Origin of the sequence: Streptosporangium sp. NPDC002544 (assembly GCF_040295965.1) — a bacterium.
Classification (GTDB): domain Bacteria; phylum Actinomycetota; class Actinomycetes; order Streptosporangiales; family Streptosporangiaceae; genus Streptosporangium.
Genome location: NZ_JBEOWJ010000027.1, coordinates 55,096 through 112,766 on the forward strand (window position 1 = coordinate 55,096; position 57,671 = coordinate 112,766).

The 57,671-nt window shown below is 69.4% G+C and carries 48 protein-coding genes and 2 riboswitches (2 of these 50 only partly in view); of the genes, 32 read left to right on the top strand and 16 right to left on the bottom strand.

Annotation, left to right across the window (positions count from 1 at the left end; genetic code table 11):
• Both ABT061_RS33430 and ABT061_RS33435 read right to left on the bottom strand, forming a co-directional pair.
• On the bottom strand, positions 1 to 18 hold the beginning of the coding sequence (locus ABT061_RS33430) for an oxidoreductase (protein WP_350925558.1). The gene continues 915 nt to the left of window position 1, outside the view; 18 of the gene's 933 nt are visible here — the first part of the coding sequence; it begins with the start codon at positions 16 to 18; its stop codon lies beyond the left edge, outside the window.
• Positions 15 to 506, bottom strand: a complete 492-nt coding sequence (locus ABT061_RS33435; RefSeq protein WP_350925560.1) for a hypothetical protein — start codon at positions 504 to 506, stop codon at positions 15 to 17. Before ABT061_RS33435 ends, ABT061_RS33430 begins: the two co-directional genes overlap by 4 nt.
• A 303-nt stretch (positions 507 to 809) precedes the next feature.
• Between ABT061_RS33435 and ABT061_RS33440 the strand changes: the two genes are divergently transcribed.
• Complete coding sequence (locus ABT061_RS33440) at positions 810 to 1,244, top strand: hypothetical protein (protein WP_350925562.1); 435 nt, start codon at positions 810 to 812, stop codon at positions 1,242 to 1,244.
• 69 nt (positions 1,245 to 1,313) lie between these two features.
• On the opposite strand, the gene ABT061_RS33445 is transcribed toward ABT061_RS33440, so the two are convergent.
• The 3 genes from ABT061_RS33445 to ABT061_RS33455 form a co-directional block, all read right to left on the bottom strand.
• On the bottom strand, positions 1,314 to 3,176 hold the full coding sequence (locus ABT061_RS33445) for an ABC transporter ATP-binding protein (protein ID WP_350925564.1): 1,863 nt from the start codon (positions 3,174 to 3,176) through the stop codon (positions 1,314 to 1,316).
• Positions 3,176 to 5,008 (bottom strand): ABC transporter ATP-binding protein, encoded by a 1,833-nt coding sequence (locus tag ABT061_RS33450; protein ID WP_350925566.1) that lies wholly within the window; start codon positions 5,006 to 5,008, stop codon positions 3,176 to 3,178. Before ABT061_RS33450 ends, ABT061_RS33445 begins: the two co-directional genes overlap by 1 nt.
• Before the next feature lie 238 nt (positions 5,009 to 5,246).
• Complete coding sequence (locus tag ABT061_RS33455; protein ID WP_350925568.1) at positions 5,247 to 6,512, bottom strand: Fic family protein; 1,266 nt, start codon at positions 6,510 to 6,512, stop codon at positions 5,247 to 5,249.
• Positions 6,513 to 6,985: 473 nt separating this feature from the next.
• Between ABT061_RS33455 and ABT061_RS33460 the strand changes: the two genes are divergently transcribed.
• From ABT061_RS33460 to ABT061_RS33485, 6 genes are all read left to right on the top strand, one after another.
• Complete coding sequence (locus ABT061_RS33460) at positions 6,986 to 7,513, top strand: SigE family RNA polymerase sigma factor (RefSeq protein ID WP_350925570.1); 528 nt, start codon at positions 6,986 to 6,988, stop codon at positions 7,511 to 7,513.
• Positions 7,510 to 8,688, top strand: coding sequence for a hypothetical protein (locus tag ABT061_RS33465; RefSeq protein ID WP_350925572.1), 1,179 nt, complete (start codon positions 7,510 to 7,512; stop codon positions 8,686 to 8,688). Before ABT061_RS33460 ends, ABT061_RS33465 begins: the two co-directional genes overlap by 4 nt.
• Before the next feature lie 171 nt (positions 8,689 to 8,859).
• Positions 8,860 to 10,470 carry an ABC-F family ATP-binding cassette domain-containing protein gene (locus tag ABT061_RS33470; RefSeq protein WP_350925574.1) on the top strand — a complete coding sequence of 537 codons (1,611 nt, stop codon included), beginning with the start codon at positions 8,860 to 8,862 and terminating at the stop codon, positions 10,468 to 10,470.
• Positions 10,471 to 10,533: 63 nt separating this feature from the next.
• Positions 10,534 to 11,352, top strand: a complete 819-nt coding sequence (locus tag ABT061_RS33475; protein ID WP_350925576.1) for a hypothetical protein — start codon at positions 10,534 to 10,536, stop codon at positions 11,350 to 11,352.
• 185 nt (positions 11,353 to 11,537) lie between these two features.
• Positions 11,538 to 13,379 carry an RNA polymerase sigma factor gene (locus ABT061_RS33480; protein WP_350925578.1) on the top strand — a complete coding sequence of 614 codons (1,842 nt, stop codon included), beginning with the start codon at positions 11,538 to 11,540 and terminating at the stop codon, positions 13,377 to 13,379.
• A 217-nt stretch (positions 13,380 to 13,596) separates the two neighbouring features.
• Entirely contained in the window at positions 13,597 to 14,886 is a 1,290-nt protein-coding gene (locus tag ABT061_RS33485; RefSeq protein ID WP_350925580.1) for a C40 family peptidase, read from the top strand.
• Between the two features lie 62 nt (positions 14,887 to 14,948).
• Here the strand turns inward: ABT061_RS33485 and ABT061_RS33490 are convergent, their stop codons facing one another.
• On the bottom strand, positions 14,949 to 15,446 hold the full coding sequence (locus tag ABT061_RS33490; protein ID WP_350925582.1) for an inorganic diphosphatase: 498 nt from the start codon (positions 15,444 to 15,446) through the stop codon (positions 14,949 to 14,951).
• A 127-nt stretch (positions 15,447 to 15,573) separates the two neighbouring features.
• Here ABT061_RS33490 and dacB point away from each other — a divergent pair, with 127 nt between their 5' ends.
• From dacB to ABT061_RS33545, 11 genes are all read left to right on the top strand, one after another.
• A complete protein-coding gene (dacB, locus tag ABT061_RS33495; protein ID WP_350925584.1) occupies positions 15,574 to 16,935 on the top strand; it encodes a D-alanyl-D-alanine carboxypeptidase/D-alanyl-D-alanine endopeptidase in 1,362 nt (453 codons plus the stop codon).
• 51 nt (positions 16,936 to 16,986) lie between these two features.
• A complete protein-coding gene (locus tag ABT061_RS33500; RefSeq protein ID WP_350925725.1) occupies positions 16,987 to 18,081 on the top strand; it encodes an Rv3626c family coenzyme F420 biosynthesis-associated protein in 1,095 nt (364 codons plus the stop codon).
• 105 nt (positions 18,082 to 18,186) lie between these two features.
• Positions 18,187 to 19,200: a tRNA lysidine(34) synthetase TilS gene (tilS, locus tag ABT061_RS33505; RefSeq protein ID WP_350925586.1), complete on the top strand. Its 1,014-nt coding sequence runs from the start codon at positions 18,187 to 18,189 to the stop codon at positions 19,198 to 19,200.
• A 12-nt stretch (positions 19,201 to 19,212) separates the two neighbouring features.
• Positions 19,213 to 19,770 carry a hypoxanthine phosphoribosyltransferase gene (hpt, locus tag ABT061_RS33510; protein ID WP_350925588.1) on the top strand — a complete coding sequence of 186 codons (558 nt, stop codon included), beginning with the start codon at positions 19,213 to 19,215 and terminating at the stop codon, positions 19,768 to 19,770.
• 279 nt (positions 19,771 to 20,049) lie between these two features.
• On the top strand, positions 20,050 to 22,059 hold the full coding sequence (gene ftsH / locus ABT061_RS33515) for an ATP-dependent zinc metalloprotease FtsH (RefSeq protein WP_350925590.1): 2,010 nt from the start codon (positions 20,050 to 20,052) through the stop codon (positions 22,057 to 22,059).
• 2 nt (positions 22,060 to 22,061) lie between these two features.
• A complete protein-coding gene (gene folE, locus ABT061_RS33520; protein WP_350925592.1) occupies positions 22,062 to 22,643 on the top strand; it encodes a GTP cyclohydrolase I FolE in 582 nt (193 codons plus the stop codon).
• Between the two features lie 311 nt (positions 22,644 to 22,954).
• Complete coding sequence (folP, locus tag ABT061_RS33525; RefSeq protein WP_350925594.1) at positions 22,955 to 23,806, top strand: dihydropteroate synthase; 852 nt, start codon at positions 22,955 to 22,957, stop codon at positions 23,804 to 23,806.
• Positions 23,803 to 24,243 carry a nuclear transport factor 2 family protein gene (locus ABT061_RS33530; protein ID WP_030905684.1) on the top strand — a complete coding sequence of 147 codons (441 nt, stop codon included), beginning with the start codon at positions 23,803 to 23,805 and terminating at the stop codon, positions 24,241 to 24,243. The genes folP and ABT061_RS33530 overlap by 4 nt, the downstream gene beginning before the upstream one ends.
• A gap of 185 nt (positions 24,244 to 24,428) precedes the next feature.
• Positions 24,429 to 24,791, top strand: coding sequence for a dihydroneopterin aldolase (gene folB, locus ABT061_RS33535; RefSeq protein WP_350925727.1), 363 nt, complete (start codon positions 24,429 to 24,431; stop codon positions 24,789 to 24,791).
• Positions 24,788 to 25,285 carry a 2-amino-4-hydroxy-6-hydroxymethyldihydropteridine diphosphokinase gene (folK, locus tag ABT061_RS33540; RefSeq protein WP_350925597.1) on the top strand — a complete coding sequence of 166 codons (498 nt, stop codon included), beginning with the start codon at positions 24,788 to 24,790 and terminating at the stop codon, positions 25,283 to 25,285. The genes folB and folK overlap by 4 nt, the downstream gene beginning before the upstream one ends.
• Positions 25,282 to 25,734, top strand: coding sequence for a DUF3180 domain-containing protein (locus ABT061_RS33545; RefSeq protein WP_350925599.1), 453 nt, complete (start codon positions 25,282 to 25,284; stop codon positions 25,732 to 25,734). Before folK ends, ABT061_RS33545 begins: the two co-directional genes overlap by 4 nt.
• A 9-nt stretch (positions 25,735 to 25,743) precedes the next feature.
• Here the strand turns inward: ABT061_RS33545 and ABT061_RS33550 are convergent, their stop codons facing one another.
• Genes ABT061_RS33550 through ABT061_RS33560 form a run of 3 tightly spaced genes read right to left on the bottom strand, consistent with a single transcriptional unit; the run spans position 25,744 to position 29,467 of the window.
• On the bottom strand, positions 25,744 to 26,910 hold the full coding sequence (locus tag ABT061_RS33550) for an acyltransferase family protein (protein WP_350925601.1): 1,167 nt from the start codon (positions 26,908 to 26,910) through the stop codon (positions 25,744 to 25,746).
• 17 nt (positions 26,911 to 26,927) lie between these two features.
• A complete protein-coding gene (locus tag ABT061_RS33555; RefSeq protein ID WP_350925603.1) occupies positions 26,928 to 28,109 on the bottom strand; it encodes an NADH-quinone oxidoreductase subunit D in 1,182 nt (393 codons plus the stop codon).
• Between the two features lie 17 nt (positions 28,110 to 28,126).
• Complete coding sequence (locus tag ABT061_RS33560) at positions 28,127 to 29,467, bottom strand: aminotransferase class V-fold PLP-dependent enzyme (RefSeq protein WP_451935214.1); 1,341 nt, start codon at positions 29,465 to 29,467, stop codon at positions 28,127 to 28,129.
• A gap of 52 nt (positions 29,468 to 29,519) precedes the next feature.
• A riboswitch (SAM riboswitch) is annotated at positions 29,520 to 29,635 on the bottom strand.
• Positions 29,636 to 29,842: 207 nt separating this feature from the next.
• On the opposite strand from ABT061_RS33560, the gene ABT061_RS33565 reads away from it, so the two are divergent.
• Positions 29,843 to 30,586, top strand: a complete 744-nt coding sequence (locus ABT061_RS33565) for a TerC family protein (protein WP_350925605.1) — start codon at positions 29,843 to 29,845, stop codon at positions 30,584 to 30,586.
• 140 nt (positions 30,587 to 30,726) lie between these two features.
• On the top strand, positions 30,727 to 31,926 hold the full coding sequence (locus ABT061_RS33570) for a cytochrome P450 (protein ID WP_350925607.1): 1,200 nt from the start codon (positions 30,727 to 30,729) through the stop codon (positions 31,924 to 31,926).
• A gap of 21 nt (positions 31,927 to 31,947) precedes the next feature.
• Here ABT061_RS33570 and ABT061_RS33575 read toward each other — a convergent pair whose 3' ends face one another.
• The 3 genes from ABT061_RS33575 to ABT061_RS33585 form a co-directional block, all read right to left on the bottom strand.
• Positions 31,948 to 33,054 (bottom strand): DUF418 domain-containing protein, encoded by a 1,107-nt coding sequence (locus ABT061_RS33575; protein WP_350925609.1) that lies wholly within the window; start codon positions 33,052 to 33,054, stop codon positions 31,948 to 31,950.
• 128 nt (positions 33,055 to 33,182) lie between these two features.
• The gene (locus ABT061_RS33580) at positions 33,183 to 33,941 is read right to left on the bottom strand and encodes a GNAT family N-acetyltransferase (RefSeq protein WP_350925611.1); all 759 of its coding nucleotides are present in this window, start codon (positions 33,939 to 33,941) and stop codon (positions 33,183 to 33,185) included.
• Between the two features lie 173 nt (positions 33,942 to 34,114).
• The gene (locus ABT061_RS33585; RefSeq protein ID WP_350925613.1) at positions 34,115 to 35,080 is read right to left on the bottom strand and encodes an SAM-dependent methyltransferase; all 966 of its coding nucleotides are present in this window, start codon (positions 35,078 to 35,080) and stop codon (positions 34,115 to 34,117) included.
• Between the two features lie 421 nt (positions 35,081 to 35,501).
• On the opposite strand from ABT061_RS33585, the gene ABT061_RS33590 reads away from it, so the two are divergent.
• From ABT061_RS33590 to ABT061_RS33615, 6 genes are all read left to right on the top strand, one after another.
• The gene (locus ABT061_RS33590; protein WP_350925615.1) at positions 35,502 to 36,392 is read left to right on the top strand and encodes a Rossmann-like and DUF2520 domain-containing protein; all 891 of its coding nucleotides are present in this window, start codon (positions 35,502 to 35,504) and stop codon (positions 36,390 to 36,392) included.
• A 413-nt stretch (positions 36,393 to 36,805) separates the two neighbouring features.
• Positions 36,806 to 37,633, top strand: coding sequence for a pantoate--beta-alanine ligase (gene panC, locus ABT061_RS33595; protein ID WP_350925731.1), 828 nt, complete (start codon positions 36,806 to 36,808; stop codon positions 37,631 to 37,633).
• Between the two features lie 260 nt (positions 37,634 to 37,893).
• On the top strand, positions 37,894 to 40,434 hold the full coding sequence (locus tag ABT061_RS33600) for an L-aspartate oxidase (protein ID WP_350925617.1): 2,541 nt from the start codon (positions 37,894 to 37,896) through the stop codon (positions 40,432 to 40,434).
• Positions 40,434 to 41,216 carry a type III pantothenate kinase gene (locus ABT061_RS33605; protein WP_350925619.1) on the top strand — a complete coding sequence of 261 codons (783 nt, stop codon included), beginning with the start codon at positions 40,434 to 40,436 and terminating at the stop codon, positions 41,214 to 41,216. The genes ABT061_RS33600 and ABT061_RS33605 overlap by 1 nt, the downstream gene beginning before the upstream one ends.
• Before the next feature lie 200 nt (positions 41,217 to 41,416).
• Positions 41,417 to 42,919 carry a bifunctional lysylphosphatidylglycerol synthetase/lysine--tRNA ligase LysX gene (gene lysX / locus ABT061_RS33610; RefSeq protein WP_350925621.1) on the top strand — a complete coding sequence of 501 codons (1,503 nt, stop codon included), beginning with the start codon at positions 41,417 to 41,419 and terminating at the stop codon, positions 42,917 to 42,919.
• A gap of 923 nt (positions 42,920 to 43,842) precedes the next feature.
• Positions 43,843 to 44,043, top strand: a complete 201-nt coding sequence (locus tag ABT061_RS33615) for a helix-turn-helix domain-containing protein (protein ID WP_030905642.1) — start codon at positions 43,843 to 43,845, stop codon at positions 44,041 to 44,043.
• A 334-nt stretch (positions 44,044 to 44,377) separates the two neighbouring features.
• Here the strand turns inward: ABT061_RS33615 and ABT061_RS33620 are convergent, their stop codons facing one another.
• Complete coding sequence (locus ABT061_RS33620; protein WP_350925624.1) at positions 44,378 to 45,340, bottom strand: C40 family peptidase; 963 nt, start codon at positions 45,338 to 45,340, stop codon at positions 44,378 to 44,380.
• A gap of 92 nt (positions 45,341 to 45,432) precedes the next feature.
• Positions 45,433 to 45,580: riboswitch (cyclic di-AMP (ydaO/yuaA leader) on the bottom strand.
• A 335-nt stretch (positions 45,581 to 45,915) separates the two neighbouring features.
• On the opposite strand from ABT061_RS33620, the gene ABT061_RS33625 reads away from it, so the two are divergent.
• The 5 genes from ABT061_RS33625 to ABT061_RS33645 all read left to right on the top strand — a co-directional run bounded on the left by ABT061_RS33625 (position 45,916) and on the right by ABT061_RS33645 (position 53,775).
• Entirely contained in the window at positions 45,916 to 46,569 is a 654-nt protein-coding gene (locus ABT061_RS33625; protein ID WP_350925626.1) for an amino-acid N-acetyltransferase, read from the top strand.
• A gap of 228 nt (positions 46,570 to 46,797) precedes the next feature.
• Entirely contained in the window at positions 46,798 to 47,883 is a 1,086-nt protein-coding gene (locus tag ABT061_RS33630; RefSeq protein ID WP_350925628.1) for an RDD family protein, read from the top strand.
• A gap of 1,287 nt (positions 47,884 to 49,170) precedes the next feature.
• Complete coding sequence (locus ABT061_RS33635; RefSeq protein WP_012895497.1) at positions 49,171 to 49,503, top strand: histone-like nucleoid-structuring protein Lsr2; 333 nt, start codon at positions 49,171 to 49,173, stop codon at positions 49,501 to 49,503.
• Positions 49,504 to 49,782: 279 nt separating this feature from the next.
• Positions 49,783 to 52,290 (top strand): ATP-dependent Clp protease ATP-binding subunit, encoded by a 2,508-nt coding sequence (locus ABT061_RS33640; RefSeq protein ID WP_030905625.1) that lies wholly within the window; start codon positions 49,783 to 49,785, stop codon positions 52,288 to 52,290.
• A gap of 534 nt (positions 52,291 to 52,824) precedes the next feature.
• A complete protein-coding gene (locus ABT061_RS33645) occupies positions 52,825 to 53,775 on the top strand; it encodes a TIM barrel protein (RefSeq protein ID WP_343962239.1) in 951 nt (316 codons plus the stop codon).
• Between the two features lie 167 nt (positions 53,776 to 53,942).
• Here the strand turns inward: ABT061_RS33645 and ABT061_RS33650 are convergent, their stop codons facing one another.
• Complete coding sequence (locus ABT061_RS33650) at positions 53,943 to 54,818, bottom strand: HhH-GPD family protein (protein ID WP_350925632.1); 876 nt, start codon at positions 54,816 to 54,818, stop codon at positions 53,943 to 53,945.
• Positions 54,819 to 54,962: 144 nt separating this feature from the next.
• Here ABT061_RS33650 and ABT061_RS33655 point away from each other — a divergent pair, with 144 nt between their 5' ends.
• Complete coding sequence (locus tag ABT061_RS33655) at positions 54,963 to 55,649, top strand: hypothetical protein (RefSeq protein ID WP_350925634.1); 687 nt, start codon at positions 54,963 to 54,965, stop codon at positions 55,647 to 55,649.
• A gap of 197 nt (positions 55,650 to 55,846) precedes the next feature.
• Here ABT061_RS33655 and disA read toward each other — a convergent pair whose 3' ends face one another.
• Both disA and radA read right to left on the bottom strand, forming a co-directional pair.
• Positions 55,847 to 56,932 carry a DNA integrity scanning diadenylate cyclase DisA gene (disA, locus tag ABT061_RS33660; protein WP_350925636.1) on the bottom strand — a complete coding sequence of 362 codons (1,086 nt, stop codon included), beginning with the start codon at positions 56,930 to 56,932 and terminating at the stop codon, positions 55,847 to 55,849.
• Between the two features lie 108 nt (positions 56,933 to 57,040).
• Positions 57,041 to 57,671 carry the 3' end of a DNA repair protein RadA gene (gene radA / locus ABT061_RS33665; protein WP_350925638.1) on the bottom strand. The gene runs 773 nt beyond the window's last position, so only the last 631 of its 1,404 coding nucleotides appear in the window; its start codon lies beyond the right edge, outside the window; it ends in the stop codon at positions 57,041 to 57,043.

Below are 57,671 nucleotides of genomic sequence, written 5' to 3' on the forward strand. Positions count from 1 at the left end.
GGTGCGGTCGGTGGTCATGTGTGATCCCTTCGTGCTGGGTGCTGTGCGGCTGTGGCTCGACCGGAGAGCCGGGCACGGATGGAGGCGGTGGTGATGCCGCCGTCGGGATGGCGTTCGAGCTTGCCGCGACTGGCGAGGTCGTGAACGCCCTGGCGGGTGATGCCGAGCATGGCCGCCGCCGCCGAGGAGGGCACCGCGACGGCGGCCGGATGTCCCGCACGCCGGGCCACGGCCCGGCCAAAGGGGGTCGCCCACCATCCGGCCGGTGGATCAAAGGGGGCGTCACTGGGATACAGGGCGCTGACCAGGCGGATCGCGGTGTACGCGGCGGCCTGGTCGTCCTCCCCCAGCAACACCTCGGCCCACGCCCGGGACTCCGTCACCAGACGCTCCCCGAGCAGTTCGCCGGTGCCGAAGAGGATGTCCAGCGGATCGAGCAGCCTGCTGCCGACGATCCTCCTCAGATCGCCCGCGAGCATCTCGTGCGCTTCGGTCCAGGCGGTCACTGCCCCTCCTTTGCTTGACGTATGACGTCAAGTACTTGTCGCTAACTATCAAGTACTTGACGTCATACGTCAAGCACTTCTCCGGATCTTCGAATGGAGCAGGTGCTCGCGGTGGCGTACGTCGGGGGCGGCCGATCCGGGCGGGGCTCCGCACCCCAACGACGTGAGCCTGCTACGACCGGTCTCCCGGCGGTCCGAAGTTCGCGATCTTCTGCGCCACGGTGCGAGATCGCGTTCTGTGAGCCGCCTTTCCCGGAACGGTATGGGGGCGCGGGCGGCACCCTGCCGGCCACGGCCGACACGGTGCCGCTGACCGGTGCCATCGAGTACGGCCCGGGTATCAACGCCAACGGCATCGCCGAGACCCCCGACGGTAGATCGCTGCTCATCGTGCAGTCCAACACCGGACGGCTGTTCAAGGCCGACCCGGTGACGGGCGTGACCACGTCGGTGGACCTGGGCGGTGAATCCCTCGTCAACGGCGACGGCCTGCTGCTGGTCGGCCGCATCCTGTACGTCGTGCAGAACCGGCTCAACGTCGTGACCGCGGTACGGATGAGCCGGGACGGCTCCTCGGAGCGGGTCGTCGACCGGCTCACCGACCAGCGTTTCGACGTGCCGACCACGGTGGCGAGGTTCGGCGATCGGCTCTACCTGCCGAACGCCCGCTTCACGACGCCACCCGAGCCGAACACCCCCTACGACGTGGTCGGGATCCGCGCGGCGTGGGCACGCTGACCGTCCTGGCGGGCTGCTCGAATCGTGGATCCCCGGCCGGTGTCCGGGCCCCGGTTCGAGCAGCCTCGATCACGCGGAGCCGGTGACAGGGCCGGTGACGGGGCCAGTGACGGGGCCGGTGACGGAGACGAACCCGGAACCGGGACGGTAGTCGGGGGACTGGTGCCTGAAGTAGGTGTTGTAGACCTGGCAGTAGTGACCACCGCGAGCCAGCAGCGTGCTGTGGTCGCCCTCCTCGACGATCCGGCCGTGATCCAGCACGATGATGCGATCGACGTGCTCGATCGTGGACAACCGGTGTGCGATGACGATGGAGGTGCGGTCGGCCAGCACCCGGTCCAGGCCCTCCTGGATCTGGGCCTCGGTCAGCGGATCGACACTGGCGGTGGCCTCGTCCAGGACCACGATCGCCGGATCCTGGATGAGCAGGCGGGCCAGCGCGACGAGCTGGCGCTGGCCCATGGACAGGGCGCGGCCGTGTTCGCCGACGTCGGTCCGCAGGCCGTCGGGCAGGGCGTCGATCCAGTCGCCGCCGCCGACCGCCGTGGCGGAGGCGAGCACCTCCTCGTCGCTCGCCTCCGGCCTCGGGTATCTGATGTTGTCGGCGACAGTGCCGCTGAACAGGAACGGAACCTGTGGAACCGCGCCGATCTGCCGCCGGTACCCGGCCAGATCCAGCGTGCGGATGTCACGATCGTCGATGCTCAACCGGCCGTCCTGGAACTCGTAGAACCGGGTGATCAGCTTGCTGAGCGTCGACTTGCCCGCACCGGTGTGACCGACCAGCGCGACGCTCTCGCCCGCCTCGATGGTGAGGTTGAAGTCCCGCAGGACGGTGCTGTCGGCTTCGTAACCGAACCGGACGTCGCGGAACTCGATGCGGCCCGCCAGCCTGCCGACCGGCTGAGGGGCGGTCTGCACGACCCGGGGTGGCGCGTCGATCAGGGCGAAGACCCGCTCTGACGCGGACAGGCCCTGCTGGAACTGGGACCAGAACGCGGCGATGGAGGTCAGCGGGAACCAGAAGAGCGCGACCCCCTGGAGGAAGAGGTACCAGTCGCCGGCGGACAGACCGCCGGCGAGCACCGTGGTACCGCCCAGTTGGACGAGCGCGACCGTGGCCAGTCCGGCGACGAGAAAGAGCACCGGGAAGATGCCGGAGAAGACGAACCCCTGCCTGAGCGTCACCTGGTAGCTCTGCTCGTTGATGGGCCGGAACTCGTCGTAGACCCGCTGCTCCTGGCGGAAGTTCTTGGCGACGGTGATTCCGCCCATGGTCTCCTGCAGGGTGGCGTTCACCCGGCTCAGCGAGCGTTGCGCCCTGCGGCTGCTGCTGCGGGCGACCCGCCGGAACAGCAGCGCGATGCCCACCACGACCGGCACCACGAGAAGGGTCAGCAGGGCGAGCTCGACGCTGCGCAGGAAGAGCAGGATCGTGACGAAGCCCACCATCAACACCTGGCTGATCAGGTCCATTGTCAGGGTGGAGACGGTCGCGAAGTCATCGGTGTCGGAGGTGACCCGGCTGACGATCTTGCCCGACGGGTTCTCGTCGTAGAACGACAGGTCACGCTTGAGTACGGCGTCGAACGCGTCCTCGCGGAGACGCAGGACGACGTCTCCGGTGACCTTCGCGCTGTACCACTGGCGGATGAAGTTGAACAGCCAGCCGAGTACTCCGGCGAGCAGCAGGCCGACGGTGAGCTGCCAGCCCACATCGGCGATCGTGCCGTCCTCGATCCCGTCCACGCCCCAGCTGACCAGCAACGGCATGGCCGCCTGGGTCAGTGAGAAGAGCACGATCATGATCGCGACCAGGACCATCGAGCCCAGCTTCGGCCGGAAGTAGGACAGGATCCGGCGGAGTAGATCACGATCGTTGTAGGTGCGGTCGTAGTCCTCGGCGTCGAGGCCGTCCATGATGAAGCCCATCAGCCCTGCCCTCCCTGCTCGCCCGCGAGGACCACGCCCGGGTCGGTGGTGCCCGCCAGGTCGACCTCGTCGTAATGGGCGAAGATCCGCCGGTAGAGGCGACTGCGGGCGAGCAGTTCGTCGTGCGTGCCGTAGTCGACCAGCTCGCCTCGGCGGAGCAGCAGAACCTTGTCGGCCCAGCGGATCTGGGAGAGCCGGTGGGTGATCAGGAGCGTGGTGCGCCCGTCGAGAACGCGGTCGACGGCCTGCTGGATCCTGTCCTCCGTGGCGGAGTCGATCGCACTCGTCGAGTCGTCGAGCACGAGGATCGCCGGATCCGTCAGCAGTGCCCGTGCGATGGCCAGGCGCTGGCGCTGGCCACCGGAGAGGGTGATGCCGCGCTCACCGATGACCGTGTCGTAGCCGTCGTCGAGCTCGCCGATGAACTCGGCGGCCTGGGCCTCCTCCGCCGCCTTCACGACGGCGCTCCGCTCCACCTGCTGGCCAAGCCCGAAGGCGATGTTCTCGGCCACCGACCTGGAGAACAGCACGATGTCCTGCTCGATGGTGGAGATCTGGGAGCGCAGCGAGTCGAGGTCCCACTCGCGCACGTCCACGCCGTCCACCAGGATCCGGCCGGCGGTGACGTCGTAGATCCGAGGGACCAGCTTCGTCAGGGTGCTCTTGCCCGAGCCGGTCTCGCCGACGATCGCCACGGTCTCGCCCGGCTGCACGGTGAACGTCACCCCGCGCAACACCGGATCGTCCTCCCCGTAGCCGAACGTCACGTTCTCGAAGCGGATCGCCCCGCTGATCGGTGCGGCGTGGCCGTCGGCGCGTCGCCCGAATTCGGTCTCGGTGTTCATGATGCTCAGGATCCGGCGGGCGGACACGATGCCGAGCTGGACCAGTGAGAAGGTGAAGATCGATATATTGGTCGGGAAACCGATCATGTTCACCAGGCTCATGAAGGCGACCAGCTCGCCGATCGTGATGTCGCCCGCGGCCTGGAGGTAGAGGCCGTGCCAGAGCGCCCCGGCCATCGCGAAGGCGAAGAGCAGGGTCGGCAGGTAACGGGCCTGGACCAGGCCGTTGCGGACGAAGAAGTCGCGATAGCGTCGCGCGCGCGCCCGGAACCGCAGCCGCTCCTGGTCCTCCTGCGCGGACACCTTGATGACCTCGATGCCGCGGACCGCCTCGTTCAGCCCGGCGTTGAGATCGCCGAACTGCTCGCGCATGCGGGTCGCCACCGGGTTGAGCTGCCCCATGTAGTGCCGGAGTGCGAGAACGAAGACGACCGCGAAGACGCCGGGCACCAGCAGCAGCCGCGGGTCGATCGCGGCGATGAAGACCAGGGGCACGAGGCCGGTCAAGCTGGAGTCGACGATCAGGTCGATGCCCGGGGAGATCATGATGGAGAGCTGCCGGATGTCGTTGGCCGCCCGCGCCATCAGGTCGCCGACCCGCTGTCTGTTGTGGAAGGTCTGGCTCTTGCCGAGCAGGCTGACGTAGAGCTCGTCCCTGGTGTCCCGCTCCAGCCGCTTGGCCAGAACCTCGCTGGCCAGGCGTGCGATGAGGTCGAAGGCGCCGCGGGCCAGCACGATCGCCAGCAGTCCCAGCGAGATCAGGCCCAGCTCCCGCGCCCCGCCGCCGTTCTCGCCCAGCACGGTGTCGAAGGCCGCGCCGGTGAGCCCGGGGACCGTGGCGTTGAGCACGACCATGATCAGCGATGCGCCGAGGAATCCGGTCAGCTGGAGCGGATGGCGGCGAACATGGGACCAGAACCAGCGCACCGGACCTCGCCTGTCATGCGGGCGACCGGAGACGGAGAACTCCGAACTGCTGATGGTCACAGGTTCGCTCCCAAGCAGGTCGAGGATGAAAGTCGAACTTGCTTTCTATCACCGGGCGCCGACACTTTCCCATGCATTTTCCCGGCCCCGCCCTGCCCGTCACGGGCGGACACGCGGGCCGGCCCGGATATCAGGATGCCGTCAGGTGAAATCGGCGGGCACCCCGCGCGAGGACCTTCGGAGGGAAATCGTCGTGGCGCACGTCGAGGTCGGGCAGCCCACCTACAGGCGATGACCCCTATGGTCGGTAAGGGACTGGCCGTGCGGGGGCTGCTTGGCGGGTGTCACCCAGCGGACTGGCGAGTGCTCTTTCGAATCCGGTGAGGGCGTTGATGAGGTCGGGGACCTCGAATGCGCGATTACGCCTGCCGATGGTGGTCTGTTTGAGCACGCCCGCCGCCGCGAGCTGGTTGACCGCGTCGTTGGCTCGCTGGGCGGATCGCCCGATCAGGCCGGCGGCGGTGGTGGCCGTGAGCACGGGAGCAGAGGGAAGCACTCGCAGTAGAAGATCGACGGAGGACCCCGCGCGCACTCTCCCCAGCTTTTCTCGCCAGCCCCTTTCGAGGGCGTCGAGTGTCGCGCCGAAACGATCCGTGTCGATACTGGCGCGGGCGGCGTCCGCGACGAATCGATCGAGACAGGTGCCCATGCCCTCCTGGGCTTGCGGAGAGTCGGAGGCTCCCTCGTAACGGTATGCGGTGAGTGCGGAGATGTAGGCATCGGTGTGTGACGCCAGGATGAGACTGATCGGTGGGGCGAAGCGGGGAGCCAATCCTCGACGACGGAGGATCAGGTGGATGAGTGCCCGTCCCGTACGGCCGTTGCCGTCAACGAATGGGTGGATCGTCTCGAACTGTGCGTGTGCGATGGCCGCCTGGACCAGGGCGGGATGGTCGTCTCCTGATATGTACGCGCACAGGTCTTCGAGGAGCGAGTGAACTCTGTCGGGCGGTGGGGGGACGAAGTCGGCGCCGCATGGTGACATGCCGGTTCCGCCAACCCAGTTCTGTTCGGTTCTGATCAGGCCGCCGAAGCGTGCGTCCCGAGTTCCGTTGAGAAGCCTTTGGTGGACTTCCAGGATGTCAGTGACATGTACGGCTGGTGCGTCCGCGAGTTCGAGAGCCGATTCCATCGCCCGGACGTTCCCGAGGACCGCGTGTGCCGTGTCATCGTGTGCCTCTATGCCGGTACGTGATGCCACATCGGCTTTGGCGAGACGCCGTACATTGATCTGCAGGCCCTCGATGAAGGAACTCGCCACAGCTTCGGCTCGTAGGAGGAGCCTGGCCAGCGCTTCAAGACTGATCAGGGCTTGTGGGGATGCGTTCAACTCCACGAGCCGGCGCTCGACGTCGCTCACATCCGCTGCGCGTTGTGCCGTCAGGTTCAGGGGGCGGCCCAGCAGAGGATCGGGAACGTACGCCTTGTAGTGGCACGGTTGGCGTTCCGCTCGTGTGGCACCGCCCGGAGTACCTGGCCAGGACATGGCGATGTACTCGGCCATAAGCGTTCTCCCCCTCCATCCATACGAACGGTTAGATGTTAACCGTTCGTATGGGCGCCAGATGTGAACTCTCTGGATTCGAGATCGGTGAGGGCTCCGGTCCGGTCTGAACGTACGGTGCCGCGACGGCGGAAATCGAAATGTCCGAGAGACCGGCTGGCGGGTACCCCGCGCGAGGACCTAGGAAGGGAATCGCAGTGGGGCACGTCGAGGTCGGCCGGCCCACCTGCGAGCCATGACCCCTTGAACGGTGAACCTGGCCCTCGTTGGGGAGGGGATGTGCCCGGGCTGTCAGGTGCATGCCGGCCACGGGGCGGTGTCGCAGGTGCGGTCGGGAAGTGAAGGACCTTGGCTGCTCATGAGGGGTAGCGCTCCGTCCCGCTTCGCCGGGAAGGATGTCGATCCGCCGTCCTGAGGCAACCTGATCGCGGGATAGGCATGGAATAGGCATGCAGTCTGAGATCAGGAGTGTGATGGAGGAACCGCCACCGGAGCTCCATGCGGTGGCCGATCCGGCCGACGTCATCGTCACCGATTTGTTCATGACCCACCGTCTCGGCCTCGTCCGCTTCGCTTTTCTGCTGGTGGGGGACCAGGAAACGGCCGAGGACATCGTGCAGGATGTTTTCGCGGCGGTTCACCGCCGGTGGAGCCGATTGACCGACCACGGTCAGATGCTGCCCTATCTGCGGACGGCCGTGCTCAACGGTTGCCGCATGGTCCACCGGCGCCGGGCGATCGCCCGGCGTTTCGGTGGTGATCGGAAAGTGCCGTTCTGGTCCGCGGAGGCCGAGGCTTTGCTGGGGGAGACCCGTCGCGAGGTGTTTCTGGCCGTGCGCGCTCTGCCGCGCCGTCAGCGTGAGGCGGTGGTGCTGCGCTACTACCTCGACCTGTCGGAGGGGGACATCGCCGAGGTCATGGGTGTCAGCCGTGGAACGGTGAAGTCGACCACGTCCCGCGCGCTCAAGACGCTCGCTGTGAAACTGGAGGAGGAGCGATGACTTCGCAGATCGAAGACCGGCTCCGCGACGCCTTTACCGCCGGGGCCGGACTGGTGGGTGCCGAGACCCTGCGCTCCGCCGACCAGGCGGTACGGCCGAAGGCCGTTCGTCGCCTTCGCGGATCTCTTCGCATGGCTCCGCTGCTGGCCGCTCTGGCCGTCGTGGTGGTGAGTGTCGCTGTCGCGGCTGGGTTGCGTGGGTCGGGTCCAGTACGGTCCGCGCTGGAAGGTTTGTCCGGCCCTCGTTTCCTGCTGACCGCCGGAAATGACGGGTTGATGGTCCGCGACGCCCACAACGGTAAGATCACCGACCGGGTTGTGATGCCTCGATCCCCGGAGGGAAGCACCCGGGGCGTGCCCGGCGGATATCTGCTCGCCGGAACCGGAGAGGGCAGAACGTTCTACGTCGCCCAGAGCGTGCGGTCCCGCCAGACGACGGTGAGCACCACGTGGTTCTACCGGCTACGGATCGACGGGTGGGGGAAGGTCACCGAACTGGCACGCGATGTGATCCCCCCTGTGACCGGTACGACCGCGTCCTCCCTCGCCGTCACGGACGACGGCACCCGACTGGCCTACAGCGTCGACGGCAAGGTGTGCGGTAAGGACAAGACGCTGCGCTTCTGTCCCGGAGCCCGGCTCACGGTCGTCGATCTGCCAGCCGGGACGACGCGCACCTGGACGACGAGCGCCGCCGGAAACCTCTGGAGCCTGTCGTGGGCGGCCGACCGCCGCACGCTGGGCTTCGTGGTCATGTCTCAGGCCCGGGTCCTTGACACGACCGCCGCCGGTGACACGCTCGGAACCAGCCGGACGGTGGCTCAGGGGGTGGATGCCCCGGAGGCCGCGGCGATCAGCCCGGACGGTCACAGGATGCTGGTCGGCCGTAAGTACCTGTCCGACGGCCGGGGACCGCACCGCTACACGATCGAGGAGTACTCCGTCATGGACGGTCGGAGGATCCGTACGCTTTTCAGCGCGGAGCACCCCGACAGGAACATCCCCTGGTGGAACCTGATCCGCTACGACGCCACCGGGCGCCACCTGCTCTTCAAGGGGAACCTCTACCCGCTGAGCAGGCTGGACGACGGTCAGGTGACCGTCCTCGTCCATCCGGAGCCCTTGGACCCGGGTTTCCCGGATGCCCCACCGCAGGAGATGTCGGCGGCCTGGTAACGCTGGTCCGCCCCGAGTCATGATCACAAACCGCGTGGACGCCTGGCTGCTCCGTGGCATCGGGACCGCCTGATCTCAGGCGGTCCCGCAACCGCCGTACCGGGAAAACGAGGATGCCCGTGGGCGAAAACGACGGGTACCCTGCGCGAGGGCCTAGGAAAGGGAATTGTCGTGGGGCACGTTGAGGTTGGCCATCTGACGTACGTTCTGCCGGACGGGCGGCCGTTGCTGGACGATGTGTCCTTCCGGGTCGGCGAGGGGGTCAAGGCGGCGCTCGTCGGGCCCAACGGGGCGGGTAAGACGACGCTGATGCGGCTGATCGCGGGTGACCTGCAGCCGGTCGACGGGAGCGTCGCCAGCTCCGGCGGCCTGGGGATCATGCGGCAGTTCATCGGCAGCATCCGGGACGGCCGGTCCGTGCACGACCTGCTGGTCAGCGTCGCCCCTCAGCGGGTGCGGGAGGCGGCGGCGAAACTCGAGGCCGCCGAGCTCGTGATGATGGAGCGCGAGGACGAGAAGGCCCAGATGCGCTACGCGCAGGCCATCACCGACTACAGCGACGCCGGCGGCTACGACATCGAGGTGCTCTGGGACACCTGCACGATGGCCGCGCTCGGCATGCCGTACGACAACTGCAAGTACCGCGAGGTCAACACGCTGTCGGGCGGTGAGCAGAAGCGGCTGGTGCTGGAGGCGCTGCTGCGCGGCCCCGACCAGACGCTGCTGCTCGACGAGCCGGACAACTACCTCGACGTGCCGGGCAAGCTCTGGCTGGAGCAGGCGCTCCGCGAGACCCCCAAGACGGTGGTGCTGGTCAGCCACGACCGGCAGCTCCTGGCCAACGCGGCGGACCGGATCATCACCGTCGAGTCCGGCAACATCTGGGTCCACGGTGGGGGGTTCGGCGGCTACGCCCAGGCGCGCAGGGAGCGCAACGAGCGCCTCGACGAGTTGAAGAAGCGCTGGGACGAGGAGCACGCCAAGATCAAGCGGCTGGTCCTGATGCTCAAGCAGAAGGCCAAGTACATGGACACCATGGCCGCCGCCTACCACTCGGCCCAGACCCGGTTGCGCAGGTTCGAGGAGGCCGGGCCGCCGGAGGCGGCGCCCAAGGAGCAGTTCATCAGCATGCGGCTGAAGGGCGGCCGGACCGCCAAGCGGGCGGTGATCTGCGAACGGCTTGAGCTCACCGGCCTGATGAAGCCGTTCGATCTGGAGATCTGGTACGGCGAGCGGGTCGCGGTGCTGGGTTCCAACGGCTCGGGCAAGTCGCACTTCCTGCGCCTGATCGCCGGGGAGGAGGTCAGGCACACCGGGGTGGCCAGGCTCGGCGCCCGGGTCGTTCCCGGGCATTTCGCTCAGACGCACGCCCGTCCAGAGCTCATCGGCCGGACGCCCTGCGAGATCGTCATGACCGAGCACGCCCGGCTCAAGAACGAGGCGATGAAGGCGCTGTCCCGATACGAACTGGCCGGAACCATCGCCGAGCAGCGCTTCGAGACCCTCTCCGGCGGCCAGCAGGCCCGGCTGCAGATCCTGCTGCTCGAACTGTCCGGCACCACCCTGCTGCTGCTGGACGAGCCGACGGACAACCTCGACCTGGCCAGCGCCGAGGCTCTCCAGGAAGGGCTGGACGCCTTCGACGGGACCGTGGTCGCCGTCACCCACGACCGTTGGTTCGCCGATGACTTCGACCGCTATCTGGTCTTCGGTGCCGATGGAAAGGTCTACGAATCATCCGAACCGGTATGGGATGAGACCAGGGTGGTCCGCCAGAGGTAAAGACTCGGGTCGTTCCCGGCGCGTCGGAGTGGGAGGGGTACCGCCACCGGTTATCACGGCTAGGTGACGCACAGCACCCGAATCGTCGGCGCCCTCGCCCTCCTTCTCCTCATCGGAAGTGCCGGATGCACCGATGAGGAGGAGAAGCAGAAGCGGGCCGCCGCGCTCCAGCCGATCGCAGTCAGGGAGCAGGCATCGTCCATCGTCAAGGGTGACGATGGGTATGTGGTGAACTGGGCAGGAGTGCTGGCCAACACCAACCCGTGGCACTTCGGCGAGCACATCGTGGCCACCGTGGTGGCCAAGAACGCCGAGGGCAAGGAGGTGGTCCGGCTGGAACAGCCGCTGGACGCGGTGCCTCCCGCCGGAACCCTGCCCTTCACCGGCCAGGTGGTGACCCAGGACAAGCCCGCCGCCGTGAGCATCGCGTACCGCCCGGCCCGCTGGCACCTGGCCGGCCGGATCGTCTCGGCCTTCCAGCCCTTCCCGGTCCGCGGCGTGCTGACCGACCGCACCGCCGACGGCAACTATCTCGTCACCGGCTACGTCGGCACCCCGTACGTGATGCCGACCCGTAGCCTGGCCGTCACCGCGCTGCTGCGCGACAAGCGGGGCAAGCTGCTCGGCGGTGGGAGCACGTTCGTGGACAACCTCCAGGCGGGTGAGAACCGCCGGTTCATCCTGCAGATCAAGAGTGTCCAGAACACCCGCGACATCGCCTCCGCCGAGGTGACCGCGCGCACCTGGGGGTCGAGCAGCCGCCCCTTCGAACAGCTCGCCCTCGGCGGCGCGCTGCCCCTGCACACGGTCAAGCCGAAGATGCCCCCGTTCGCCAAGGACCGGGGCAGGCAGGCCCCGCTCGCGAACGCCGGCCACCCGTGATCGGGAATCCTCTCCATGACATACCGATAAGCGCGATTAATTCAGCTAAATGGCTATTCTTCAACATTTATGACTACGGGTCGCGGGGGATGGTTTACTGGATTCATTGACTCCACGGAGACAGTTGGAGTCACTGTGAAGAAATTGCTGGAACTTATAGTTGTCAACCGTTTACCTTCGGTTGCATGACTGACGGTGTCCTGGTCGAAGCACTGCGCGCGAGGGAACCCGCGGCCCTTTCCGGCCTCTACGACTCGTATGCGGAAAGCGTCTACCGATACTGCCATTCAATGCTCGGCACCTCGGCGGGTGCGGAACCGGCGTTCCTCGACACCTTCGTCGCGGCCGAGGCCCATATTCACGCGCTCGCCGACTCCCGTCGGCTGGAGGCGTGGCTGTACGCACTCGCTCGGGGGGAGTGCGTACGGCGCGATCCTGCCGGGGAGCCTGACCCGCAGGTCCCCGTTCCGGCGGACGCCGGTGAGGCGGACCTGCGGGTGATGGCGTGGAACGCCACCCGGAGCCTGTCGCCCGAGGACCGGGAGGTCCTCGACCTGAGCTGCCGGCACGGATTCGGGCCCGTCGACCTCGCCGCGGTCCTGGGCGTCACCACCAAGGTCGCGGCCGCGCGGTACGAATCGGCGAGGGGGCAGCTGCGCGACGTCGTCACCGCGGAGGTCCTCGTCCGCAAGGGGCCCCACGACTGCGCGAGCCGGGCCCGCATGCTGACCGGCTTCACCGGCGAGCTCACCGCGCGGACGCGCGAGCGGGTGATCCGCCACGTGACCCGGTGCGACACCTGCGCCCCGCACCGGGTCAGGCAGGTCTCCGCGGCCAAGGTCTTCGACCTGCTCCCGGTGGTCGCGCCGCCGCCGACGCTGCGCGCGCGGGTGATGGACTGCTTCACCGACCCCGCGCGGATCCCCTACCGGCACGACGTCGCCCACCGGGTCGGCCCCCTCGACGGTGCCGGGTTTCCCGCCGGTACGGCGCGCGGAGGTCGTCGCCGGCCCTACGTGATGGCCGGTACGGCGGCCGCGGTCGCCGCGTCGGTGGCGCTCGCTCTGCTCCTCACCCAGACCACCCTCCGGTCCGAAGACGCGAGCCCCGGTGTCGCCTCGGAGGTGTTCTCGGCGGCGGCGGAGCCTCCGGCCGCCCAGCGGCCGGATGAGCACCAGAGGCCGGGGGAGTACCGCGGCTCCGAGGAGCCCGGCCGGTCAGGGGAGCGCCGACGGGTGGACGCGCCGCAGGCGCCGGCGCCCGTCCGCGCGGAAACGGCCGTCGGGTGGACCGGCTCGCCCGGAGTGACGGAGCCGGTCGGCGTCACCAGGCCCGGCCCCGAGATCGACCGTCGGGTGCCGGTGCCGGGCCCGACCGGCCACCCGGCGGAGACCCCGCCCCCACCACCGGGCAACGGGCCTTCGACCGGCGGGCCTTCGACCGGCGGGCCGTCGGGTGGCGGGCCGGTGTTGCCGGGGGCTCCCGGGGCCGGTGCGCCGGACAGCCGCCTCCCGCACCGTGACCACCACGGACACCGATCCTTCCCCCCTTGCCGCGACACACAGCGATCGACGGACCCGGGCGGCCCGCAGGCGAGCCCGGCACCTTGGCGGGGCGGCCCGAGGCCCCCGCGAGGAGAGCACAGGCCACCCCGGGTGACCCCCCGGCCCCCTCAGGTGGCTCCAGGACCTCCGCAGGCGGACCCCCGGCCGCCATGGGCGAATCCTCGGCCGCCGTATGCCGGTCCCATGCCGCCGCTCGCCGATCCGCAGGCTCCGTCCGCCGGCCCCGGGCCGTCGCGGGGAGACCTGAGACCTCCGCGTTCCGGGCCGCGGGGAGACCTCGGCCGGCCGGGGGCCGCTCAGCGGCGGTCCCCGGACGCCTCCCGGCCGGCATTCACCGGATCGAATCCCGCTCCACCCCCGCCGCCCGGCTCTCCCGCGTTCTCCGGCCCTTCCACCTCACCGGAAGGGCCGGTCACGCCCCTCGCCGAGCGGCCTCCGGGCGGCAGGACGCCGGCCGTCTGAGCGTCGAGACGCTTTCGGCATCCCTTCGGCGGTACGGGCCGAGCCCCTCACGAGCGGCGGTATTGTGGCGGGCGGTGACTACGTGGCGTGAGTGCCATGTGTGCGTAGAGTGACGAATGGGAATGTTGAGGTAGGCCGCCTGGCACGCGGCGACGCGCCGCGTTCCGCGGTGAGACCGCGGCAAGCGGTGTTTCAGGGGGACTCCGGGGGGAGACGCATGCATTCAGTCAGACGGCGCCGCCATGCCGCCGCAGTGGCGGGCCTGGCCTGCTGCCTGATCGCCGGACAGGGGCTCCCCGCCGGCGCCGTGCCCGGCCGGTCGGGACCGGCCGACGACGCCGCGCCCGGCGGCGTGACGGGCCCGTCGGCCGACGAGGTCGCCGAGGCACGGGCCATGGCCCGCGAGCGTGGTGAGAGGCTCGGCGAGACCACGGTCCTGGTCGCCGAGGCACGGGCCAGGCTGGAGGAGCTCGTCGCCGACGCGGAGAGGCTCGTCGAGTCGTACAACGGGGAGCTCGTCAAGACGGCTCGCGCCAAGGAGCTCTCCGCCCAGGCGGCCGAGCGGGCGAAGACCGCCGGCTCCCAGGTCGCCAAGGCCCGAGAGGCGGTGGCCGCGATCACCGCCCAGAGCTACGGCGGGCTGGACATCGCCCAGCCCATGATGGCCATGATGACCGGCAACGGCGGACCCACGGACGACGGCTACCTGCGCAGGGTCAGCATTCTGGCCCACATGGGTGGGGGGCAGGCCGAGACGCTCAAGCAGCTGCGGGAGTCCCAGGAGGTCTTCGCCATCCTCCAGGCCCAGGCGGAGGACGCGTACGCCGAGCAGCGGGAGGCGCAGGCGGAGGCCGAGGAGGCGAAGCAGGCCGCGGAGGAGGCCGTCGCCAGACAGGTCGACGAGACCCGGCGGATCGAAGAGGAACAGGCGCGGCTGGAGAAGCTGGCCGACGAGGCACGGAGTACGGCCGAGAAGCTCGCCAGGGAACGCGAGGTGGCCCTGGAGCAGGCCAGGATCGCCAGGGAGAACGCCGAGCGTGCCCGATACCAGGCGGCCGCGATGCGCCGCGAGGCGGCTCGGATGGGAGTGGCCTCGGGGGAGCCCGTATCGCGCTGGGCGCTCAACGTGACCGCCGAGTCGGCCAGGGGCGACATCGCCGCCGACTGGGCGCTCACCCAGCTCGACAAGCCGTACGTGTGGGCGGCCGACGGGCCGGCCGCCTACGACTGCTCGGGGCTGACCATGCGGGCCTGGGAGCGGGTCGGGATCGACATGGACCACTGGACCGGCACCCAGTGGACCTCGGGCCCGCACGTGCGGCTCAGCGAGCTCCGCCGGGGCGACCTGCTCTTCTACGGGCAGGTCACGGGGAATCCCGGAGACATCCACCATGTGGGGATCTACGTCGGCCGGGGGCTGATGGTGCACGCCCCGCAGACGGGGGACGTGGTCCGGGTCGCGCCGATGTGGCGCAGCGACCTCATCGGCGCGACCCGCCCCGCGTGAGACCTGTCCGGTGTGACGGCTCAGCAGTGGTTCAGCGGCACTGAGCCGTCACCCGTGGCGGCTCAGTGCTTGTCGGAGGCCTCGTCCTGGGCGCGCTTGATGGAACGGACGATCTCCTCCTCGGCCTCCACCCTGCCGACCCAGTTGGCGCCCTCGACCGACTTGCCGGGCTCCAGGTCCTTGTAGACCTCGAAGAAGTGCTGGATCTCCAGGCGGTCGAACTCCGGCACGTGGTGGATGTCGCGGATGTGCTCCATCCGGGGGTCGGTGGCGGGGACGCAGAGGACCTTGTCGTCGCCGCCCTTCTCGTCGGTCATGCGGAACATGCCGACCGCGCGGCACTTGATCAGGCAGCCGGGGAAGGTCGGCTCCTGGAGCAGCACCAGGGCGTCGAGGGGATCACCGTCCTCGCCCAGCGTGTCTTCGATGAAGCCGTAGTCGGCGGGGTACTGCGTGGAGGTGAAGAGCATGCGGTCGAGCCTGATGCGGCCTGACTCGTGGTCCACCTCGTACTTGTTCCGTTGCCCCTTGGGAATCTCAACGAGAACGTCGAACTCCACCGCGTTTCCTCCACTCAGACCCCCGGGCACCCCCGGTTGGGCGTTAATGTCTCGTAGGCGTTTTATGCCTTTTGGCTACTGACGATGAGAGGTCGGCGACGTAATGGTAATGCGGCGTGAGCGGTGGGTGGCTTTGGTCACTCTCGTCCTGCTGCAGATTTTCGTCGTCGCGGCCGGGGCACACCTGATCACCAGCGGTGTGCTGGTCAAAGGTGAGTCCGAGCGTGTCGCGTCGGCGGCGCCGCCCCCCGTCCCGGTCATCACCTCGGGTCCGGTGCTGGCCGCGGGGGGGAACGGACCTCTCCCCGCCAAGGGTACTTTGGCAGGGCGGTTGACCGAGGCGTTGGGGGACCCCGCTCTGGGCGGAAGCGTCGGAGCCGTGGTCATCGACGCGGAGACGGGCGCCATGCTGTTCGGCAGCCACGAGAGCAAGGGCATCACTCCCGCCTCCACCACCAAGGTCGTCACCGCTGTCGCCGCGCTGGCCTCGCTGGGGCCCGACACCACGCTGAGCACCCGGGTGGTGCGGGGCTCCTCGCCGGGCTCGATCATCCTCGTCGGCGGCGGCGACCCCACCCTGGCGAGCCCGAGAACGGCGGCCGGCCAGGTCTATCCCAGGCCCGCCTCGCTCGCCACCCTCGCCTCGCGCACCGCCAGGGCGCTGGCGGCGGCGGGGACGTCCAAGGTGACGGTGGCCTACGACGACTCCCTCTACGTGGGGCCGCGCACCGCCGCGTCGTGGAAGCCCGGCTACGTGCCCGAGGGCAGCGTGGCCCCCGTCACCGCGCTCATGGTCGACGAGGGCAGGATCTCCAGCGGCGACCAGAGAACCTCCGACCCCTCCCGCGCGGCGCACAGCGCGTTCGTGTCGCTGCTGTCGAAGTACGGCATCACGGTTTCCAAGTCCGCCAGGCGGTCCACGGCGCCGGCCGGTGCCAAGGAGATCGCCAGGGTCGAATCCGCGCCGGTCTACGCCCTGGCCGAGCGGGCGCTCACGCTCAGCGACAACGACCTCTCCGAGGCGCTGGCCAGGCACGTGGCGATCAAGGAGGGCGAGCCCGCCTCCTTCGACGGCGGCGCCCGGGCGGTCGGCAAGGTGCTGGCCAGGCTCGGCGCCGACAAGGGCGTGCGGGTCTTCGACGGCAGCGGGTTGTCCCCCAGGAACCGCATCACCCCCGAGGCCCTGGCCCGCCTGGTCGCGGTGGCGGCCTCCCCGGCCAACCCCGGCCTGAACCCGATCGTCAGCGGCATGCCGGTCGCCGGCTTCAGCGGCACCCTCGGGCACAGGTTCGACAAGACGCGCTCCGCCTACGGGCTCGTCCGTGCCAAGACGGGCACCCTGGACGGGGTCAACACGCTGGCGGGTATGACCACCACGCGTGCCGGACGCCTGGTGACCTTCGCCTTCATGGCGGACGACGTCCCACCCGGCTGGGGCAAGGCGGAGGCGGCCCTCGACAGGCTCGCGGCGGCGGTGGCCGCCAGTTGATCAAGGGTTCCGGGTGCGCGGCCCGGGAAGGGAGCACGTACGGTGGACGGTATGCAGGTGATCGACTGGGATCTTGCCGTAGCGACCGGAACGCGCCTGGTGCGCCCCGGGCCGCAAGTGAGCCGAGAGGAGGCCCGGCAGGCCGTCGCTGATCTGCGGCGGCTCTCGCGCGAGGCCGAAGGGCACGTCCGCGAGTTCACCCGAATCGACACCGAGACCGCGCCGCAGCCCGCGACCGTCGTCGACAGGCCCGGCTGGATCAAGGCCAACGTCGACGGGTTCCGGGTGGTGCTGGAGCCGCTCACCGAGCGGATGGCCGCCCGCGGTGGCCAGACGCCGGCGATCGTGGGCGCGGTGGGCTCACGCGTCACCGGGGTCGAGGTGGGTGCGGTGCTGGCCTTTCTCGCCTCCCGTGTCCTCGGGCAGTACGAGCTGTTCCTGCCGCCGGACCCGACCGGCCAGGCGGCCACGGGGCGCCTCACCCTGGTGGCACCCAACATCGTCCACGCCGAGCACGAGCTCAACGTCAACCCGAGTGACTTCCGTCTCTGGGTCTGCCTGCACGAGGAGACCCACCGGGTGCAGTTCACCGGGGTCCACTGGCTGCGCGAGTACGTCAGGACGCAGACGACGGACTTCCTGCTGGCCTCCGACATCGACCTGCCCGCCCTGCTGGAGCGGCTCCGCTCGGCCGCCGGCACGTTCACGGACGTCATCAGGGGCGGCGAGGGCAATCTGATCGACGCGATCCAGACGCCCGAGCAGAAAGTGATCCTCGACCGGCTCACCGCGGTGATGACCCTGGTCGAGGGGCACGGCGACTACGTCATGGACGCGGTCGGCCCCTCGGTGGTCCCCTCGGTCGCCGACATCCGGGCCAAGTTCCACCACCGCCGCGAGGGTGGTTCCCGCTTCGACCGCACGATCCGCAAGCTGCTCGGCCTCGACCTCAAGATGAAGCAGTACGCCGAGGGATCGGCCTTCGTCCGTACCGTCGTGGGCCAGGTGGGCATCGACGGCTTCAACAAGGTCTGGACCTCGCCCGAGACCCTTCCCACCCAGGGAGAGATCTCCAAGCCCGAGCGGTGGATCGCCAGGGTGATCGACGCCCCGGCCATCTCCGAGGCCGGCGGCACTCCCGGCTGAGGCGTCCGTCCCCCGGGAGGCCCGGGAGAGCCCAGGGGGACACGTGGGGGACGGCGCCGCCTCGCGCGGTGCCGCACCCCCGTCCGAGGCCGGAGAATGGCGAGCATGGGTCCGCATCCCGCCGTCGCAGACGTCCGCCGTGCCGTACGGCACGCGCTGGGCGACCTGGAACCGGGCGAGCTGGTGCTGGCCGCGTGCAGCGGTGGCGCCGACTCCCTGGCCCTGGCCGCCGCGCTGGGTTTCACCGCGCCCAGGGCCGGGCTCCGCGCCGGTCTGCTGACCGTCGACCACGGCCTGCAGGCAGGCTCCGGGGAGCGCGCGGCCGACGTGGTACGGCTCGCGCCCGGTCTGGGGCTCGACCTCGCCGAGGCGCTCGCGGTCTCCGTCGGCACCTCGGGAGGCCCTGAGGCGGCGGCCAGAGCGGCCAGGTACGCGGCTCTGTCACAGGCCGCCGAGCGGTTCGGGGCGGCGGTCGTGCTGCTCGGGCACACCAGGGACGACCAGGCGGAGACCGTGCTGCTCAGGCTGGCCAGGGGGAGCGGTACCCGGTCGCTGGCCGGGATGCCCGCGCGGACCGGTGTCTACCGGCGGCCGCTGCTGGGGCTCGGCCGCGCGACGACGGTGGCGGCCTGCGCGGCGCTCGGCCTGTCCCCGTGGGACGATCCGCACAACCTCGACGCCCGCTACGCCCGGGTCCGGGTCCGCGAGCGGCTGCTCCCCGCCCTGGAGGACGAACTCGGCCCCGGCGTCGCCGAGGCGCTCGCCAGGACCGCCGACCTCTGCCGTGACGACGCCGACGCGCTCGACGCATGGGCCGCCGAGGTCTACGCCCGCGTCGCGGTACGAGATTGCGCTCTTAGCGATATCGGAGTGGTGACGATGGCCGTACGGGACCTGGAACGCCTTCCCGCGGCCGTGCGCCGCAGGGTGCTGCGGAGAGCGGCGATCGACGCGGGGGCGCCGCCCGGCACTCTCGCGGCCTCGCACGTCCTGCAGGTGGACCGTCTGGTCACACAGTGGCGGGGACAGCGGCGGATAGAGGTGCCCGGGGGGGTGGGGGCGATCCGCCGGTATGACACCCTGATACTCGCCAGACAGTCAATCAGCCCCGTTTCGTAAGGAAAATCCCAGGTGGACGCAGCCGACATGGGCAAGGACCTCTCGAAGGTCCTCATCCCCGAGGAAGAGCTCCAGGCCAAGATCAAGGAGCTCGCGAGCCGGATAGACGAGGACTACGCGGGCAGGGATCTGCTGATCGTGGGCGTGCTCAAGGGCGCGGTCATGGTGATGGCGGACCTGGCGAGGGCCCTGCACGTGCCGGTGCAGATGGACTGGATGGCGGTGTCGTCCTACGGAGCGGGCACCAGGTCGTCGGGCGTCGTGCGGGTGCTCAAGGATCTCGACACCGACATCGCCGGCCGTCACGTGCTGGTCGTCGAGGACATCATCGACTCGGGCCTGACCCTGTCGTGGCTGGTGCACAACCTGAAGTCGCGCAACCCCGCCTCGGTGGAGATCTGCGCAGCGCTGCGCAAGCCGGACGCGGTCAAGGTGCCGATCGACGTCAAGTACGTCGGTTTTGACATTCCCAACGAGTTCGTCATCGGTTATGGCCTCGACTACGCCGAGCGCTACCGCAACCTCCCCTTCATCGGAACTCTCGCGCCGCACGTGTATGGAGCGGAGTGAAAAGTACGCCCTGCGCGAAGTGTGTCATTCACAAACGCGACATTGCCCATAGCGGCGGGGAACACGGACCTACCTGACGTACGTTGGTAGGGAAAGCCGGTGCTGTCCGCGCGGTGACCCCGCACGCCACGCCGGTGTACCTTCGGACGACCGAAGAGGTGGCCTCCGCCGCTTTCGGACAGTCAGTTGGAGCGGTTAGGGATACCGCGAACCCCGGGTCCGCCCGGGGTTGCCAGGCTCTGGTCAGGAAGGGACGGGCCCGCCGGGGTTCCGCATCGGATGGATCTCAAGCGATTTACACGTGGGCCACTGCTGTGGATCCTGGGCATCGTCGTTCTGCTGCTTCTCGTCACCACCATGTGGGGCGGCGACGGCAACTTCGAGAAGAGAGACACCTCTCAGATCATCAGCTGGATCGATGAGGGCAAGGTCTCCAACGCGAAGATCATCGACAAGGAACAGCGCATCGAGGTCACGCTGACCGACGGCAAGCGCTACTACTCCTCGTGGGTGACCGGCCAGGGCGTTCAGCTCGCCGACCAGCTCCAGACCGCGGTCGGGGCGAAGAAGCTGGACAAGGGCTACAACGTCGACGTGCCCAAGGAGAACTTCCTCCTCAGCCTCCTGGTGAGCTTCCTGCCGATCGTCTTCATCGTGCTGATCTTCCTGTTCATCATGAACCAGATGCAGGGCGGCGGCTCCCGGGTGATGAACTTCGGCAAGTCGAAGGCCAAACTCATCACCAAGGACACTCCGAAGACCACCTTCGCCGACGTCGCGGGTGCCGACGAGGCCATCGAGGAGCTCCAGGAGATCAAGGAGTTCCTGCAGGCCCCGGCCAAGTTCCAGGCGATCGGCGCCAAGATCCCCAAGGGTGTGCTGCTCTACGGCCCGCCGGGAACCGGTAAGACCCTGCTCGCCAGGGCCGTCGCCGGTGAGGCCGGGGTGCCGTTCTACTCCATCTCCGGTTCCGACTTCGTGGAGATGTTCGTCGGCGTCGGCGCCTCGCGAGTCCGCGACCTGTTCGAGCAGGCCAAGGCGAACGCTCCGGCGATCATCTTCATCGACGAGATCGACGCGGTGGGCCGCCACCGCGGCGCCGGTCTCGGTGGTGGTCACGACGAGCGCGAGCAGACGCTGAACCAGCTCCTCGTCGAGATGGACGGCTTCGACGTCAAGGGCGGCGTGATCCTGATCGCCGCGACCAACCGGCCCGACATCCTCGACCCGGCGCTGCTGCGCCCCGGCCGTTTCGACCGCCAGGTCACCGTCGACCGCCCCGACCTGGAGGGCCGCAAGGGCATCCTCAAGGTGCACGGTCGCGGCAAGCCGTTCGCCGAGGGCGTCGACCTCGACATCATCGCCCGCAGGACGCCCGGTTTCACCGGCGCCGACCTGGCCAACGTGATCAACGAGGCCGCGCTGCTCACCGCGCGGGCCGACCAGAAGCTGATCACGATGGAGCTCCTTGAGGAGTCCATCGACCGCGTGATGGCCGGTCCCGAGCGCAAGTCCCGCGTCATGTCGGACCAGGAAAAGAAGATCATCGCGTACCACGAGGGCGGTCACGCCCTGGTCGCGCACGCGCTGCCCAACTCCGACCCGGTCCACAAGATCACGATCCTGTCCCGCGGACGCGCCCTCGGCTACACGATGACGCTGCCGATGGAGGACAAGTTCCTCGCGACCCGCTCGGAGATGATGGACCAGCTCGCGATGCTGCTCGGTGGCCGCACGGCTGAGGAGCTCGTCTTCCACGAGCCCACCACCGGTGCCTCCAACGACATCGAGAAGGCCACCTCCATCGCCCGCCGCATGGTCACCGAGTACGGCATGAGCGAGCAGCTCGGCGCCCGCAAGTTCGGCAGCGGCAACGCCGAGGTCTTCCTCGGACGTGAGATGGGTCACGAGCGCGACTACTCCGAGAAGATCGCCTCCACGATCGACGAGGAGGTCCGCCGCCTCATCGAGTCGGGCCACGACCAGGCCTGGGAGATCCTCGTCGAATACCGCGACGTGCTCGACAACCTGGTGCTGGAGCTGATGGAGAAGGAGACCCTCTCCCGCGAGCAGGTCCTGCAGATCTTCGCCCCGGTCGTCGTCAAGGAGAAGAGGCCCTCCTACTCGGGTTACGGCAAGCGGCTGCCCTCCAACCGCCCGCCGATCCTGTCCCGCAAGGAGCAGTCGGGCAACGGCTCGCTTCCCCCCGGTGAGCAGGTGACCGAGGGTAACGGTATCCTTCCCAACGGATCGGGCCAGCCCGACTCCGTGCAGAGGGACGGGAACTGAGTGTGAGTGTCAAGCCACTTCCGGTCGACACGGTCCGGCTGGAGAGTGCGGTCCGCGAGATCCTCATCGCCATCGGTGAGGATCCCGACCGCGACGGTCTCCGGGACACCCCGGCCCGGGTCGCCCGTGCCTACGCGGAGCAGTTCGCCGGGCTGGGGCAGACCCCCGAGGACGTCCTGACCACGGTCTTCGACGTCGACCACGACGAGATGGTGCTGGTTCGCGACATCGAGGTCTACTCGACCTGCGAGCACCACCTCGTGCCGTTCCACGGCGTGGCCCACGTCGGCTACATCCCCAACGAGAAGGGGCAGGTCACCGGCCTGTCCAAGCTCGCCCGCCTGGTCGACGTCTATGCCAGGCGTCCCCAGGTGCAGGAGCGGATGACCTCCCAGATCGCCGACGCGCTCATGGACGTGCTGGAGCCGCGCGGGGTCATCGTCGTGATCGAGTGTGAGCACCTCTGCATGACCATGCGGGGCGTCCGCAAGCCCGGTGCCAAGACGATCACCTCGGCGGTGCGCGGAAGCTTCCGCGACAGCGACAGGACCCGCGCCGAGGCGATGGCCCTGATCATCCGCTGATCTCGCAGAGCATCCACGGAACCCCGTCCGGACCGCCCTTCGGCGGCACGGACGGGGTTCCGCGTTACCGCCCAGAGAAATCCCCCAAGCCAACCTTGATCCGGCTAATATCGCCATACCCGGCAGGACCGGGTGCTCTGTGATCTTCGGATCGCGGCGGACACGCCCCAGGGTCCCCCCGGAGGAGGACGCATGCAGGCCGGACACCCCGACCGAAGGCCGTCCGCTCCGTGACGGGTGTACGAATTCGTGGTGGCACAAGCCGGACCCGCGAGACGGACGGACGGTGCACAACGCCTAGGCTTGTCCGCATGACTACGTGGAGTGTGCCCGGGCTGCCGGACGTGGGCCGGTGTCTCGTGATGGGCGTGGTCAACGTGACTCCCGACTCCTTCTCCGACGGCGGCCGATGGTTCGACCCCGCGGAGGCCGTGCGTCACGGCCTGGAGTTGGTCGAGCAGGGGGCCGACATCGTCGATGTGGGGGGCGAGTCCACCAGGCCGGGCGCCGCGAGGGTGCCGCTGGAGGAGGAGGTGGCCAGGGTCGAGCCGGTCATCAGGGAGCTGAGCCGCGCGGGGGTCGCCGTCAGCGTCGACACCATGCGGGCCGAGGTGGCCCAGGTGGCGGTGGAGGCCGGGGCGAAGCTGGTCAACGACGTCAGCGGAGGGCTGGCCGACCCGGCGATGCCCAGGGTCGTGGCCGCCTCCGGCGTGCCGTACGTGGTGATGCACTGGCGGGGGCACAGCCACGCCATGCAGGACAGGGCCGTGTACGGCGACGTGGTGACCGAGGTCTGCCAGGAGCTCACCAAGCGGGTCGAGTCCGTGCTGGCCGAGGGGGTGGCGGAGGAACAGATCGTGCTCGACCCGGGGTTGGGTTTCTCCAAGAACCCCGACCACAACTGGGCTCTGATCGCGGGCCTCGACCGGCTCGCCGAGCTGGGCTATCCGCTGCTCGTCGGGGCCTCGCGGAAACGGTTCCTGGGGCGCCTGCTGGCCGCCCCGGACGGCACGCCTCGCCCTTTCAGCCGCAGTGACGACGCCACGCTCGCCGTGACCGCCCTCGTCGCCCAGGCGGGGGCCTGGTGCGTGCGCGTGCACGATGTCCGCCCGAACGCGGACGCCGTCCGTGTGGCTGCCGCAGTTCAGAGAGCGAGACCATGAGCGTCGACACCACCGCCGTCGAGACGGTCAACCAGGCCTTCTACACCGCCATCGAGGACGCCGACCTCGACAAGATGACCGAGATCTGGGCCGAGGACATCGATGGCGAGCAGGTGAGCTGCGTGCACCCCGGGTGGCCGATCGTGAACGGCCGGCAGGAGGTGCTGCGCTCATGGGCGCTCATCATGGCCAACACGCCCTACATCCAGTTCGTGCTGACCGACGTCCGGGTCATGGTCCTGGGCGACGTCGCCATCCTCACCTGTGAGGAGAACATCCTCACCGCGGGAGACGAGGGTGATTCCAGCTTCGCCGCGGGCAAGGTGGTGGCGAGCAACACCTTCGTGCGTACGTCCGCGGGGTGGCGGCTCTGGCTGCACCACGGCTCGCCCGTGCTGCAGGGTGACGACGACGAAGAGGAAGAGGAGGTGGCGTGAGCGAGCGCACCGGCGAACGGCCCGGCGGGAACGGTTCCAGGGCGGCCGGGGTACGGGCCGGTGACGGATCCCACGACCAGGAGCCCCTGCGGATCAACGACGGCGTCGCCGACCTGATCGGCGATTCACTCCAGGACCCACCGGGGGATCCGGCAGGTGCGGCGTACGGCCTGCCGTCAGACCGGGTGGCGGACCGGATCAGCCTGAAGGGGCTGCGGGTGCGCGGGCGGCACGGCGTGCTGGCGGCGGAGCGGGAGCTCGGCCAGGAGTTCGTCGTCGACGTCACGCTCTTCCTCGACACGGCGCCCGCGGCGGCCGGCGACGACCTCGGCAGGACGGTTCACTACGGCGAGCTCGCCGAGGATCTGGCGAGGGTCGTGGCGGGCGAGCCGGTCGACCTGATCGAGACCCTGGCTCAGCGCCTGGCCGATGTCTGCCTGGCCCGCGAGCTCGTCCGGTCGGCGGAGGTGAGCGTGCACAAGCCCGCCGCGCCGATCCCGCTGCCGTTCGACGACGTGATCGTGACGATCACCCGGAGCCGGGCATGAGGGTGGTCCTGGCGCTCGGCAGCAACCTGGGCGACCGTTTCGGCACCCTGCGGGGTGGGCTGGACGCCCTCCTCGCCGAACCGGGGCTCACGCTCGTCGCGGTGTCGCCGGTCTACGAGACCGACCCGGTCGGCGGCCCGGAGCAGGGCGCCTACCTCAACGCGGTGGTGATCGCCGAGAGCGCGCTGGAACCCCTGGCCCTCCTCGATCGTGCTCAAGGTGTGGAGAACGCCTTCGGCCGGGTCCGGGTGGAGCGCTGGGGAGCGCGCACCCTGGACGTCGATCTGATCACCGTGGGAGACGTCGTCATGGACGACCCGGACCTGACCCTGCCGCATCCCAGGGCGCACGAGCGGGCGTTCGTGCTGGTCCCGTGGGTGCGGGCCGATCCGGACGCCGTCCTGTCCGGGCGCCGGGTGGCCGATCTGCTGGCCGGTCTCGACCAGGACTACGTGCGGCCCCGCCCCGAGCTGGCCCTCCAGGGGCCCGGGTGAGGCCCAGCCGTCCCGGCGTCCTCGTCGGGCTCTTCGTCGTGGTCACCATCCTCACCTGGGCGCTGCTCAAGCCGCTCTACGTGTCCCTGCCGACCGTGCCGTGGACGGCGATCCCGACGGTGCTCGTGCTGGCGATCGGCGAGGCCTACAGCGGGTGGATGACGAAGGCCAGGATCGAGCGCAGGCCCGACACCAAGCCCGTCGATCCCCTGGCGGTGGCCCGGCTGGCGGCCCTGGCCAAGGCCTCCGCGTACGCCGGGGCGGTCTTCGCCGGACTCTTCGCCGGATTCACCCTCTACACCGCCGAACTGCTCGACCAGAGGGTGCCCCGTCAGGACTTCTTCATCACCGGCGGGTCGATGCTGGTGTGCGTGCTGCTGGTCTGCGCGGCCCTGTACCTGGAGTACTGCTGCAAGGTGCCCAAGGACTCCGCGGACGACGACCGCTGAGCGGACGCGTCAGCGCCCCCTGGCCCACTTCCGGCCGAAGAGCATGATGACCGGGAGGGTGCACACCAGTGCTCCGGCGACGGCCAGGGGGCGTTCCAGCCACCAGAGCAGGTCGGGCCGGGCCCGGCTGCCCGGCCCGCTGCCCGCCAGCCACCAGGTCAGCGCCACCCAGATGGCCATGCCGGTCGTGTGGAAGAGGAAGAGCGGGAGCGCGAACCGGTTGACCGTCTCGTTCACGCGCTGCCACCTGGGGCGGTCGAGCAGGCGCTCCATGGCCGGCCTCAGCACCTCCACCAGGCCGATCTGGAAGATCAACAACGCCACGATGACGAAGGTGGGCGGTGCCATGTTGGACAGCTTGTCGCCGGGCACGCCGACCATCGAGCCCGGGTAGATGTCCGAGTAGACCAGGCCGAAGAGCGCGAACAGCCCGGTCCACAGGATGGCGACGTCGAAGCGGCGGGGAAGCGCCACCACCCTCGCGTAGAAGAACCCGGCCTGGTGGGCCAGCCCCCAGACAATGATCATGTTGAGCCAGCCCACGGCCTCGTACCCGTAGCGCAGTCGCAGCACGTCGACGACGAGCGCGGCCCCGGCCAGCCAGATCAGGATCAGCACGTCGAAGCGCCGGTGCAGCCAGAGCGCGACCGGGAGCAGGGCGATCAGCATGAGGTAGACGCCGATGAACCAGAGCGGGCTGATGACGAGCAGGACCACCCGGTTCATCCACTTGATCCCGAACGCCCAGGTCACGACCACGCCCAGCACGATCCAGGTTCCGGCCAGCGCCAGCGTCGGGATCGCGAGGCCGCGGATGCGCCGCCACACGAAGGTGCCGATGCCCATCCCGTGCTCGTGGGCGCGGTTCCAGGACAGTAGGTGGACGTACCCGCCCACGTAGAAGAAGAGCGGCAACACCTGCAGCAGCCAGGTCAGGATCCACAGCCCCGAGGTGAAGCCCAGCGGGCTCGTCGGCGAGGGGCCGTCCGGCCCCCACTGGAGGATCGTGAAAGCCCAGTGCCAGAGCACCACGACGAGCAGGCTGAACGCGCGCAACCAGTCGACGTACCGGTCCCGCGGTGGCCTGCCGCCGGTCGGAGAGCCGCCGGGGTCGGCGGGGGACGCGGGTGTCATCGGGGGAGTCGCCTTCTCCTGGTCCCTGCCGGGTTCGATCATGTGCTCCTGACCGTGCCTCACTTGTCGATGTCGCCGACGACGAAGAACATCGAGCCCAGGATGGCGACCATGTCGGAGACCAGGTTGCCGGGGAGCATCTCGCGCAGCACCTGGACATTGTTGAAGGAGGCGGACCGGAGCTTCATCCGCCACGGTGTCTTCTCCCCGCGCGAGACCAGATAGTAGCCGTTGAGGCCGAGCGGGTTCTCCGTCCAGGCGTAGGTGTGGCCCTCGGGGACCTTCAGCACCTTGGGCAGGCGCTGGTTGATCGGCCCCTGGGGCAGTTCGCGGAGCCGCCGCACGCAGGCGTCCGCCAGGTCCAGGGAGACCTTCACCTGCTCCAGCAGCACCTCGAACCTGGCATGGCAGTCTCCGGCGGAGCGGGTGACCACCTTCACCGGCAGCTCGCCGTAGGCGAGGTAGGGCTCGTCCCTGCGCAGGTCGAGGTCGACGCCGGAGGCGCGGGCGATCGGGCCGCTCACGCCGTACTGCATGACCGTCTCACGGTCCAGCACGCCCACCCCGCGGGTACGGGCGAGGAAGATCTCGTTTCCGGCGATCAGGTTCTCGATGTCCGGCAGCCGTCGCCGCACGTCGGCCACGGCCGTCGCGACCCGGCCCAGCCACCCCTCGGGCAGTTCCTCCTTCAGGCCGCCGACCCGGTTGAACATGTAGTGCATCCGCCCGCCGGCGATCTCCTCCATCACGGCCTGGAGGGTCTCGCGCTCCCGGAACGCGTAGAACACCGGGGTGATCGCGCCGAGTTCCAGCGGGTAGGAGCCGAGGAACATCAGGTGGCTGAGCACCCGGTTGAGCTCGGCCATCAGCGTGCGTGTCCAGACCGCCCTGACCGGCACCTCCATGCCGAGCATCCGCTCCACCGCGAGGACGACGCCCAGCTCGTTGGCGAACGCCGACAGCCAGTCGTGCCGGTTGGCCAGCACGATGATCTGCCGGTAGTCACGCACCTCGAACAGCTTCTCCGCGCCTCGGTGCATGTAGCCCACGATCGGCTCGGCCGAGCTGATCCGCTCCCCGTCCAGGGTGAGCCGCAGCCGCAGCACCCCGTGCGTGGACGGATGCTGCGGCCCGATGTTGAGGATCATGTCCTCGGTCGCGAGCTCCTTGCCGCGCGCTTCCCGCACGGCGGCGGCACCCGCCCCCATCCCCACGCTCAGCTCACGGCGAGGCTCGTTCATATGCCTATGCTGTCACGTCAGCCGCGCGAGGCAAGATCCCGCAGTGCGGTGATCAGCCGGTCGACGTGCTCGGAGGTGGTGCCGATGCCGATGGAGGCGCGCACCGCGGAGGCGGTGGGGTCGTCGCAGCCGCCGTCCTTGGCGTCCAGCAGGTGCCGTACGAAGGGGTGGGCGCAGAACTTGCCGTCCCGGACGCCGATGCCGTAGTCGCCGGCCAGGGCCTCGGCGACCTCGCGGGCGGTGCGGCCGTCCACCACGAAGGAGACGATGCCGACGCGCGGATGGTCGGGTCCCCACAGGGACAGCTCCTGCACGCCGGGGACGGAGGCGAGGCCCGCGCGCAGCCGGTCGAGGAGGCGCTCCTCCTCGCGGACCAGCGGGGTCCAGCCGGTGGCGGTCAGGGCGTCGCAGGCCGCGGCCAGCGCGATGGCGCCCAGAACGTTCGGGGTTCCGGCCTCGTGACGGGTCTCGGGGTCGTCGTGCCACTCGGTCTCGTCGTCGTTCACCGCCTTCACCGCCCCGCCGCCCCGCAGGTACGGCTCGGCGTCGGCCAGCCAGTCGGAACGGCCGATCAGCGCGCCGGTGCCGAACGGGGCGTAGAGCTTGTGGCCGGAGAAGACCACGTAGTCCAGGTCGAGCGCGGTCAGGTTGAGGCGGCGGTGCGGGACGAGTTGCGCGGCGTCGACGAGGACGCGGGCGCCGTGGCGGTGGGCGATGTGGGCCAGCGCGGCGATCGGCCAGAGCTCCCCGGTGACGTTGGAGGCGGCGGTCACGACCAGCAGCTTGGGACCTTCGACCGAGGCCAGGGCCTCGTCGGCGGCGCGGACCGCCTCGCCGGGGAAGGCGGGGGCCGGCAGCCGCAGGGCGCGCTCCCAGGGCAGCAGCGAGGCGTGGTGCTCGGTGTCGAAGACCACGGCGGTGGTGCCCTCAGGCAGGCTGCGGGCCAGCAGGTTGGTCGCGTCCGTGGTGTTCCTGGTGAAGATCACCGAGTCGTCGGGACGGGCACCGACGAAGGCGCGTACCGTCTGCCTGGCCTGCTCGTAGCGGGCCGTGGTCAGCTGGGACGCGTACCCGGCGCCTCGGTGGACGCTGGAGTACGCCGGGAGCGCGGCGGCGACGGCGGCGCTCACCGGCTCCAGACAGGGGGCGCTCGCGGCGTAGTCGAGGTTGGCGTAGCGGACGAGCCTGCCGCCCCTGACCGGAACCTCCAGGTCGGAGCCGAGCACGGCGGGGATCGGCCGGTCGCCGGACGTACGGGTCGCGGGGACGGTCACCGGGGTGGTCCCGAGGGCGGTCGCGGGGGTGGCCGCGTCGGCTGCGTCGGCGGCGGTGGCGGTGAAGATCGTCAGTGCGGACACGCCAGGGCTCCTTCGAGGTCATCGGACCCCAACCCATGGCACAGGTGCCTGGAGCCCGCGCTTGTCCGGCACACCTCGTGCCGGACCAGGTCCTCACCCGGGGCACCCCGCCGCGGACGCGAGGGTTGCCGGCCAGCGAGCCGGGGCTTGTCACTGGCACTCATGACCTACGGGGGAACTATAACCGACGTCTGGCGGGAATTCGCAAGTGCTGTCTCTCATGTTCGGGAACTCATGAGGAGTCCCGTTCGTCTGGGCAGTGAGCCTGGTGGAGCCGGGCGGCTGGTGATGTTTGTCCTGGTAGTGGCTGAATAATGCCGAACGACGGGTCTCGTCGTGCCGGTGGTGATCAAGTAGAACCGGTTGGAGGCACGGATGTTGGATTGGGTGACCAACCCGGAGATCTGGATAGGGTTCGTCACCCTCGTCGCCCTGGAGATCGTGCTCGGCATCGACAACATCATCTTCATCTCGATCCTGGCCGGAAAGCTCCCGCCCGAGCAGCGCGACAAGGCGCGCAGACTGGGCCTCCTCGCGGCCCTCGTCAGCCGGTTGGCGCTGCTGCTGGCGCTGGCCTGGGTGGTGAAACTCACATCGCCGCTCTTCGAGGTCCTCGGTCAGCCGATCTCGGGACGGGATCTCATCCTGCTCGCCGGTGGTCTCTTCCTGCTGGGCAAGAGCGTCATCGAGATGCACGACAGCATCGAGGGCAAGACCGGGCACGGCAGCGCCAAGGTCGCGGCCTCCTTCGGCTCGGTGATCGCCCAGATCATGCTGCTGGACATCATCTTCTCCCTCGACTCGGTCATCACCGCGGTCGGCATGGTCGACCAGCTCGGTGTCATGGTCGCGGCCGTGATCGTCTCGGTCCTGGTGATGCTCTTCGCCTCGGGGCCGATCAGCCGCTTCGTGGACAAGCACCCGAGCATCAAGATGCTCGCCCTGTCGTTCCTGGTGCTGATCGGCGTCGTGCTGATCGCCGAGGGCCTCGGGCAGCACATCTCCAAGGGCTACATCTACTTCGCGATGGCCTTCTCGCTCATCGTGGAGCTGCTGAACATCCGGCTGCGCACCAAGACGGCCCAGCCCGAGAAGTCGGACAGCCCGACCGAGGTGTAGCGGCCTGTGGCGGGCTGTCGAACGTCGGCGGACGGTTCAGCCTCAGAAGGCGATGGCGCTGGGGCCACCGGGCATCCGTCTGCCCAGCTCCAGGGGGCGGAACAGACAATTGACGCATGGGGCGACATTACGATGTCCGTGTGCGCTTTGATCCCTGGAATCCGGAATTCGTCGCCCATCCGTACGACGTCTACGACGAGCTGAGGCGGCAGCGGCCGGTCAGCTTCTTTGAACCGACCGGCCAGTGGCTGGTCGCCCGGCACGCCGACGTCAACGCGCTGCTGCGCGACCGTCGGCTCGGCCGCTCCTACCTGCACGTGGCGACCCACGCCGAGTTCGGCAGGCCCGACGACCCCGAGTTCCAGGACCCGTTCTGGCGGGTGGTCAGGGCCGGGATGCTCGACGTCGAGCCGCCGGTGCACACCCGGCTCCGGCGCCTGGTCTCCAAGGCGTTCACCCCGCGCATGGTCGAGGCGCTCCGCCCCAAGGTCGCCGAGATCGCCGGGGGACTGGTGGACCGTTTCGTCGAGCGCGGCGGTGGAGACCTGATCTCCGAGGTCGCCGAGCCGCTCCCGGTGACCGTGATCGCGGAGATGCTCGGCGTGCCCGAGGCCGACCGGCACCTGCTCCGCCCCTGGTCCGCCGACATCTGCGGGATGTACGAGCTGAACCCCTCCGTCGAGGCCCAGCACACCGCGGTACGCGCGGCCGAGGAGTTCTCCGCCTACCTCGTCGAGCTGGCCCGCGCCCGCCGGGCGAACCCCGGCGACGACCTGATCAGCGCGCTCGCCCTGGTGGCCGAGGAGGGCGACAAGCTCACCGAGGAGGAGCTGGTCGGCACCTGCGTGCTGCTGCTCAACGCCGGGCACGAGGCCACGGTCAACGTCACGGGCAACGGCTGGTGGTCGCTCTTCCGCAACCCGGGCGAGCTGGAGCGGCTCCGTGCCGACCACGGCCTGCTGCCCACCGCGATCGAGGAGATGATGCGCTGGGACACCCCGCTGCAGATGTTCGAGCGCTGGGTCCTGGAGGACATCACCGTCGGCGGGGTGGACATCCCGCGCGGCACCGAGGTGGCGCTGCTGTTCGGCTCGGCCAACCGGGACCCCGAGGTCTTCGCCGACCCCGACCGCTTCGACGTCGGCCGGGTGGACAACCCGCACATCTCCTTCGGCGCGGGCATCCACTTCTGCCTGGGCGCCCCCCTGGCCAGGATCGAACTGATCGAGTCCTTCGGCGCCCTGCTCCGCAAGGCACCGAAGCTGGAACTCGCCACCGAGCCCGGCTGGGGCCCTGGGTACGTCATCCGTGGCCTCACCGCCCTGGACGTGCGGGTCTGAACCGGCTCGCGCGCGGTGCCGTCAAGGGGAGCGGCGCAAGGGCGGGCGCTGGGCCCAGGTGGCCCAGCGCCAGAGCCATTCGAGGGGGCCGTAGCGGTATCGGCGCAGCCAGAGGGTGGAGAGGAGCCACTGGGCGGAGAGGATGGCGCCGGCGATCAGGAACACGGTCGCCAGGGCCCAGCTTTCCGGCGAGCCGCCAAGGACGCGACCGGCCGCCAGCACCAGGATCGTGGCGGTCAGGTAGTTGGTCAGCGCCATCCGGCCCAGTGGTGCGAAGACGGCCCGCAGCGCCGGTCGGAGCGGAGTCCTGAGCAGGACCAGCAACACGCACACGTACACTCCCGCGAGCAGCAACCCGGCCACGGCCATCGAGAGGCCGAAACCCGGGTCGTTCGTGTCGCCGGCCAGGCCGACCTGCCACCACAGGGCGGGCACCGCCCCCGCCGCGAAGACCAGGCCCAGCACGGCCGGTACCCGGGTGGACTGCTCCATCCGGTCGATCACCCCGTACCTGACCAGGGCCGAGCCCAGCAGGAACAGCCCGGGGACCAGCACGATCCCGTTCTGACCGGCGATCAACGGTGCCGCGAGGAGCACGGGGGCGAGGCCGGCCACGGCCCACCGGGGCAGCCAGGTCGAGGGCAGCAGCACCAGCAGGCCGATGACGGCGTAGACGGTGAGGATGTCGCCCCGCCACAGCAGGAACATGTGCGCCAGGCCCACCCCGAGCAGCACCAGGAGCCGGCGGAGCAGGAGTGTCCGAGGGGCGGCGGCGCGGTCCACGGCGGAGTTCAGCAGCAGTGAGAAGCCGATGCCGAACAGCAGGGAGAAGATCGGGAAGAAGCGCTGATCGACGAGCAGCCCCAGCCACGCGCCCTCCGGGTCCGCCGGCGAATCCACGACCACGTGGCCGACGTCGATGTTGGCTATCGGCTTGACGTTGACCAGCAGGATCCCGCACAGCGCGAACCCGCGCAGTACGTCGAGCGCGGCGATACGCGGGCGGCCGGGGGAGGACGTCGCGGGGGTTTTTCGGCCGTCGGCCCGACGTGGGCGCGCCGGCCCGCCGCCGTGACGCTCGGCCGGATCCTCGGCCTTCGGCACCGGAGGGGAGTCTTCGTTTGGCATGGGGGCATCCTGCGGACCCGGTCCGGTACCGGGCATCGGTCAAAAGCAGGGTTCGCACCGTCTCGGCCGTACTTTTGACCGGTCCCGCAGCTCGGCTCTCAGGCGGGGTTCCGTTGCCCGGGACCCTGTCACATCCACCAGGTCGCATCGGTGATGGTGTCGAAGCCGAGGGAGTCGTAGAGCGGCTTGCCGGCCTTGGCCGCGGTCAGGGTGGCGGGGAGGTCCCCCAGGTGTGCCAGGACCGCGTGCATGAGCGCCCGTCCGACTCCGTGGGAGCGGTGTTCCGGCAGGGTGGTCACCCAGTAGGTCCCGCCGACCGTACCGTCGACGACGGTCATGCAGGCCCCGGCGGGCACCCCGTCCCGCGCGGCGAGGAACAGATCGACTCCAGGGTGGCCCAGCAGGTCCTTGGAGAAGGCGTCACCCGGGCGGTAGGGCTGGAAGTTGGTCAGCGGGAATCCGTGGACCACGATGCCTTCCGCGGTCCGCAGCTGCTCCACCGTCTCCACGTGGATGACCTCCACGGCCGGCGGCGCGGGGAGCGGACCGGGGTGGCGGATCATGACGGGAAGCTGTCCCGAGGGCAGGCCCAGAGCGCTCATGTCGACCGAGCCGAACGGATCCTCGACGACGACCCCGTCGGAAAGCCGGCGCCGGGCCAGGTCCGTCAGTTCGGCGAGATCGTCCGGACCGGGGTCCGGGGAGAGCAGCAGGATCCGCAGCCCGCCGCGCTCGCGTCCGTCCGAGCAGAGGAAGCCGGGGCGGCGGATCAGCTCGCTTCCCCGGGTCTGGGCGAGAGCCGTCCAGAAGGCGGCGGAGTTCTGGACGGCCAGCTGGAGAGAGGCCATGCGTTCGGCGGGAACGGCGTGTGTCGGGGAAGTGCTCATGGCATAGACCCTACGAGGCGAAAGGATCTTTGCTCGGCTTCCCCCGGCCGGGTGGATCGGGCCACTTCCGACAACCCGGCGGTCGTCGAGTCCGGAGCCGGACGGAGCCGGACGGAGCCGCCGGGCCCCGGCGGCGATCGGTTCGAGGTGTTCGCCGCGGGTGGGCGGTCTTTTCAGAGGCGGGTCTGGGAGAGCCAGCCGAAGCCGCCGAGGCCGCCGAGGGCGATCAGCTCCGCCTCCTCGGAGGCCCGCGCGAGGGTGTGCAGGTAGCCGCGCGGGTCGATCCTGGCCTGCTCGACCGGCGGGCGGTTCCCGGTGACGCCGAGGGCGCGCAGCGCCTCCCGCTGCGTGGTCAGCGCCGTCGTGACGGCCCCGGCGCTCTCGCCGGCGGCCGCGCAGGCGTCGAGCGCCACGTGGGCGGTGATGTCGCACGAGCCGTCGGGCACCGGCGCGACCATCGCCCCGTCGCGGTATCCGGCCAGCGTGCCGTACGGCGGCCGGTCGGCCAGGGAGTGGGCGTAGTCGATCGCGATCGCCCGGCCGCGTGCCAACCGTACGATCACCGACGCCCAGGCCCGGTCGCGTGGCCTGCCGATCTCGGCCCGCTCACCGGTGGCGCGCATCGGCCACCAGCGGGCCAGCCACGCGAGATCCGCCTCGGCCGGTCTGCCACCGAGCCGCTCCTCACCGTCGGTGACGTTGACCAGGACCAGCCGGGGTCCGTCGGCGGTCTGCTCCACGATGTCGACGGGAACGTTGTCCAGCCACTCGTTGGCGATCACCAAGCCGCAGATCCCGTCCGGCGCGGCCCTTACCCAGACGATCTCCTCGGGCAGCGCCGGCGGCCTGGCCGCCAGATCCACCGCGGTCACTCGGAGCCTCGACCGCAGCGCGGGCGGTGCGGCGGCGAGCACCCCGGCCGCCAGCAAGCCCTCACCGGCGCCGATGTCGACCAGGTCGAGCACCTCGGGGCCGCCGAGCACCTCGTCAACCGAGGTCAACTCGCGCAGCACGGCCTCGGCGAAGACAGGGGAGGCGCCGACCGAGGTCCGGAAGTGACTGGAGGGTCGTTCGCGGAGGTAGAAACCGCTCTCGCCGTAGAGCGCGTGCTCCATCGCGGCGCGCCAGGTGAGCCACACACTCTCAGACGCTACCCGCCGAGGCGGAGGAACGAGATCAACTCGCGCTGACGCTTCGGCTGAGTGCATGACTGCATTCTGTCATCGGCTCGCATGATCTTTGTTGATGCCAGGTCGGCGCGTCGCCACCTGGATCACCGGGTGGGCCGGGTTTTCCGGCTCTGCGTGGACCCCGTACGGTCTGTGTCGCCCGGTTCGGGGATCTCGGCGGGGTTGACGCGCTGTCACCTGGATCGCCGGGCGAGCCGGACTCTCCGGCCCTCTGGCGGGTCTCATGCGCTCTCGGGGGCCCGGTTCCGGGCTCCCGGGGTGGAACAGGGCCGTCGCGCCGGAACCCGCGTCTTGACGCGGTTGCGGCGGCGCGGCCCGTTACGCTGGTCAATCAGGCACGAAGCCCCACATGGTCGAAGGACGTGACGTCATGGACGCAGTCGATCGCCCGGCACGGCTGGCCGTCGGAGTGGTTGGAGCGGGCAGGGTCGGTTCGGCGCTCGGCGCGGCGCTCGTCAGGGCGGGACACCGGATCGTCGCGACGAGCGGTGTCTCCGACGCCTCCAGGGAGCGTGCGGTCGAGCGCCTCGGGCTCGTCCCCGTACGGCCCGAGGACGTGGTGGCCGGAGCGGACCTCGTCTTGCTGACGGTCCCCGACGACGTGCTGCCCGAGCTGGTCTCCGGCCTGGTGGAGACCGGTGCGAACCTGCGGGGCAAGCTGGTGGCGCACACCAGCGGCGCGTACGGCCTGGCCGTGCTCAATCCGGCGATCAGGGCCGGAGCGCTGCCGCTGGCGCTGCATCCCGTGATGACCTTCACGGGCCGTGACGACGACCTGCGCCGCCTCACCGGCATCTCCTACGGGGTGACCGCGCCCGAAGGGCTCCGCCCGGTGGCCGAGGCCCTCGTCATCGAGATGGAGGGCGAGCCGGTCTGGATCGCCGACAAGGACAGGCCGCTCTACCACGCGGCCCTCGCGGGAGCGGCCAACCACATGGTGACGCTCATCGCGGAGTCCTCCGAGCTGCTGGAGAAGATCGGCGTGGAGCAGCCGGGACGGATGCTCGGCCCGCTGCTCGGCGCGGCGCTGGAGAACGTGCTGAGGCTCGGCATCTCGGGGCTGACCGGCCCGGTGGTGCGCGGTGACGCGGGTACCGTCCGCAGGCACGTGGACGCGCTGATCCTCGCGGCCCCGGAGGCCGCGGACGCCTACGTGGCGCTCGCCAGGCTCACGGCCGACCGGGCGCTGGCGGCCGGGTTGCTCAAGCCCGAGGCCGCCGAACGCCTTCTGGACGCCCTGGGAGGCAACGTATGGACCTGAGCCCCCCTCGGCCACCGGCCTGACGGAGGAAACCGATCCGATGACTCCCCGCTCCCCGAGGGGAGCGGCGGGCCGGCCCTGACCGTTTCGAACACCGGAACCGTGACAGGGAGGCGATTCACCTGCCGGGTGAACCCGGCGGTCTCCTCGCCGAACACGGCGGAGGGGATCGGCCTGACGAGGGTGCCGGTCCGGCGAGGGGCCGGTCGACGCCGTGGGTCTCCCCGGCCGCCGGCCTGAGGCGGGGGTCGGTCTGCCGGGGGGGAGCCGGTCGGTGCTGTTCTCTCCCTCCGTACGCTTGAGGTCGGGGGTCTCCACTCTCCAGGAATTTCGATGAACGTCACCCCTCTCCGGCCGGCCGGCCGGAGCACCCCCGGGAGGTTCCATTGATCGTGGCGGACGACCGCGCAGGGCTGCTCAAGGCCCGGGAGGCCCTGGGGATCGGCGTGGGTGCCTCCGGGGGCGGGAGCGCGCTGGCGCTCGTGCCGACCATGGGCGCGCTGCACGAGGGACACCGCTCGCTCATCCGGCTGGCCCGGCAGAGGGCGGCCCATGTGGCGGTGAGCATCTTCGTGAACCCGCTCCAGTTCGGCCCAAACGAGGATTTTTCCCGTTATCCCCGTACTTTTGATGCCGACCTGGAGGTCTGTGAGGCCGAGGGGGTGGACGTGGTGTTCGCCCCGTCGGTCGAGGACATGTACCTGCCGGACAGGCAGGTCGGCGTCTCCGCGGGGGAGATGGGCTCGATCGTCGAGGGAGAGTTCCGGCCGGGGCACCTCGACGGCATGCTGACCGTGGTGCTGAAGCTGTTCAACCTGGTCCAGCCGGACGTGGCGGTGTTCGGGCAGAAGGACGCCCAGCAGCTCGCGATGATCCGCCGGATGGTCGCCGATTTGAATCTGCCGGTCTCCGTCGTCGGGGCGCCCACGGTCCGCGAGCCGGACGGGCTGGCGCTGTCCAGCCGCAACCGCTACCTGTCGCCGGAGGACCGGGTGGCCGGTCTGGCCCTGTCCCGCGCTCTGCACGCGGGGGCCGGGCAGCGCACGCCGGCGGAGATCCGCCGGACCGCGCTCGCCGTTCTGGCGGCCGAGCCGTCGCTGGCCGTCGACTACCTGGTCCTGGTCGACCCCGCGACCTTCGCCGAGGTCGGCGACGACCACGCGGGCGAGGCGATCCTCGCGGTGGCCGCGCGGGTGGGGTCCACCCGGCTGATCGACAACGTCACGCTCACCCTTCGCTGAGTTCCGGAGGCTCTCCCGCGACGCGGTGGCGCCCGGTTCCTCGCGCGGGGGTTCGCCGTGCGCCCGGCAGGCGGGTGCACCGCTCACCCGCGCGCGAATCTCCCGCCGGTGGGTTCCCGTTCCGGCCGCCCACGGCCCAGAGGCACTGTGGTTCCGGGAGTGAGTGAAATGTCCTACCCCGGGGAACAGCCGCGCCGGGGATGGCGTTATCGTCACGCTGACGAAATGAACGGCCTCTATGACTCCGCGAGGAGGCGGCAATGAGCATCCCGGCCATACCCCAGAGGTTGACCGCTCCCGCTCCGGGATGGACGGTCCAGGCGGACGTGGTCGTGGTGGGCTCCGGCATCGCGGGTCTCACCCTGGCACTGCGGTACGCCGCCCTGGACTCCGAGGCGAAGGTCCTGGTCGTCACCAAGGACGTCCTGTCGTCCGGGTCCACCCGCTGGGCCCAGGGCGGCATCGCCGCGGTGCTCGATCCGCGGGACACCCCCGCCGAGCATCTGTCCGACACGCTCCTCGCGGGGGTGGGCCTCTGCGACGAGGAGGCCGTCCGGGTCCTGGTGACCGAGGGGCCCGACGCGCTGCGCGGCCTGATCGCGATGGGCGCCAGGTTCGACACCGACGAGGCCGGGGAGCTCCAGCTCACCAGGGAGGGCGGCCACCGGCGCGATCGCATCGTGCACGCGGGCGGCGACGCCACCGGGGCCGAGGTGCAGAGGGCACTCGTGGCGGCGGTCCGGGAGTCGGGGATCGAGGTGATCGAGCACGCCCTCGTACTCGACCTCCTCAAGGACGCCGAGGGGCGCGCCGCCGGGGTGACCCTGCACGTCATGGGCGTGGGCGAGCACGACGGGGTGGGCGCGGTCACGGCCAGGGCCGTGGTGCTGGCCACCGGCGGCATGGGCCAGGTCTACGCCGCCACCACCAACCCCGTCGTCTCCACCGGAGACGGGGTGGCGCTCGCGCTGCGGGCGGGGGCCGTCGTCAGGGACCTGGAGTTCGTCCAGTTCCACCCGACGGTGTTCTGGCTCGGCGAGGACGCGAGCGGCCAGCAGCCGCTGATCTCCGAGGCGGTCAGGGGCGAGGGCGCGGTACTGGTCGACGCGGACGGCACCCGGTTCATGCGGGACGTCCACGAGCTGGCCGACCTCGCCCCCCGTGACGTCGTGGCCAAGGCGATCATGCGGCGGATCCACGCCACCGGCGCCGACCACGTGTATCTCGACGCCCGCCACTTCGGCGAGGAGAAGTGGCGCACCCGCTTCCCGACGATCCACGCGGTCTGCCTGGAGCACGGCGTCGATCCGGTCACCCAGCTCATCCCCGTCGCCCCCGCCGCCCACTACGCCAGCGGCGGCGTCCGCACCGACCTGCGCGGCCGTACCAGCGTGCCCGGTCTGTACGCCTGCGGTGAGGTCGCGTGCACCGGCGTGCACGGCGCCAACCGGCTGGCCTCCAACTCCCTGCTCGAGGGCCTGGTCTTCGCCGGGCGCATCGCCGCCGACATCCACGCCGATGTCCGCGAAGGGCGGACCGTAGCCGGCGAACCGGTGCCCGACGACCGCCCCACCGGCCTGATCGACCCCAGGGCCCGGGGCAGGATTCAGGGGCACATGAGCCGGGGGGCGAGCGTGCTGCGCAGCCGGGAGTCGCTGGGAGAGGCCGCCAGGACCCTGCTGAACCTCAGGTGGACCCCGGTGGCGGTCGAGCCGTGTACCGAGTCGTGGGAGACCACCAACCTGCTGACGGTCGCCTCCGCGCTCGTGGCGGCCGCCCGCGCCCGCCAGGAGACCAGGGGGTCGCACTGGCGCGAGGACTTTTCCGAGAGAGACGACGCCTTGTGGCTGGGCCACCTCGATGTGACCCTGACAGCGGAGGGACCGACCATGACATACGTACCGCACGGGCGACGAGCGACCGTGCTGCCGCCGCAGGTGGAGAACGATCTCACCGAGGCGGGTCTTGACCCGGTCGGGGTGGTCGCGGTCCTTGAGGCCGCGGCGGCCGAGGACGTGGCGGGGGGTGACGTCACCAGCATCGCCACCATCCCAGCGGACCGACGCGACACCGCCGACGTGGTCGCCCGCGCGGACGGCGTGGTCGCGGGGCTGGCCGTGGCCGAAGGCGCGTTCTCCTACCTCAGCGGAGGCCGTCTGACGGCCGAGCGCAGGGTGAAGGACGGCGAGCGCGTCGCCGGGGGCGACGTGCTGATGACCGTCACCGGCCCCACCAGGGACCTGCTGACCGCCGAGCGCACCGCGCTCAACCTGCTCACCCACCTGTCCGGTATCGCGACCCTGACCGGTAGGTGGGTCCAGGCCGTCGAGGGGACCGGCGCCCGGATCAGGGACAGCCGCAAGACGCTGCCGGGACTGCGCGCCCTGGAGAAGTACGCGGTCCGGTGCGGCGGTGGTATCAATCACCGCATGTCACTTTCGGACGCCGCGCTGATCAAGGACAATCACGTGGTGGCCTCCGGCGGGGTCGCCGAGGCGTTCCGGGCGGTCCGTGACGCCTACCCCGGCCTGCCGATCGAGGTCGAGGTCGACAGGATCGACCAGATCGAGCCGGTGCTGGCTGAGGGAGCGGAGGAGATCCTGTTGGACAACTTCACGGTCGAGGAGCTGGTACGGGCCGTACGGCTGGTGGACGGCAGGGCGCGGCTGGAGTCCAGCGGAGGGCTGACCCTCCAACTCGCTCGTGATGTGGCCGAAACAGGTGTTGACTACCTTGCCGTGGGCGCGCTCACGCACTCGGCGCCGGCGCTGGACATCGCCTTGGACCTTCGGGGGAACTGATGCTGCTTGCCATTGACGTCGGCAACACTCACACCGTTCTCGGCCTCTTCGAGGGCGAGGACGTCATCGAGCACTGGCGGATCGCCACGGACGCCCGGCGTACGGCGGACGAGATCGCCGTCGTGCTCCAGGGGTTGCTCGGGCAGTCACCGCTGCTCAAGGGCACAGACGTCAACGGCATCGTGATCTGCTCCACCGTCCCGTCGGTGCTCAACGAGATGCGCGAGATGTGCCGCCGCTACTACGGCGACGTGACGGCGGTGATCGTCGAGCCGGGCGTCCGCACCGGGGTGCCGGTCCGGATGGACAACCCGAAGGAGGTCGGCAGCGACCGCATCGTCAACGCGCTGGCGGCCATCCAGCTGTACGGCGGGCCGTGCGTCATCGTCGACTTCGGGACCGCGACCTCCTTCGACGCCGTCTCCGCCAAGGGGGAGTACGTCGGCGCGGTGACCGCCCCCGGCATCCAGATCTCGGTGGACGCGCTCGCCGCGGCGGGAGCGCAGCTGCACAAGGTGGAGCTGGTCCGCCCCCGCTCCGTGATCGCCAAGAACACCGTCGAGGCGCTTCAGGCCGGCATCATCTACGGCTTCGCCGGTCAGGTGGACGGGATCGTCGAGCGGATGGCGGCCGAGCTCGCCGCCGACCCCGACGATGTCACGGTGGTCGCCACCGGCAGCGCGGCGCCGCTGGTGACCGGTGAGGCGCGCTCGATCGACATGCACGAGCCCTGGCTCACGCTGATCGGGCTGCGCCTGATCTACCACCGCAACGCCACCTGAGAGCGTTGCGACACCGGTGCCGTGACACCCGCGGGAACGCCGCGACGCCACCCGGGAGCGTCGTGACACCGCTCTGAATGCGGTGTCGCGGCCGGCGGGCGCCGCGGTTCCCGGAGAGCACCGCGGCGTCCTGGAGTCCTCTCCGGCCTCCGGCGGTCGGCGACCTCACGAGGTTCGCCACATCGGTACCCTTTGGAACTGTGACCGATGAAGTGACCAACCCCGCCGAGGATCTGCCCGAGCAGATGCGCGTGCGCCGGGAGAAGCTCGACCGCCTCCGCTCCGAGGGCGTCGACCCCTACCCGGTGAACTTCCCGCGCACCGCGACCAACGCCGAGGTCCGCCAGAAATACGCCGATCTCTCCGCTGACACCGCGACGGGCGACAAGGTGGGCGTCACCGGCCGCGTGATGCTGTCCAGGACCGGTGGCAAACTCTGCTTCGCCACCATCCGCGACGGCTCCGGCGATCTCCAGGTCATGATCTCCCTGGACAAGGTGGGCGAGGAGGCACTGGCCTCGTGGAAGCGCGACGTCGACCTCGGCGACCACGTGGGCATCGAGGGTGAGGTCATCACCTCCCGCAGGGGGGAGCTGTCCATCCTCGCCGACCGCTGGGCGATCACTTCGAAGTGCCTGCGCCCGCTGCCGGAGAAGCACGCCGGGCTCACCGACCCCGAGGCGCGGGTCCGCCAGCGCTACGTCGACCTCATCGTCAACGACGAGGCCAGGAAGCTGGCCTACACCCGTAGCGCCGTGGTGCGGTCCATCCGTGACTTCTGGCACGAGGAGGGCTACCTGGAGGTCGAGACGCCGATGCTCCAGCCGATCCACGGTGGAGCCACGGCCCGGCCTTTCAAGACCCACATCAACGCCTACGACATGGAGCTCTACCTTCGCATCGCGATCGAGCTCTACCTCAAGCGGCTCGTGGTCGGCGGTATCGAGAAGGTCTTCGAGATCAACCGCAACTTCCGCAACGAGGGCGCGGACTCCACGCACAACCCCGAGTTCACGATGCTTGAGGCCTACGGCACGTATCTCGACTACAACGACATGGCCGACCTGACCCAGCGGATGATCCAGAAGGCGGTCGTGGCGGCCCTCGGCCACTCCGTGGTCGTCCACCAGGGGCAGGAGATCGACCTCGGCCTGGCGAAGTGGCCGCGGATCACCCTCTACGGGTCGGTCTCGGAGGCACTGGGCGAGGAGATCACCACCGCGACGCCCCTGGAGTACGTACGCAAGCTCGCGGACGCCCGGGAGATCCACTGGGATGCCAAGTGGGGCCAGGGCAAGCTCGTCCAGGAGATCTTCGAGGCGCTCGTCGAGCACACGCTCATCCAGCCCACGTTCGTCATGGACTACCCGGTGGAGACCTCCCCGCTGACCCGCCAGCACCGTGACAACCCGCTCCTCACCGAGAAGTGGGACCTGATCGGGTTCGGCACCGAGCTCGGCACCGCCTACTCGGAGCTGGTCGACCCGGTCGAGCAGCGCCGCCGCCTCACCGAGCAGTCCCTGCTCGCCGCGGGCGGGGACGCCGAGGCCATGCAGCTTGACGAGGACTTCCTCACCGCACTGGAATATGCGATGCCGCCCACCGGTGGCATGGGGCTCGGCATCGACCGCCTCATCATGGCCTTCACCGGTAAGAACATCCGCGAGACCATCCTGTTCCCGCTGGTCAAGCCGACCGGCTGAGTCTGCGGGCAGCGCCGCCGGACCGCGTGGGACCTCGTCCCACGCGGTCCGGCGGCGCGATCGTCTCCGCCGGGCGGTGTCCGCCGGGATCGAAGCCCGACCGGCCGTCCCGGGGCGGCGTCCCGGGGCGGCCGGTCGGGCTCGGCGCGAACCTTCGAATCCCGGTCGGGCGGTACCGGGTATCGCCCTCACCACCTCGCGAGCACCTCTTCACCGTCCCGCACGGCTCCGTGCCGGCGCGCGTGGGCGCGAGCACGGCACGCGGACGATGCCTGGGCGGACGGGGCGAATCCCCATGGGCCGCAAACCACGGGGTCCGTGCTCACGCTCCCCGTGCAATTTCGGACGGCTTTCTGCATAGAGCAGAAACTCCCTTTTAAGCATGTCCAATATCGCCTGACGCCCGCCGTCGGCATCCGATACTTCGCTAATGCCGCAAAGGTGCTCTTGGGGGCTTCCCATTTCAGAGTTTTCCGCGAGGTGCCGTCAAGGCGCCAGACGGCGTGGCCGTCGAAGAGTGCCAGGAAGAGATCGATTTTCCCGGGGAAAAACGGGAAGCCCGCTTCCGCCGAGGATGCGGCCCCGCGGGTGCGCGCCGCCGCGGCGGTTCCGGCGAAACCTTGTTCTGCCAGGACTTCTGTTGTCGCAGCCAGGGGGGCACCTGCGGGCTCGTGCGGGGGCACGGTCGTGACTTAACCCCAAAGGCACTGACATATCATGAGTACTTCACGTAGCACCTAGTATGTCAATAGTGGGCGCGCGCTATGAAGAGTAGAACTTGACGACCTTTGAACAAGGCGTTTACCGTTCCTGGCGGACGGTATTCATTTCCGGCGTCTCGCGCCCGGTTTCCAGAGTGGGGGGAGTGACTCTTGATGGCATATCCAGAAGTGGATTCTCGCCATGGCGACAGCCCCCTGGGCATGAGTGATATCGGTCTCAGCGACGACGACCTCGTGCTGCTGGCTGAACTCGCCAAGGGCGTCACCGTCGACAGGGTGGGCCGCCGCCTCGATATCAGCGGCCGGACCGTCAGGCGCAGGCTCAGAGGCATCTGTGACCGCATCGGTGTCGCCACGGCGATCGAGGCCGTGGCCTGGGCGGCCCGCCGCCGCCTGATCTAGGCCCTGCCCTTGGCTGTTCTGCCCACCGCGGTCAGGGGGCGCCCCGCCGCGTTGCCGTCGGTCACCGCGGCACGCTGAGGCTTCCTCCTCCGCCCTGCAAGGCGCCACCTGACCGATCCTCGCCACGGCAGGACCCACCTGGCAGGGCTCACAGGCCCTGTCTCGCGGATACTCTGCCCACCGCGGTCAGCCGGCGCCTCACCGCACCTGCGGGCACCGTCCGAGGGGCGCAAGTCTGCGGGGTGCCCGTCTGACCGGCCCTCGGCACGGCAGGATTCGCCGCCCGGCCAAGGGCCGGGCGGCTCGCGATCCGTGACCGGCCCGGCTCAGCCGCTCAGTCGGCGATCCGCACCCCGCCGGCGAAGGGCCGGTTGTCGATCGTGGCGATGTGGATGACGTCACCCGTCCGGGGCGCGTGGACCATCAGGCCCGCGCCGATGTAGATCCCGACGTGGTGCAGGTCGCTGTAGAAGAAGACCAGGTCGCCCGGGCGCAGGTCGTTTTTGGAGATGTGGGTGCCCGCGGTCCACTGGTTGCCGGTGTAGTGCGGCAGGCTGATGCCGACCTTCTGGTAGGCCCACATGACCAGCCCGGAGCAGTCGAAGGAGTTGGGGCCCTCGGCGCCCCAGACGTACGGCTTGAGTTGCTGGGTGAGCGCCCAGCGGGCCGCCTCCGCCGCCTTGCCGCTGCCCACGATGGGCACGTCGACCTTCACCCGGGCACCCCTGTTGCTGACGGCCCTGGTGCGTACCTCGCTGAACAGGTCGCTCTCGACCCGCGCGACCAGTCGCTCGATCTTGCTGCGCTTGCCCTCGATCTCCTCCAGGAGCACCTTGACCTCTGAGGTCCTCGCCTTGGCGCCGGCCTGAGCCCGCTCGGCGGCCTCGATCGCCCGGCCGACCTGGGCGACCTCCTCGCTCTGCTGCTGCTGGAGGGCGTAGTTGGTGGTGGCCTGGTCGAGGAAGGTGTCGGGGTCGGTCGCCTGGGTGAAGGCGAGTCCGGAGTTCAGGCCGCCGGACATGTAGTTGCTCTGCGCGAGGAGGGAGGCCTTGGCACGCCGGGTCGCGAGCTCCGACTCGCTCGTCGCGAGGGTCTTCTTGGCGCTTTCCGCGGCTCGCTGGGCCTGCTTGAGCCTGACCCGCTCGCCGTTGTACTGCTCGGCGAGCGTGCCGATCTCCTCGTGCAGCTTCTCGGCCTGCTTGGCCAGTTGCTGGAGGCTGGGCTCGGGATCCGCCGTGGCCGAGCCCAGGGGGGTGCCGAGGGTCATGATGGCGAACGCCAGGCCGATGACCGCCATGCGGCGACTCCGCCTCCGCGGCGCGCGTGCTCGACAGCGGGCGTCGCCGCCCGCGTGCTCTCCTGCGCGGTCGCGCATGCGCTTCACCAACGGGCTCCTCTCCTCGGCCGCCTACCGGGTTAGCTGACGGGTTCGGGCCGGAGGCAGCCCTACCGGGTGCGCCGGTGGCACTCGGATTCACCCCGAAGGACGTGGTGGGTCCCCGGTTCTCCTGGTCGGGAGATTCGGCGGGTCAGGCTTTTACGTCTCTGACATCGAGCACGGAGATTAGTGCACTCGTGGTTCCTGCTCAACCAGAACTGCGAACTCAGTAGAGGTTTCGCAACTGAAATGTCACGGAAAGATCACATGCCAATATGATCAACATGGCCATTACGCTGCCTTTGCCTTCCTCGCGGCGGGTGCGGCGCGGGTCTTCCCAGGTCCGGGACCGTGCCAAAGATGAGCTGCGACACATTGGAGACGTCGTGCGCCCAGCGTGGTAATCCAACTACCAAGGGTCATGTGATGCCCCCGGGGCGAGAGTTAAGGATGAGCCGTAATTGAAGGCCGGAGAGGACGTACGCTGATCGGTCATGGAGCAGCTTGCGGAGCATTCTCCCGTGCCGTTCGCGAATCCCGGGAAAGAGGGGGAGCGGCGAACCGGATCCGAGGGAGAGGAGCGGGGGTCACCCGTTCCCGGCGCCACCCCGGCGGTCACGGTCCGCCGTGCCCGCACCCCGGACGTCCGTGCCATCAGGCGGCTCGTCGACACCTACGGTGGAGTCGGCCCGCGCCTGCTGGAGAAGGCCACCGTCACCCTGTACGAGGACATCCAGGAGTTCTGGGTCGCGACTGACGCGGAGGGGATAATCCTCGGCTGCGGGGCGCTTCATGTTCTCTGGGAGGATCTTGCCGAAATTCGGACCGTTGCCGTCGATCCGACCCGCAGGGGAATGGGAATCGGCCATCGGATCGTCTCGGTGCTCATCCGCACGGCCGCCGAGCTGGGCCTGCGCAGGGTCTTCTGCCTGACCTTCGAGGTCGGCTTCTTCACCCGGCACGGGTTTCAGGAGATCCAGGGCACACCGGTCGCCCCGGAGGTCTACGCCGAACTTCTCGCCTCCTACGACGAGGGCGTCGCGGAGTTCCTCGATCTGGAGCACGTCAAGCCCAATACCTTGGGAAACACCCGGATGCTGCTGCACCTGACACACGAGCCCGACTCTGATGACTTTAGAGATGACTGACGGGAAAGGTGACTGTTGATTCCTATGTCGATACCTTGTGCAGCAGCAAGCATGTGCGTCTGACATTTGCCACATGCGCAGTCTAAGTGAGGTGACGCGGTGAGCAACGGACAGCCGCCGTATCCACAGGATGATCCCGAGCGCAGTCGTACACCTTCGGGACAGCCGGATTACGGGCAGTACAACCCGGGGCGTTCCCCTGGCGAACCCGACCCCGATGTGACGATCATGGGATATCGGTCGGAGGGATCGCAGCCGAACACCGGCCCCGGGCAGACCCAGCCCGGCTACGGTCAGCAGGGCTACGGCCAGCAGCAGGGGTATGGGCAGCAGTCGTACGGCCAGCAGGGGTATGGGCAGCAGCAGTCGTACGGTCAGCAGGGCGGGACGGACGCGTACGGCCAGCAGCAGGGCTATGGCCAGCAGGGCGGGACCGGCGCGTACGGTCAGCAGCCCGGCTACGGGCAGCAGGCGTCCCACGAGCAGCCCGGCTACGGCCAGCAGCCCGGTTACGGGCAGCAGCAGCCGTCCCAGCCGGGTTACGGGCAGCAGCAGTACGGTCAGCAGCAGCCCGACTACGGCCAGCAGCCGGGTTACGGCCAGCAGCCCGGTTACGGTCAGCAGCCGTCCCAGCCGGGTTACGGGCAGCAGCAGTACGGTCAGCAGCAGCCCGACTATGGACAGCAGCAGTACGGGCAGCAGCCCGACTACGGCCAGCAGCCGGGTTACGGCCAGCAGCCCGGCTATGGGCAGCAGCAGTACGGGCAGCAGGGGTACGGCCAGCCTTACGGCGGTCCCCCCGGCGCTCCCGGCCCGCTCGCCGAGTGGTGGCAGCGCCTGGTGGCGCGGATCATCGACGCGATCATTCTGGCGATCCCGGGGGTGATCATCAGTGCGGTGCTGACCGGCCTCCTGGTGACGGCTCCCAGTTTCAACCTCGCGACGGGCGCCAGCACCGACGGGAGCGGCGTCTTCCTCGCGAGCCTTCTCATCTCCCTGGTCAGCGCGGCGATCTACTTCGCCTACGAGTTCTTCATGATCAGTAGGGGTGGGCAGACCGTCGGCAAGATGGTCATGGGCATCAAGATCGTGCCCGTCGGCAGCACCCTGCCGCCGGGCGGGCTCAGTTCCGACGTCGCGCTCAAGCGCGGCGGTGTGTTCTTCGGCCCGCAGTTCCTGAGCTGGATCCCCCTCCTCGGCTGGATCGTCAACATCTTCAGCCTCGTGAACGTGCTGTGGCTGCTGTGGGACAAGCCCCTGCAGCAGGCGCTGCACGACAAGGTGGCCGGGACGGTCGTCGTCAAGATCAAGTAGTTCCGGGTAAATCGGGGCCGGCGGTTGAACCGCCGGCCCCGATTTCGCGCCCGGACCAGAAAAACGGGGACCGTTAGGGGTGGGTAACCGTCTCGGCCGCGGAAGCCACGGAAGCGTAAAAATCATTTGCCGCGCCATGGGCGACGCGGGGGGACTTATGATCGAACCCCGGCGTGCTCCGGCGGAATATTCGTGTTTGAGGCCGGACAAGGGGCTCAGGAGAGCCCGCAAGCCGCTATGAGACGCCAATGCCGGATCTGCCCCCGTCGAGGGTTCGCACACCAGTCACCGAATGGTGGGACCGGCCCGCCTCCCGCATCCCAGGTGACGGCCCGCGGGTTTCTCTCCTTCACCTTCCGTCGCGCGTTCAGGGGTCTTCTCGCGGAGCTGGATCATGGGTGTGTGGTGTTGCCCGGGTTGTCCCGTGAGCCCATCGTCTTTGGTGGTTATACGGTCTACGACTATGTACTCCACGCCAGAGTGGGTCGTACTCTTGGCAAGAAAGCGTTGAAGATCCGTCTTGTTCCGCAGGCTTGCGTCGCATCGGCTGCCGCCCGGGTGATGAAGCGAGCCGCTCTCCATCCAGGTGTTCTGCCGACGGTGGACATTCTCGCGATGAACCGCCCGCGGTGATCTCCGGTTCCGTGACAAGGCGTTGTTCGTCCTGGTGGGAAGGCTCTCCCACCAGGGGCTTCGCCCCTCCGAGGCCGGTGGCGCAGCGGCCGGAGAGCGGGCGGGCATTGGTATTTCCGAAGGCGACGATGATCACCTGATCATCCTGTCGGTTTTTCCCTGCGGCTTTACGACTGCAACCGGTAAGGCGGCTGGAGAGAAGCATTAGGCTGGAGAGTGACGGGCCTGGTCGCCCCTGCTGACGCACGTCGCCGTCCGGTGGCGCTATGGTCATCTGTGGGCGGTTCCAGACTGATCGGGCGGACACCCGCGTGGCTCGGGAGTCGTCGCCAAATTTTCATGGTCTCCAGAAAGCCACCTAGCGGTACGGAGCGAGGACGAATGTACGACGTATTGTCCGCGTTGATACCTCCGGCGGTCGTCGGCGGAGCCTTCATCTTCGGAGTCGTCAAGCTACTTCGGAGTGAAGCCGCCGGTCGCCGGCCAAAACAGTCCGACCCGGCCGAGTCGCAGAACAGCTGATCCACCGGAGCGCCGACTGAGAGTGTCTCGGTCGGCTGTGAGAATCGCCGGGCTCCTGGAATTGCCGCTCTTCGATCGCGGGTATATGTTTAGCTTGCGAATGAAACAATACTCCGCGAAAGGATTGTGTAGATGGCCAAGCAGATCCAGGAGATTCTCATCGACGACCTCGATGGGGGCGAGGCCAATGAGACTGTCGCCTTCGCGATTGACGGCACCAGCTATGAGATTGACCTGAGTGACGTTAACGCGAAGAAGCTCCGCGACTCCCTGTCGCCTTTCGTGCAGAGCGCCCGTCGTTCCGGCGCGCTGGCACCCCGCCGCCGCCGCGCGGGTGGCGCGCGGGCACTCACGCGAGAGAAGAGCGCCGACATCCGGGCATGGGCGAAGTCCCACGGCCTTAATGTCAGCGAGCGCGGTCGAATCGCCTCCAAGATCGTCGAGCAGTACGAAGCGGCTCACTAGATCGGCTCAGTGGATCGAGTGAATCATGCGGTTATGGCGGTCACGGTGGGGTCCGGTGGCGGCCATGACCGCATGATGTGTTTGTCTGGTGGACAAACGTCGTTCGCTTGCGGCGTAGCGGGAACATCCCACCCCCCGTAAGTAGTTGGATGGAGGGTGAACGCCCTGCTCTCGGGGAACGTCTTCTGCATAGAGCGGTCGCCGGGTCGGGGCTACCATGCGGGATGACAGGGCCCGGATATCCCGGACCTGCCTGACCGCTCTGTGAGGAGCGACGAGATGTTCGAGAGGTTCACCGACCGCGCACGGCGGGTTGTCGTCCTGGCCCAAGAAGAGGCCCGGATGCTCAACCACAACTACATCGGTACGGAGCACATTCTTCTTGGCTTGATCCATGAAGGTGAAGGCGTTGCCGCCAAGGCTCTGGAGAGCCTCGGCATCAGTCTTGAAGGTGTGCGTCAGCAGGTCGAGGAGATCATCGGCCAGGGCCAGTCCGCGCCGTCGGGGCACATTCCGTTCACCCCGCGTGCCAAGAAGGTCCTTGAGCTGTCCCTGCGCGAGGCGCTGCAACTGGGGCACAACTACATCGGCACCGAGCACATCCTGCTCGGCCTCATCCGTGAGGGCGAGGGCGTGGCCGCCCAGGTGCTGGTGAAGCTGGGCGCCGATCTCAATCGGGTCCGCCAGCAGGTCATCCAGTTGCTCCACGGCTACCAGGGCAAGGAACCGACCGCCGCCGGCGGTCCGGCCGAGGCCGCTCCTTCGACCTCTCTGGTGCTTGACCAGTTCGGCCGCAACCTGACCCAGGCCGCTCGTGAGGGCAAGCTCGATCCGGTCATCGGCCGGGAGAAGGAGATCGAGCGGGTCATGCAGGTCCTGTCCCGCAGGACCAAGAACAACCCGGTCCTGGTGGGTGAGCCCGGCGTCGGCAAGACCGCCGTCGTGGAGGGCCTGTCCCAGAAGATCGTCAAGGGCGAGGTGCCCGAGACGCTCAAGGACAAGCAGCTCTACACCCTGGACCTGGGCGCCCTGGTGGCGGGTTCGCGCTACCGCGGTGACTTCGAGGAGCGCCTGAAGAAGGTCCTCAAGGAGATCCGCACCCGCGGCGACATCATCCTGTTCATCGACGAGCTGCACACGCTCGTCGGCGCGGGCGCCGCCGAGGGAGCGATCGACGCCGCCAGCATCCTGAAGCCGATGCTGGCCCGAGGCGAGCTGCAGACCATCGGTGCCACCACCCTGGACGAGTACCGCAAGCACCTGGAGAAGGACGCGGCGCTTGAGCGGCGTTTCCAGCCGATCCAGGTGGCCGAGCCCAGCCTCAGCCACACGATCGAGATCCTCAAGGGTCTGCGGGACCGCTACGAGGCCCACCACCGCGTCTCCATCACCGACGGTGCCCTGGTGGCCGCCGCGCAGCTGGCCGACCGCTACATCAGCGACCGGTTCCTGCCGGACAAGGCGATCGACCTCATCGACGAGGCCGGCTCGCGCATGCGCATCCGCCGCATGACCGCGCCGCCGGACCTCCGCGAGTACGACGAGAAGATCGCCAATGTGCGGCGCGACAAGGAGTCCGCGATCGACGCGCAGGACTTCGAGAAGGCCGCCGCCCTCCGGGACCAGGAGAAGCAGCTCCAGCTCAAGCGCGAGCGCCGCGAGAAGGAGTGGAAGGCCGGCGACATGGACGTCGTCGCCGAGGTCACCGAGGAGCTCATCGCCGAGGTCCTGGCGACCGCCACCGGCATCCCGGTCTTCAAGCTCACCGAGGAGGAGTCCCAGCGACTGCTCCGCATGGAGGACGAGCTGCACAAGCGGATCATCGGCCAGGACGACGCCATCAAGGGTCTGTCCCGCTCGATCCGCCGCACGCGCGCCGGTCTGAAGGACCCGCGCCGCCCCGGTGGCTCGTTCATCTTCGCCGGTCCTTCCGGTGTCGGTAAGACCGAGCTGTCCAAGGCGCTGGCCGAGTTCCTGTTCGGGGACGAGGACGCGCTGATCATGCTGGACATGTCGGAGTTCATGGAGAAGCACACCGTCTCCAGGCTGTTCGGCTCGCCTCCCGGCTACGTCGGATACGAGGAGGGCGGCCAGCTCACCGAGAAGGTGCGGCGCAAGCCGTTCTCGGTCGTCCTGTTCGACGAGATCGAGAAGGCCCACCCCGACATCTTCAACTCGCTGCTGCAGATCCTGGAGGACGGTCGTCTGACCGACGCCCAGGGCCGGGTGGTGGACTTCAAGAACACCGTCATCATCATGACGACGAACCTGGGCACCCGGGACATCTCCAAGGGTCAGGGGGTCGGCTTCGCGAAGAGCAACGACGCCGAGTCCAACTACGACCGGATGAAGTCCAAGGTGCAGGAGGAGCTCAAGCAGCACTTCCGGCCGGAGTTCCTCAACCGTGTCGATGACATCGTGGTCTTCCACCAGCTCACGCCGAAGGAGATCATCCGCATCGTCGACCTGATGCTGGCCCAGGTGGGTCTGCGTCTGAAGGACCGCGACATGGGGATGGAGCTCACGCAGGAGGCCAAGCAGCTGCTGGCCGACCGTGGCTACGACCCGGTGATGGGCGCCCGCCCGCTCCGTCGTACGATCCAGCGCGAGCTGGAGGACACCCTGTCGGAGAAGATCCTGTACGGCGAGCTCCGTCCCGGCCAGATCGTGAAGATCGGGATCGAGGGCGAGGGCGAGAACGCGAAGTTCACCTTCGTCGGTGAGGACGCGCCGGTCGACCGGGTTCCCGACTCGGCCGCCGCCATCGCGGAGCCGATCCAGAACTAGGCCCAGAACCGGGCATCGTCCCGCGGGCCCTGGCCGTTGGATCGGTCAGGTGGTGCCTCGCAAGGTTGGCGGAGGTCATCGCAGCACGCTGCGGTGACCGACGACAACCCGGCGAGGCGTCGTCCGTCTCGCCGCGGTAGGCGGAAGACCCAAGGCGCAGGACACCGGGCATGGCCCGATCAGGCAGGAAGGACAGACCCCGCCGTGAGGATACTCACGGCGGGGTCTGTCTATTTGTTACCTAAGAAGGTGTCTCGCCACGATAGGTAGTACTACACTGCGTAGAGCGAGTTCGATAAGTCTTGCCCGAGTGATCCGTGGGTTGCAGTGATCATGGTGAGATCGGCGTCGAGGTCAGCCTGGCGGCGTACCGGGAAATCAGCTTCGTGAGTGACGCGGAGCCCGGTGGTCGCACGGGATGCTTTGGACGGCCGGGTCGAACTCCGGGCAGGGAGAGCCTCCGGCTCACGGCGCTGGAACACCGGCGCGGGGCGATCGGAGACGCTTACACGGAAGTATGTTTTGGAGGCACGCATGCGTTTACGGCACGAGGACGGGACGCTCGTTCACCTGGCCTACAACGCGGGCGTGCACCCCGCCGAGGACCTCGAGAACCTCATCGCGCACCTGACGAGATACGCGGTGCCGGTGCGCAAGCGCCTCGGGGTGGAGCGGATGGGCGTCGGCCTCTGGCTCTCCCCGAGCGTCGCCGACCATCTCACCGCGGACCGGATAGAGCTGGTGCGCCTGCGCCGCTCCCTTGAGGAGCGCGGCCTGGAGGTCGTCAGCCTCAACGGAACCGGCGGCAGGAACCAGGAGTCCCCCGGTCCCGACTGGGCCAAGCCCGAGCGTTACCGCTACACGATGGCACTCGCCAAGATCCTGGCCTTCCTGCTCCCGCAGGACGTCCGCTTCGGAAGCATCTCCACCATCCCCATCGGCTGGCGCCGCGACTGGCCGGCCGACCTGCACGCGATAGCCTCGCGCCGGCTGGAGCGCCTCGCCCGCGAGCTGCGCGGGCTGTACAGCGTCACCGGAAAGACGATCAGGGTCGGCTTCGAGCCGTGGCCCGGCTGCGTCCTGGAGACCACCAAGCAGGCGCTCGACAGGGTCTCCGGCATCGACTCCGAGCACCTGGGGGTCTGCCTGGACGCCTGTTACCTCTCCGGCGGCGCTGAGGAGCCCGGAGTCGCCCTGCGCGGCCTGGCGGACGCCGGAGCTCCTGTCGTCAAGCTCGGCCACGTGCACAACCACATGGCCGCCGCCTGCCAGGAACTGCCCAGCACCCGCTCGGTCCTGGAGGACACCCTCACCGCGATGCTCTCCGGCGCGGTGAACGGCACCGCTCACATCGAGGTGGAGACGCACGACCTGGCCGTGCCGCTTCGGGCCAAGGGGCCCGGCGCACTGGTCAACGTGATCGCCGAGGAGCTCGACTGGGCCCGCACCAGCCTCACGGCGCTCGGCCTGCGCCTCGCCGCCTGATCGCCTTCGCCCGCCGGACTCGCGGCGCGGCAGTGGAGCCTTTCCCGCCGTGCACGGAGGCCCCGGCGGGAAAGGCGCCGGCCTGCTCCACCCGGTGACCGCGAGCCGGGCGGCAGGTGCCCTCGTCGAGGGCGCGTTCCCGCGGTGCGGCGTCGATCGTGGCGCGTTCAGCCGGGTAGGCGGTAGGTGCCGTCGTCGAGGACCTCGGCCAGGCCGTCGGAGATCAGGCCGTCGAGGGCGCGCTCTCGCTGCGGGGCGTCGTCCCAGACCACGTCGAGGGCGTCCTTGGGCACCGGACCGTGGGCCTGGCGCAGAACCGCGAGAAGGCGGCCGCGGCACTGACGGTCCGTGCCCGCGTACGTCTGCCCCCTGCGCGCGGGACCCTCGTAGGCGGGCTTGCCCGCCAGGCGCCAGGCGCACAGGTCGCTGACCGGGCAGTCGGCGCAGCGGGCGGCACGAGCGGTGCAGACCAGTGCGCCGAGCTCCATGACGGCGACCGCCCAGACGGGGGCGCGGTCGGCGTCGGGGAGCAGCGAGGTGGCGAGCCTGCGCTCGGGGGGCGTGGTGGCCTTCGGCGGATATTCCTCGCCGCTGACGGCCCGCGCCAGGACCCGCCGCACGTTGGTGTCGAGAACCGCGTGCCGGCCCCCGAAGGCGAAGCTGGCGACCGCGGCCGCGGTGTACTCGCCGACGCCGGGCAGCGCCAGCAGGGTGTCGTGCTCCGAGGGGACCTCACCGCCGTGCCGGTCGGTGATCGCGCGGGCGCACGCGTGCAGGTTCAGCGCCCGGCGGGGGTAGCCGAGGCGGCCCCAGTGGCGTACGGCCTCACCGGGGGGCTCGGCGGCGAGCGAGGCGGGCGTGGGCCAGCGCTCCATCCACTCGGTCCAGACGGGCAGCACCCTGACCACCGGTGTCTGCTGCAGCATGATCTCGCTGACCAGGATCGACCAGGGCGAGGCGCCGGGCGCCCGCCAGGGAAGGTCGCGGGCATTGCCGGCGTACCAGTCGAGGACGGGTTCGAGTAAGCGGTTCGACTCGGGCACCTTTTGACGATAGTGCGGGATCGGGCCCCCTTGCCCCTCCTTCACCTGCCTTCATCCGCCTTCTGCCGATGATCGGTGGCCGAAACGGGGACGGTAGCGGCGGGTCTCCCCCTGTGGCCCGTGAGCACTAACCATACTGTTGGTATGGACCCCGACACGTTCCGTAGCGATATCGGAGCTGACATCTACTGGCGGCGCCGGATGGCCGCGCTCGTCGGTGTGCTCGTGGTGGTCGCCGTCGTGGCGTGGGCCTGCTCGTCGACGAGCGGGCCGCAGGACGCCCGGGAGAAAGGCACCTCGGCCGCCAAGAAGGACGCGCCGGACCCGCTGCTGGCCATCCTGCCGACCATGACGGTCATCCCCTCACCGCCTGCGAGCCCGTCCGCGAGCCCGACTCCGGAGCCGAGGGAGAGCAAGGCGGCCCCCAGGCCCCGGCGACCTGGTGAGGCCTGCGCCTCCCCGCAGCTCGTACTGAGCATGGAGGGCCAGGGGACGGTCTACCCGCCGGGCATCCGGCCCCGGTTCATCCTCACCCTCGTCAATGTCGGCAAGGTGATGTGCACCACGGATGTGGGGCCGCGCAACATGGAGGTGCGCATCACCTCCGGTGACGACCGGGTGTGGTCCTCCTCCGACTGCGTCAGCGGTGAGACCGAGAACATCCGCAAGCTCGACCGGGGCATCCCCTATGTCCGGGAGCTGGTGTGGGACCGCCGCAGGTCCGGGAACGACTGCACCGCCGACCGCGTCGCCGCGCGTCCCGGTACCTACGTCGCGGTGGTCCGCGCCCCCGGTCTGAGGAGCCGCAAGGCCGTCTTCCACCTTCGCTAGCGATGTCCGTCCGCGTGCCCCGGGGCACCGAAGGACCGTTTCCGCGAGACGACGGCCGGAAAACCGGCCGAAGTTCGCGGTCAGCGCACCGGCGCCGTGCAGACCTGCGCCGGGTCGGCGGCCGTCGGCCGTCCAGGCCGCCGGGCGAGGCATGCCGGCAGGACCCGGTGAGCCTCCGCGCTCGGCCGGGGGATCTCTTACACGTAGCGTTCCAGGATGGACGACTCGGCCAGCCGGGACAGACCCTCGCGGATGTGGCGGGCCCTGGCCTCGCCCACCCCGCCCACCTCCTGGAGGTCGCCGATGCTGGCGGCCAGGAGCTTCTGCAGGCTGGCGAACTGGTCGACGAGGCGCTCGACCACCGTGCCCGGCAGGCGCGGAACCTTGGCCAGCAGGCGGTAGCCCCTGGGGCTCACCGGTGTCTCCAGGGCGTCGTTGCCCGAATGGCCGAGGATCTGGGCGACGACCGAGAGGTCGAGCAGGTCGGCGGAGGAGAGCTGGTCGAGCTCGTGCAACGCCTCGGCGAACTTGCGCGGGCGGCGGCCCGTCACGGGCAGGTAGTCGCGCACGATCAGTTCGAGGTCGCTCTCCGTGCCGGCCACGAGCTCATCCAGCTGCAGGGAGAGCAGGCGGCCGTCAGTGCCGAGCTCCACCACGTAGCCCGCGATCTCCTCGGAGATGCGCCTGACCATCTCCAGCCGCTGGGCGACCACAGCGATGTCGCGGACCGTCACCAGATCCTCGATCTCCAGCGCCGAGAGCGTGCCGGAGACCTCGTCCAGGCGGAGTTTGTAGCGCTCCAGCGTGGCCAGGGCCTGGTTGGACTTGGACAGGATGACCGACGACTCCTCCACCACGTAGCGGATGCCGTCGAGGTAGAGGGCGATGATCCGCATGGACTTGCTGAGGGAGATGACCGGAAAGGATGTCTGAAGGGCCACCCGCTGGGCGGTGCGGTGCCGGGTGCCCGACTCGTCGGTGGGCAGGGACGGATCAGGCATCAGGTGCACGGCCGCGCGCACGATCCGCAGGTCGCCGGAGTTGAGGACGATGGCGCCGTCCATCTTGGCCAGCTCGCGCAGCCGTGTCGCGGAGAACTCGACGTCCAGCTCGAACCCGCCGCTGCAGATCTCCTCGACGGTGCTGTCGTATCCCAGCACGATCAGGCCGCCGGTGTGTCCTCGCAGGATGCGCTCCAGGCCGTCGCGCAGGGCGGTGCCCGGTGCGACGGCGGCGAGGACGTCCCTGCGGCGGTCGTCGAGCCCTTTGTACGTTGCTGCCACATGACCCCCGTGGTCTGCGTATAACGCTCAGCTTACCGGCGAAGGCCCCGCACGGCCCGGAATCATCTGATGACCATGGGCCGCGCGAGGTCCGTGGGGCGTGGCGCCTCAGGTGACGTGGGTGAGGGCGTCCCAGACGTTCTCCGCCTCGACGACGTCGAAACCGGGCGCGAAGGACGCGCCACGCCCGGCCACCCGGACCAGGGAGTTGTCGCCGTTGCGCCTCTTGCCCACCTCCAGGGAACCCGCCGGGACCAGTGCCCGGGTGAAGCCCAGCCGCGCGGCCTCCGACAGGCGGCGCCGCACGTCGCGCACCGGGCGCAGCTCCCCTGCCAGGCCCACCTCGCCGAGCACCACCAGGCCGGCGGGGAGCGCCTTGTCGCCGGCCGCGCTGGCGACCGCCAGCATCACGGACAGGTCGACCGCGGGGTCGCTGAGCTTGATCCCGCCGACGGTCGCGGTGAAGACGTCGCACCCGCCCAGCTTGGCGTTGAGCCGCCGTTCCAGCACGGCCAGCACCATCGTCACCCGGTAGGTGTCGAGCCCCGAGGAGGAGCGGCGCGGCTGCTGGGCCTCGGTCCTGGCGACCAGCGCCTGGACCTCGGCCGGCAGCGGCCGGGTGCCCTCCAGGGTGACCGTGACGCACGTGCCGGGCACCGGGTCGGTGCGGTGCGAGACGAACAGGCCGCTGGCGTCGGTGATGCCCTCGATGCCGCTCTCGTGCAGGTCGAAGCAGCCG

Excerpts from the sequence above, each read along its gene's own strand:
- ABT061_RS33445 (WP_350925564.1), bottom strand. The coding sequence starts at position 3,176 with ATGGGCTTCATCATGGACGGCCTCGACGCCGAGGACTACGACCGCACC.
- ABT061_RS33455 (WP_350925568.1), bottom strand. The coding sequence starts at position 6,512 with ATGGCCGAGTACATCGCCATGTCCTGGCCAGGTACTCCGGGCGGTGCC.
- ABT061_RS33460 (WP_350925570.1), top strand. The coding sequence starts at position 6,986 with ATGGAGGAACCGCCACCGGAGCTCCATGCGGTGGCCGATCCGGCCGAC.
- ABT061_RS33465 (WP_350925572.1), top strand. The coding sequence starts at position 7,510 with ATGACTTCGCAGATCGAAGACCGGCTCCGCGACGCCTTTACCGCCGGG.
- ABT061_RS33480 (WP_350925578.1), top strand. The coding sequence starts at position 11,538 with ATGACTGACGGTGTCCTGGTCGAAGCACTGCGCGCGAGGGAACCCGCG.
- ABT061_RS33485 (WP_350925580.1), top strand. The coding sequence starts at position 13,597 with ATGCATTCAGTCAGACGGCGCCGCCATGCCGCCGCAGTGGCGGGCCTG.
- ABT061_RS33500 (WP_350925725.1), top strand. The coding sequence starts at position 16,987 with ATGCAGGTGATCGACTGGGATCTTGCCGTAGCGACCGGAACGCGCCTG.
- tilS (WP_350925586.1), top strand. The coding sequence starts at position 18,187 with ATGGGTCCGCATCCCGCCGTCGCAGACGTCCGCCGTGCCGTACGGCAC.
- ftsH (WP_350925590.1), top strand. The coding sequence starts at position 20,050 with ATGGATCTCAAGCGATTTACACGTGGGCCACTGCTGTGGATCCTGGGC.
- folP (WP_350925594.1), top strand. The coding sequence starts at position 22,955 with ATGACTACGTGGAGTGTGCCCGGGCTGCCGGACGTGGGCCGGTGTCTC.
- ABT061_RS33530 (WP_030905684.1), top strand. The coding sequence starts at position 23,803 with ATGAGCGTCGACACCACCGCCGTCGAGACGGTCAACCAGGCCTTCTAC.
- folK (WP_350925597.1), top strand. The coding sequence starts at position 24,788 with ATGAGGGTGGTCCTGGCGCTCGGCAGCAACCTGGGCGACCGTTTCGGC.
- ABT061_RS33550 (WP_350925601.1), bottom strand. The coding sequence starts at position 26,910 with ATGATCGAACCCGGCAGGGACCAGGAGAAGGCGACTCCCCCGATGACA.
- ABT061_RS33555 (WP_350925603.1), bottom strand. The coding sequence starts at position 28,109 with ATGAACGAGCCTCGCCGTGAGCTGAGCGTGGGGATGGGGGCGGGTGCC.
- ABT061_RS33565 (WP_350925605.1), top strand. The coding sequence starts at position 29,843 with ATGTTGGATTGGGTGACCAACCCGGAGATCTGGATAGGGTTCGTCACC.
- ABT061_RS33575 (WP_350925609.1), bottom strand. The coding sequence starts at position 33,054 with ATGCCAAACGAAGACTCCCCTCCGGTGCCGAAGGCCGAGGATCCGGCC.
- ABT061_RS33580 (WP_350925611.1), bottom strand. The coding sequence starts at position 33,941 with ATGAGCACTTCCCCGACACACGCCGTTCCCGCCGAACGCATGGCCTCT.
- ABT061_RS33590 (WP_350925615.1), top strand. The coding sequence starts at position 35,502 with ATGGACGCAGTCGATCGCCCGGCACGGCTGGCCGTCGGAGTGGTTGGA.
- ABT061_RS33600 (WP_350925617.1), top strand. The coding sequence starts at position 37,894 with ATGAGCATCCCGGCCATACCCCAGAGGTTGACCGCTCCCGCTCCGGGA.
- ABT061_RS33605 (WP_350925619.1), top strand. The coding sequence starts at position 40,434 with ATGCTGCTTGCCATTGACGTCGGCAACACTCACACCGTTCTCGGCCTC.
- ABT061_RS33615 (WP_030905642.1), top strand. The coding sequence starts at position 43,843 with ATGAGTGATATCGGTCTCAGCGACGACGACCTCGTGCTGCTGGCTGAA.
- ABT061_RS33620 (WP_350925624.1), bottom strand. The coding sequence starts at position 45,340 with ATGGCGGTCATCGGCCTGGCGTTCGCCATCATGACCCTCGGCACCCCC.
- ABT061_RS33625 (WP_350925626.1), top strand. The coding sequence starts at position 45,916 with ATGGAGCAGCTTGCGGAGCATTCTCCCGTGCCGTTCGCGAATCCCGGG.
- ABT061_RS33630 (WP_350925628.1), top strand. The coding sequence starts at position 46,798 with ATGGGATATCGGTCGGAGGGATCGCAGCCGAACACCGGCCCCGGGCAG.
- ABT061_RS33635 (WP_012895497.1), top strand. The coding sequence starts at position 49,171 with ATGGCCAAGCAGATCCAGGAGATTCTCATCGACGACCTCGATGGGGGC.
- ABT061_RS33640 (WP_030905625.1), top strand. The coding sequence starts at position 49,783 with ATGTTCGAGAGGTTCACCGACCGCGCACGGCGGGTTGTCGTCCTGGCC.
- ABT061_RS33645 (WP_343962239.1), top strand. The coding sequence starts at position 52,825 with ATGCGTTTACGGCACGAGGACGGGACGCTCGTTCACCTGGCCTACAAC.
- ABT061_RS33655 (WP_350925634.1), top strand. The coding sequence starts at position 54,963 with ATGGACCCCGACACGTTCCGTAGCGATATCGGAGCTGACATCTACTGG.